This window comes from Micromonospora sp. DT31, from assembly GCF_049841795.1.
Lineage (GTDB): Bacteria > Actinomycetota > Actinomycetes > Mycobacteriales > Micromonosporaceae > Micromonospora.
The window spans coordinates 306,526-360,097 of the sequence record NZ_JBNCKZ010000005.1; the positions used below are offsets into that span (position 1 = coordinate 306,526).

Consider the following 53,572-nt stretch of genomic DNA (forward strand, 5'->3'; position numbering starts at 1 on the left):
CTTCGCGCGCAGCACCGGCACGGTCTCGTCGTTCAGCGCGCCACCGAGCGCGCACGGGGCGTACACGTCGATGTCGGACGCGACAAGCGCGGCGGTGTCGTCGACCAGGGTGACCTGCGGATGGTTGACGCGTACCCACTCCCGGGCGCGCGGGCTGACGTCCGTGGCGACCACCTCGGCGCCGTCGTCCAGCAGGTGCCCGGTCAGGTGCTTGCCCACCTTGCCCAGGCCGGACACGCCGACCCGCCGGCCGGCGAGCGTCGGGCTGCCCCAGACGTGCTCGGCGGCGGCCCGCATCCCCTGGAACACGCCCCAGGCGGTGAGGACCGAGGAGTCGCCGGCGCCACCGTGCTCCACGCTGCGACCGGTGACGTACCGGGTCTCGCGGGCGATCAGGTCCATGTCCGCCACGTAGGTGCCGACGTCGCAGGCGGTGTAGTAGCGGCCGTTCAACGACTCGACGAAGCGGCCGTACGCGCGCAGCAGCGCCTCGCTCTTGATCTGTTCCGGGTCGCCCCAGATGACCGCCTTGCCACCGCCGAGGTCGAGATCGGCCAGGGCGTTCTTGTACGCCATGCCGCGGGACAGATCCAGCACGTCGGCCAGGGCCTCGGCCTCGCTGGCGTACGGGTGGAACCGGGTGCCGCCCAGTGCCGGGCCCAGCGCGGTGGAGTAGATCCCGATGATCGCCTTCAGGCCGGACCGCTTGTCCTGGCAGAACACGACCTGCTCGTGACCCGTGGATATCGGGTCGTCGGTGCTGGCGAATACGCCCATGGCTGACTCCTGTGTCGGTGAGCGCCCTTGTGGGGAGCGGGACCTGCTGGCACGCCGGCGGGATGCTGCCGGTGTCATTGAGCCTAATATCGGCCGGAGCCGTACTGTCGCGCACGTCACGCCACGGGCGTGCGGGCGGCGACGGGGGGTCCCGTCTCGTGGGAGGATCGCGCCGTGCCGTCGCTCTTCGCCTCATACCTGCGCGTGTACGAGCCGCTGACCGCCTTCGACCGGGACCGGCAGTCGTACTGGCGCCGGTACGTCAGCGAGGGTCGGGCGATCGCCCCGCTGGAGGGGCCGGGGCGACAGCGGACGGCGGTGATCGAGGCGTTGGGTGCGGGCTGGACCCGCCTGCCCGACCTGCCCGACGAGGCGTACGTCCTGGAGGCCGACGACGCGCTGCTGGTGTGCCCGTGGAACCTGCGGATCCGGGTCGCCGAGGCGGCGCTGAGCGCCCGCGACGGCGTGCCTTCGGTGCTGGCCGACGCGTTCGTGCCGCCGGTGCTGGCCGGGCAGGCCAAGGCCGTGGTGGAGGACTGGCGCAGCGGGGCGCGGGTGCTGGAGCACGGGGTGCCCCGGGTGCACGAGCAGATCGCCACCTGGGGGGTGCCGCTGCGCTGGTTCGTGCTCTTCGAGGTCGGAGAGCGACATCTGGTCACCGAACCGCAGCGGCGCGCGCTGCGCTACCGCACCGAGATCTCCAAGGCGCGTCGGCGCGCGTCGCGGGCGTTGTCGGTGCTGCGCAAGTCGATCGGGGAGGCGCCGATCACCGACGCGGTCGAGGAGGCCGCGCGCTGGCTGGAGGAGTTCCACCCGCGTTCGGTGGTGGAGTTGGACTACGGCGGCCTGGTGCAACTGCTGCCGGACGAGACGCTGGCGGCCGACGACTCGACCGAACTGGTCGCCGCCGGCCTGGCCGGGTTGGGCCGGGGTGAGGCCGAGGAGGCGTCGGCGGCGTACGACAAGCTGGTCGCCCGGTGGCGCGCGGTGCAGCTGCTGGAACGCTGCAACTGATGAGTCCGCTTTGCCCGGCTTGGTGCCATTGGGCACGAGAATGCCTCGCAATCGACGCATCACGAACCGTGATCATGAGTCCGAATAAGATACTTTCTGCTGTATAAAAGTCAGAAAAATCGGGCATGGTTCATCCGTCCGTCTAGGGACCTTCAGCCGTTCGGCCCATGTCGGACATCGGGGACTAGCCGGACCATGGGAGACGCGTCGGCCGGCGGGACCCCGGCCGATGTCTATACATGTGGAGGAGTGACCCCGATGGCTTCGCGTACGCACGAACCTGAGCCGCTACTCACACCCGCCGAGGTGGCGTCGATGTTCCGGGTCGACCCGAAAACGGTGACCAGGTGGGCCAAGGCTGGCAAGCTCAGCGCCATCCGTACCCTCGGCGGTCACCGCCGCTACCGCGAGTCGGAGGTTCGGGCCCTGTTGCAGGGGCAGATCCCCCAGCAGCGTCAGGGAGACTGACCACCGACGTTCTTCGATCGAGGGCGGTGCCGTCGCGACAGCGGCGAACACCGCCCTCAGTCGTGTCCGGGGGTCGGCGCGTCGAGCACGATCCGCAAACCCACCGTGCCCTGCTCACCCCGGCGCAGCCGGCTGCCCAGCAGGGTCAGCCGCCCGAGCAGCCGGTACTTCTGCTTGAGCAACCCGCGCATCCGGCGGCTGTACTCCGGGTCGCAAATCGTCGCGTGGCCCGGCACCGCGTCGCCGTGCGGCCGACCGCGTACGTCGCACGGCGCCACCGTGACCCGGCCGTCGCGCCGGATCCGCTTCACCTTCCCGGAGTCGGACACCGTCCACACGGCGAGCGCGTCACCGTCGCGGACCGCCCACACCGGCGTCGGCACCGCCCGCCCGTCCTTGCGGAACGTGGTGAGCAGGATGTATTTCTCCGCAGCCAGGCGGTCCAGGTCGGTCACATCGCCCAGGATACGGCGGCGGCACGTGCGGACGAGCCCGGATACCGTGCTCCCATGACCGGGGAACCCGAGATCGGCGACGTGTTCGGCGAGATGATCCGCGACGCGTACGCGGTGGCCAGCGGGATCGGACCCCGACCGATGGCCGGCGGACGCCTCCCCCGACCGGTCATCGAGATCATCGAACGCGACGACGGGCTGGTCAACGGCGCCCCGGCCGAGCACTACCTGGACCCACCCGAGCGGTGGCAGCCGCACGACCACCGGGCGGTGGACCGGGTCCACGGTCAGGTGCTGGACGTGGGCGTGGGCGCCGGCCGGATCGCGCTGCGCCTCCAGGAACGCGGGGTGCCGGTCACCGGGCTGGACACCTCACTCGGCGCCCTGCGCGTCAGCCGGCACCGGGGCGTACGCGACCTGGTCCACGGCACCGTCGACGAGCACGTCGCCGACGGCCGGTGCTACGACACGTTCCTGCTGCTCGGCAACAACCTCGGGCTGTTCGAGGGGCGGGAGCGGGCTCCGGCGATGCTGGCGGCGCTCGCCGCGCTGGCCCGGCCCGGGGCGCGGGTGATCGCCCACGGCACCGACCCGTACGGGACCACCGACCGCGTGCACACCGGCTACCACGAGCGGAACCGGCGGCGCGGGCGGCTGGGTGGGCAGCTCCGGTTGCGGCTGCGTTACCGGATGCTCGGCACGCAGTGGTTCGACTATCTGGTGTGCTCGCCCGAGGAGTTCGCCGAACTGGTCCACGGGTCCTCCTGGCGGCTGACGGACGTGGACACCACCGACCACCCCTACTACCTCGCCACCCTGGCGCTGCGGCGTTAGGAAGGGCCCCTTTCAAGCGCCTACGCGTTAACAAGGGGCCCTTCCTTTCCGCTCAGACCTGGACGGTGGGCGTCGTCTGCTCGGGCGGGAGGCCGCCGTCGCCGTCGACCACCTCGTCCGGGGTGCCGTCCTCGTCGATGTCGACCATGGTGATGTCCACCTTGCCGTCGCCGTCGGTGTCGAACTGGAACAGGTCCGCCTTGCCGTCGCCGTCGGTGTCCACCACCCACACGTCGGTCTTGCCGTCGTTGTTGGTGTCCGCGCGGAGCAGGTCCACCCGCTCGTCGCCGCGCGTCTCGACCGTCTCGGTGTTCTGCGCGCTCTCCGGTGCCTGGCTCATCTCGTTCCTTCCTTCGGCTTGACGGCCGTTTACCCCGTCCGCTCCGACCCCACGCATCCGGGCGGCCCGGCCATGCATAGGGTCGCATCCAGGAACGAGCGAGCGGACGGGCCCGGCGCGGCGGACACCCCGCACGCCCCCGCCGCGGCGAGGGGACATCGATGGGTGGTCGTTTTGTGGTCGTCGGGGCCGGCACCATGGGCCTCGGCATCGCGTACGTGGCGGCCGGCGCCGGGTACGCGGTCGAACTGGTCGAAGTGGACCCGGCCCGGGGCGCCGAGGCGCTCGACCGGCTCGCCGAGCTGTGGGAACGCGGCGTGCGGCGTGGCAAGCTGACCGAGTCGGAGGCGACGGCCAACCGTGGCCGGGTGACCCTGCGGGCCGGGCTGACCGACGTCGCCGAGGGCGCGGACGTGATCGTGGAGGCGGTGCCCGAACGGCTCGACCTGAAACGCGCGGTGCTGCGCGAGGCGGAGGGCCGCCGGCCGGTGCTGCTGGGCAGCAACACCTCAAGCATCCCGATCGCCGAGCTGGCCACCGGCCTGGAACGTCCGGCCGACTTCCTGGGTCTGCACTTCTTCAACCCGGTCTGGGCGATGGCGCTGCTGGAGGTGGTGGTCGGCCCGGCCACCGCGCCGCAGACCACCGACGCGGCCGTCGCGCTCGCCGGCCGGCTGGGCAAGGACCCGGTCGTGGTACGCGACATGCCCGGCTTCGCCACCTCCCGCCTCGGCGTGACGCTGGGCCTGGAGGCGATCCGGATGGTGGCCGACGAGGTGGCCCTCCCCGCCGACATCGACAAGGCGATGGTGCTCGGCTACCGGCACCCGGTCGGCCCGCTGGAGTTGACCGACCTGGTCGGGCTGGACGTCCGGCTGGACATCGCGCGCACCCTCCAGGCCGCGTACGGGGACCGGTTCGCGCCCCCGCCGCTGCTTGTCGAGATGGTCGCCGCCGGGAAGCTGGGCAAGAAGTCCGGCCAGGGTTTCTACACGTGGAAGGACGGCCGCAGACAATGACCGGACTGCGGGTGGAGGAGTTGCCGGACCGGCTGGTGGTCACGCTGGACCGGCCGGAGAAACGCAACGCGATCGACGCCGACCTGGTGGCCGAGTTGCACGCGGTCTGCGCCGAGCTGGAGGCACGACCGCGGCTGATGCTGTTGACCGGCGGTGCGGCAGGCATCTTCGCCGGTGGCGCCGACATCGCCCAGCTCCGCGAGCGCGGCCGGTCGGACGCGTTGGCCGCCATCAACCAGGGCGTCTTCGCCCGCGTCCGGGCGCTGCCGATGCCCACCGTGGCGGCGGTCGACGGGCCGGCGCTGGGCGGCGGCGCCGAACTCGCGTACGCCTGTGATCTGCGGGTGTGCACGGACCGGGCGGTCTTCGGCCAGCCCGAGGTGCGGCTGGGCATCCTGGCCGGCGCGGGCGCGACGTGGCGGCTGCCGGCGCTCGTCGGCGAGGGGCGGGCGAAGGAGCTGCTGTTCACCGGCCGGCGGGTGGACGCGGCGGAGGCGCTGCGGATCGGCCTGGTGAACCGGGTGGTGGCCGAACCGGCGGAGCTGCTGCCCACCGCGCACGCGCTGCTCGACGAGATGGCCAAGGGTTCCGCGCTGGCGCTGCGCCTGACCAAGCTGGCGGTGGACGCGCCGCCGGCCGCGCATCCGCAGCTGGACCTGATGAGTCAGGCGGTGCTCTTCGAGGACGAGGAGAAGCATCGGCGGATGACGGAGTTCCTGGACCGGCGCCGGCCGCGCTGACGCCACACACGCGTCGAGGGCCGCACCGGTACGGGTGCGGCCCTCGAACGCCTGTGTGCCTCAGCGTTTGATCTGGAGTCCCGCGTCGGCCAGCGCGGTGATCGCCGGCGCGGTCTCGCCGAAGCCGATGAGCAGCAGCGCCTCCGGTGCGAAACTCTTGATCTCCTGGGCGGCGCCGGCGAAGTCGACAGGGGTCTTGGGGTCCGCCGGCGGCGGATAGGTCAGCAGTTTGACCCGGTCCGAGCCGATCCCGGCCTTCTCCAGTTCGGCGCGGACGTTCTGCTGGAGGCCCTCGCCGTAGGAGTCCCCACGGGCCAGGATCGCAATCTTGCGCGGCCCGTCCCGCAGCATCACGTCGGCCAGCGCCCGACCCTGGAGGCTGTCCGGCGGGGCGGTACGGAAGTACAGACCCTGGTCCTCCACCGAGCTCAACCCCGCGTCGGTGTTCGACGGGGAGAAGAGGATCCGCCCGGCGGCCACCACGTCCGGCAGCACGGCCCGCGAGATGCCGGACGCGCCCGCGCCGATGATCACGTGGACGCCCCTGCTGACGTGCGCGGCCACGGTGGCCTTGGCGGTCGCCGGGTTGGTGCCGTCGTCGCCCTCGACCCACTTCACCGGCTCGCCGAGCACCCCGCCGGCCGCGTTCACCTCGTTCACGGCGAGCGTCGCGCCGGCGGCCAGCTGCGGGTAGGCCAAGGCCAGGTCACCGGTCTTCGGCAGCAGGCCGCCGAGCACCAACGGGGCGTCCTTCGCCTTGCCGCGGACCTTGCGGCCCGGCGGGGGTGTCTTGACGCTCGCCCCGGACTCGTCGCCGGCGCCGACGAACTCGGTCTTGCTGTCGTCGATCTTCTGGTTGTCGAAGTGCATCGTGCCGTAGCTGGCGGCGGCCGGCTCACCTTTGTCGGTGAACCCGGCGCGGCTCAGTGCCACGCCCCGGTACTCGATGTCCTCGCCGGCGCGGGCGAGCTGCAGGCAGGTCGCCACCTTCTCGCAGCGCTGGCCGCCGGTGGTCACCCCGACGATCTGCTTGGCGATCTCGCGCGGCTCGGTGGTCCCGGCGACCTGCGCGGCCAGCGCGCTGATCACGACCGCGTCGTACGCCTCCGCGGAGTAGAGGAAGTCGACGAGCTTCGGGTTCAGGGCGAGCAGCCGTTCCTTGAAACTCTCGGGCAGCGGCGTGAGGGGGGTGGTGCCCTTCATCCCGTTGACGAGATCCGCCCGGTCCTTGAGCTCGGCGGGGTAGGAATTGAGCATGTTGCCGTCGGTGCCGTAGAGGCGCACCTGGGTGGCGGGTGCTTCCTCCGGCTCGTCGCTTCCGCAGGCGCTTGTGGTGAGCAGAAGCGCCGCGCAGGCCATCGACAGGGCCGCGCGCGACGTGCGTGTTCTCAACATGGTCGTCCTTCCTCCGGCGAAGGTCCGCTGCGCACCTTAGCGTGCCTGTCTGCCAGGCGGGACCGTGGAGTCGGCTGCGTCGGGACCCCGACCGCGGGCATCACCGTCCGTGATCATCTGGCCGAATTCGGGTCACCGCTTGACCCCCGGCACTACTGTTCCGCGGGTGACCGACGAAGCACAGCAGACGCTGGACGACGCGAGCGCCGTGCTCTCTTCGGCCCTGGCCGGCGATGGTGCCGGCGTGGTCGGCGCGTTCGACGCGGTGGTGGACCGCTCCGGACTGGCCGGGGCGTACGGGGTGGCGTGGTGCCTGGCCGCCACGATGCTCGGCGAGGAGACCCCGGCGGGCGGCGCGGCCCTCGACTTCCCCGGCATCGACCAGGCCGACTACGACACCCGCTGGGTGGCCCGGTTCGTCAGCGCGTGCGCCAACGACGACGCGGACACCGGGGAGGCGCTGTTCGGTGCGGCGGCCGCCGACGGGCTGCTGCCCGACTGCCTGCTCACCCTCGCCGGTTCGACGATCGCCACGTTGCGCAGCCGGGCGGAGTGAAGCCGGCGCCCCCGCTGTGATAGCTGTGGGGACATGTCCGAGGCGATGCTGAGCAAGGTGCGCAAGCTGCTCGCCCAGGCCGAGGACCCGGCCTGCACGTCCGCCGAGTCGGCCGCCTTCATGGCCAAGGCCACCGAGCTGATCGCCCGCTACGGCGTGGACCGGGCGTTGCTCGCCGCCCGCGAACCGGCCACCGACCCGGTGGGCGACCGCACGGTCGATGTGGTCGCGCCGTACGCCCGGGACAAGGCGGGGCTGCTCGCGGCGGTGGCCGAGCCGTTGCGCTGCCGCTGCGTGCGTCGGCGGCAGGGCAACGGCTTCGTCATGCACCTGTTCGGCTTCGCCAGCGACCTGGAGCGCGTGGAGCTGCTGTTCACCTCGCTGCTGGTGCAGGCCGCGCACGGTTTGGCCGGGGCCGCCGTGCCGGCGGGGGAGCACCCGGCGGCGTTCCGGCGTACCTGGCTGGCCGGCTTCGCGCACGTCGTCGCGGAACGGCTGCGTGCGGCCGAGAGCAACGCGGTGGCCGAGGCCGGAGCGCCCTCGGTGGCCCTGGTCCTCGCCGACCGAACCGATCGGGTGCAGCGCCGGCTCGCCGACGCGTACCCGCGGTTGCGCACCGCCCCCCGTCGTCGCCTCGCCGGCGGCGGGTTCGGCGCGGGCGCGGCCGCCGGCCGACGGGCCGACCTGGGCGGCACCGGTGTGCCCGGTGCGGGCACGACCCGGGGCATCGCCGGCTGACCGGTCGGCTCAGTCCGCGGTGCGGGCGACAGTGGCCAGGTAGCGGCAGAGCAGTTCGTGCCAACCCGCGGTGAGCGCCTTCCGGTAGCCCTCGGCCGCGGCACCGTGCCTGTCGAAGTAGCGGTGCTCGACGTCCACCCGGGTCCGCTGCGGCCCCTCGACGTGGAACAACACCTCCACCTCGCTGGCCCGGGCCGGGTCGGGCACCGGCGCCCGGTCCGGACCGATCTGCCAGGTGAAGACCAGTCGGCGCGGGGGGTCCCAGGTCAGCACCCGGCCCCAGTCGTTGCGGAAGCCGTACGGCCCGATCTCGTAGAGCATGCCGCCGGCCCGGGGTTCGATGCCGATCGAGGCGAGCGCCTCCGGGCCGGACCAGGTGTATTCGCGTACCCACCAGTCGGCAAGCGCCCCGGTGAACACGGCGTACGCCCGCTCGGTGGACGCGGGCACGAGGAGACTGCTGCGGAGGGAGAAACGGTCGAATTCCTGCCGGACCTCATCCGGATCGGCGATCTCCTGTCCCATAGGTCCGGACCATACCGGCCCGTGTCTCGGTGCGCAGCTTCGGTGCCACCTGGCCGGCCATGGCGGGCGCTCGGCGAGTACCCGGATGCCCCGCTCAGTGCGCTTCGGCCGCCGGGGCGGGGTGCGGTACGACCACGGCGTCGGCGGTGCCGGCGGAGTGCGGGTACCAGACCGCGAGGCCGGCCACGGCGACCAGGCCGCCGGCCAGTTGGGCGGCGACGAAGCCGGGCACCGAGGCGGGTGCGATGCCGGCGAACGTGTCGGTGAGGGCCCGGCCGATGGTGACGGCGGGGTTGGCGAACGAGGTCGACGAGGTGAACCAGTACGCCGCGCCGATCCAGGCGCCGACGGCGGCCGGCGCGGCGGCGCCGCGGCCGGAGCGGGCGAGCGCGAAGACGAGGACGACCAGGCCGGCGGTGGCGACCACCTCGGCCAGCCAGCGGTCACTCCCACCGCGCACGGTGCGGGACCAGGTCGCGGCCGGCAGGCCGAACATCAGGTGGGCCAGGACCGTTCCGCTGGCCGCGCCGAGGACCTGCGCGACCACGTACGCCGCCAGCTCCCGCGCGTGCAGCCCGGTGCCGGCGCGGCGGCCGAGCCACCAGTCGACCGCCGACACGACCGGATTGAAGTGGGCGCCGGACACCGGACCGAAGATCAGGATCAGCGCGCCCAGCGCGAGCGCGGTGGCGATCGCGTTCTCCAGGAGTTGGAGTCCGACGTCGTCCGGGGAGAGTCGGGCGGCGGCGACACCGGAGCCCACCACGGCGGTGACCAGCAGTGCGGTGCCGGCGAACTCCGCGGACGCCCGCCGGGGCAGGGCGAGCGTCACGAGTCGTGGGCGGGGATCTGGAGCAGCGCGCCGAGCCGGCGGAACGCGTCGGGTCGCACCCGGTACCAGACCCAGGTGCCGCGCCGCTCGGAGTCGACCAGGCCGGCCTCCCGCAGCACCTTGAGGTGGTGCGAGATGGTCGGCCCGGACAGGTCGAACGCCGGGGTGAGGTCGCAGACGCACATTTCCGGCACCGAGGCGATCATCGACATCAGGCGCAGCCGGACCGGGTCGCCGAGGGCCTTGAACATCGGTGCCACCGCGGCCGCCTGGTTGCCGTCCAGAGGGCCGGTCGAGATCGGCGGGCAGCAGGCGACCGCGTCGAGGTCCACCACCGACAGCGCTTGTTTCGAGATTCCTCTAGGTTGACAGAATTCAAAACAAGAGGCAAGGTGGGCGCTGCTTCGACAAGCATCTAGACAGGGAGTCGCTCATGTCCCGCGTCCAGCTCGCCCTTCGCGTGTCCGACCTCGAAGGCTCGGTGGCCTTCTACAGCAAGTTGTTCGGCGTCGAGCCGGCCAAGCGTCGCCCCGGCTACGCCAACTTCGCCGTGGAGAACCCGCCGCTGAAGCTCGTCCTGCTCGAAGGCGAGGCCGGCAACCCCACGGTCATGGACCACCTCGGCGTCGAAGTGGCCAGCACCGACGAGGTCAACGCCGCCACCAGCCGGCTCACCGAATCCGGCCTGATCACGCTGGAGGAGAACGACACCGAGTGCTGCTATGCCCTCCAGGACAAGGTCTGGGTGCGCGGCCCCGGCGACGAGCGCTGGGAGGTCTACACCGTCAAGGCCGACTCACCGCAGCTGGCGAAGGCGCCCGAGACCGGCTGCTGCGACTGAGGCTCCGCGGCACGCCGCAGGGCACCCGGCATCAGCTGACGTGTGCGACGCTCCCGTCGTGCGTACCGTCTTCGTCTTCCCCGACATGACGCAGGCCGCCGTCGTGGAGCTGCTCGACCGGATGTCGCCGGGCCAGGACGCCCCCTGGCTGGTGGACGGGTGCCTGTACGCGGAGCTGACCGGCGGTGACGAGCTGTACTCGGACTGGGAGCCGGAGGCCGTCCGGGACCTGACCCGGGCATGCGGCCGGCTGCCGTACTGGGCGGTCCAGGTCGACGTCTCCGGCCGGGTCGACGGCACGGCGGAGGTTCGTCGTCTGATCTCGGCGCTGCTCGTCGACGGCGGCGTCGCGATAGACGACTACTCCGACCATCCGTGGACGGCAGCGGACATCGCCGACGAGGTGGTGGCGGACGGGTTGCGCTTCTTCGACTTCCGCGCCCATCACGAGAGGACCAGATCGGCTCGGGCGGGCATCGGCACGGATCACCAGGCCGGTTGAGCCCTTCCCGCCGCGTCGATGCGACGATGGCGAGGTGAGGCGTTCCGGGTTGTCGTCCGAGCCGGTCGGCCGGTGGGACGGACTGACCGTCAAGGCCGACCGGCCGGAGCGCCCCGGGCTGCGGGTCGAGGTCACCGCCGGCCGTCGGCTCTCGATCCGCCAAGCCGACCGGGTCGTCCTGCTGGGGTTGCAGCGGTCCCGCGCCCTGGGCGTCTTCTACGCCCGCACGGGCCGGTACCGATCGCCGCTTCCTCCGCTCCGGGCCGCCCACGCACGACGGATCCGCGAGACGAGCGCGGACGACGACGCCTGGGCCGCCCGGTGGGCGCACACGTTCACGGAACAGCTCCAGAGTGCCGGCGAGGGCCCACTGCACAGCGGTAGCTGGGTCCTGGCGCGTGGGATGCCGAGCTGGTGTGTCGCCGGGCATTGGCAGCGGCTGGCCGCCGTCGCCCCGGATCGGGGGCACATCACCTGGTTCGGCTACGGAGACCCGGACGAGGACCAGCGCGACGTGCTGCCCCTGCGGAGGCTGTCTCCGGCAGGCGTCGGTCGGGTCCGCTCGTACCGTCGGCAGTTCCAGGAGGGCATCCTGCCCCCGGCGTTGCTGTGGTGGGTGAGCGGCCTGAACACCCTGCTGGTGCTCGACGGCCACGACCGCATCACCGCAGCCCTGGCCGAGCAGGCCGTACCGGAGGTTCTGGTCCTCGCGCCGGCCGTCGATCCCCACGTCGCCTCGGTCTGGCAGCGCCACTCGATCCGGGAGTACCAGGGCCGGATCGAGCACCTGGACACCGCTCGGGACAGCCCCTTCGCGTCGACGCATGTGGCCTCCGCGTCGCGCAGATTCGCCACGACGCTCGGCGGCATCGCCCGCTCGGAAGGGCGAACGCGCGCGTGGCCACTGCGCGGCGGGCCGGCGGCATGGCACCGGGAGGCCGCGAAGCTGGCACCGGGTTGGCTCGGTGACCTGCCCCCGACCGCCGATGCCGAGGGCCCGAGCTGAGACCGACGCGCGCGACGCGGCATCGCCAACCCCGAGCTGGCGCCTCGGAGCCAGGTGTGGACCGCGGCCAGGCCCGATCCGCGTCGCGGGAAGCCTGACGAAAGTGAGTACGAGCGGCCGCCTTCTGGGCGCGGTGCGGCCCTTGGCCGGACCCCTACCGTCGACGCGTCACGACGGGCAACCGGGGGAGCGGACATGACCACATTGCGTAGCGGCGGGCGGGCGGTGGTCGTACTCGTGGCCCTGTTGGCGATGCTGCTGCCCGGCGGCCCGGTCACGGCCGAGACCCCGGCGCTACCTGCCCTGGTTCTGCCCGCGCCGACGGGCGGTTACCGGGTCGGTACCACCTGGCTGCACCTGACCGACGCCGCGCGGTCCGACCCGTGGCGACCCGAGGTGCGTCGCGAGCTGATGGTTTCGCTCTGGTACCCGGCGGTGCCCGCACCCGGCAGGCGCGCGCCCTACACCACCGCGGCGGTCTCCGCGCGGATCATCGCCGCCGAAGGCCTGCCCCTGCCGCCGGATCTGCTGGCCACCGTACGCACCAACGCTCGCCGGGACGTCCCGATCCGGCCGGCTGCGCGGGGGTGGCCCCTGGTGGTGCTCTCCCCCGGGTTCAGCCTCAGTCGGGAGTCGCTGACCGGGCTGGCCGAGGATCTCGCCAGCCGGGGGCACGTGGTGGCTGGCGCGGACCACCCGTACGAGGCGTGGGGGGTCGAGTTCCCGGACGGCCGGGTCGCCGAGTGTCTCGCCTGCCAGGTGCAGGGGCCGGACACCGCGGCGCGGGTCATCGAGGGACGGGCCGCGGATGTGTCGTTCCTGCTGGACCAGTTGACGGGACCGCGTCCGGTGTGGCGCGGCGCCCGCTTCGTCGATCCGACCCGGGTCGGCATGGTGGGCCACTCCATCGGCGGTGCCAGTGCCGCCCAGGTGCTTCGCACCGACCGGCGGGTTGATGCCGGCGCCGACCTGGACGGCAGCCTCGGCGTTCCGGTCCCGGCTGGCTCAGTGACGAGGCCGTTCCTGTTTGTTGCCTCAGACCGCCCGACGGATGTGAGTTGGTTGCGCGACTGGCCCGGCCTGGCCGGCTGGAAGCGGTGGCTCACCGTCACCGGCGGCGGGCACCTCTCCTTCACCGACCGGCCGGTCCTCGGCGCCCAACTCGGGATGGATCCGGGTGCCATTCCGGCGCACCGGCAACTCCTGATCACCCGCGAGTACACCGCGGCGTTCCTCGACGCGCACCTACGCGACCGACGTCAGTGCTTGCTCGACGCACCGTCCCCGGCTTATCCCGAGGTGGACTTCCGGTTCCGGACCGACCTCTTGAGGATAAGGCGGCGCCGGCCACGCTTGAGAATTGCCGAACCTGGAAAACCTCGGAGCTCTGCCCCGAATCCCGGCCTTCTCGGAGATGCGCTCGCCACCAATCGAGTACCGAACCCACATGACGCGTGGGTGTAGCCAGCGCATCTGGAAGCGTTTCGCATTGACCAAGATCCGCTAGGCTGCGGCGATGGCGTTCGAGGCAGGACAAGTCATCACACGTCGATACCTACGCGGGCAGTGGTGCACGTGGGTGCAGCCGATGCGAGTAATCAGCGACGACGAGATGGGCCTGCTGCTCTGGCAGCCCGCCGGCAGTGACTTTGCGACGCTCGTCGACGCCGACGGCAACACCCCGCATGAGGTCACCCCCCGACCGGATGCGCGATCCGAAACTGACCGTCCGCGCCTGGCATAGCTACGACGTCCTGCTCCTCATGCCCGCCAACGCCAACTACTCCGTGTGGTGGTTCTTCCAGGAGGGCAACTTCGCCGGTTGGTACGTCAACCTTGAGGAGCCCTACGTCCGGCGGCACAACGGCGTCGAGACCACCGACCTGGTCCTCGACATCGTCGTCACGCCGCAGCGTCAGTGGAAATGGAAGGACGCCGACGAGTTCGACCGCCGCATCGGCCACCCCCTCTACTTCGACAGTGCCGCAGCCGACGCCATTCGTGCTGAAGGCGAACGACTCACCAAGCTGATCGAGGCCGGAGACTTCCCATTCGACGGCATCCACACCGACTTCCGGCCGGATCCACATTGGCCGTTGCCGCGGCTCGGCGACGACATGAAGTTCCCGCTCCACCGGCCGGCATGAGTGATCAGCCAAGCCGATGCTCCACGTCTTCGGCTCAGTCCTGGCCGAGCTGGTATTCCCAGCCGTGTTCGCGCCACTGAAACCCGCGCGCTACCAGATCCTCCACGGTCGCCCGGTTGACCACATGCTCAAGGCCACGCTGGGTGGCGATGTGACCGATCACCATTACCCGCCGCCTGCCCCACCGCATAGGCAGCTCTGCGAGGCTGCGGGCAACGCGGCCGACCGCCTGGCGGTGACTCTCACCGTCCGGATATGGCCGGTCGACATGGTCCATGAGGTCGCGGCTCACCTCGACTGACGGGGTGCCGTTGCGGGAGCCGAAGTCACACTCGCGCAGCCTCCAGTCGTAGAGGATCGGAATGCTGGTGCCGCCGAAGGCAATCTCCGCGGTCTCGACCGACCGTCGAAGGTCCGAGCAGAACACGGCGACGATCCCGTCGTGCCGTCGCCGACGGCCCATCTCGGCCGCATTTTTCCGGCCCTGGACACCGAGCCGCCCTGGCAGCCAGCCGGTTGCCAACCCTCGCTCGTTGTCCTCGCTCAACGCATGGGTTTCGAAGACGATCTCGATCGACACGGACCGATGCTACCGATGGCCTCGCGTCGCCTCACGCACCCGGTAACAGGTCGCGCTCCAAGCGAGTGGTTCGCAACCCCAACCAGGAGCGGCCCACCGAAGCGACGTTCGCCAATCTCGACGCCGCAGTTACCTCTGTGTGGCCGTACTGCGACCCCGACACCATGGGGACCCGCATCCGGCGCAGGGGTACCGCGCGGGACTCCTGCAAGCCCTCCGACTGGCCGGCATACCTGACGAGACCGCGCTGGAAGTCGATGGAGGGGCACCCGCAGTCGCACCTGCGGGCGACGACCACCTCCGCCGCCTGGCGCCGCAGGTTTTCGACGCCCTCGAAATCAACGGCCAGCAACGCCTCGAGCACGGCGCGCTCTCGCTGCGTCAGCGGCCTTGGATCCATGGCGATGATCGTCCCACAGGTCGACGCGTCGTTATCGTCCCTGCTGCCGGCCGCATTGGGTGTCCGTTGGCATGAGGCAGGCCGGGCTGTCGCTCATGACCCTGTGGCTTCCGCTCGCTGTCCATCCCCGGGGCGCTCCTCGGGAGGGGCGTAGGCACGAATGGTGCCGTTGTGCCGCGCGACTCTTCCGTCAGCGGTGAGGGCTACGACGCGTTTGCAGACGGGGCACAGGCCGCTGGTGCTGCGAGCGCTGAGTCACCCTGCCTCCTCGGGAGGCCGTCGCATGTCTTCGGTGTCATCTGCGAGCCGTGCCACCCATCGTTGCTGATCGAGGCTCGGAAGCGGGCCGACCACGGAAGGTGCCACGGGCGATCAGCGGCCAACAGGGGTCAGCCACCGGCCAACGCCTTTAGATCCCGGATGAGGGCACACAGCAAGATCCCCACCCGCGTCTCCGCTGGTGGGGATCTCTGTAGCCCGGCGAAAGGCTATGTGGCCAGGGGCGGGGTCGAACCGCCGACCTTCCGATTTTCAGTCGGACGCTCGTACCAACTGAGCTACCTGGCCGTGGTGCTCGGCACATGCTACCGCACGGGCCGATACGCAGAACGCCGCGCATCGAGTGCGCGGCGTCAGCGCTTGCGGTCCTGACGGGACTTGAACCCGCGACCTCCGCCTTGACAGGGCGGCGAGCACTCCAACTGCTCCACAGGACCTGGCTGGTGTTACATCCGGCGCATGCCGGACCGTGCCCCCAACGGGATTCGAACCCGTGCTACCGCCTTGAAAGGGCGACGTCCTGGGCCGCTAGACGATGAGGGCGGCCCCGCTATCATTGCACACTCGCAACTCTAAGCGGACTTGCTCCCATCCGGCCCCGCCGGAGGCATGAGAAGCATATGCCATGCCTCCCCGGACGACAAAACCGGTATACGAGTGAGCGTAGGGGCGGGCAGAACCGCAGGTCAGCGTAGGCGGGTTACGCCGTATCGGCGCTTGAGATCCGGGATCAGCCGCCGGCACGCGGCCATCGTCTGGGTCCGGTCGCCCCCGGCGTCGTGCAGCAGCACGACCGAACCGTGCCGACTGGCCCTCGCCACCCGCTTGATGATCGTCTTCGCCGGTGGGTGGTCCCAGTCCTGCGGGTCGACGCTCCAGTGCAGCGGGCGCAGCCCCAACTGCCGGGCGACGGTGAGCTCCTCGGCGGTCCAGCGGCCGCCGGGCTGACGGAACCAGGTGATCGGCGCCTTCGGAGCGGCCGCCCGGATCGCCTGGTTCGTTCGCACCAGGTCGGCCCGGATCTCGGCGGCCGGGCGCCGACCCAGGTTCACGTCGTGCCGCCAACTGTGGTTGCAGAGCTGGTGGCCCTCCCGGACGATCTGTGCCACCAGATGCGGGTAGCGCTTGGCCTGCTTGCCGACCAGGCAGAACGTCGCGGTGACCCGGAACTTCCGGAGCTGGGCCAGGATCTGCGGGGTGTAGCGGGGGTCGGGCCCGTCGTCGAAGGTGAGCGCCACTCCGGCGCTTCCGCTGGCCCGGTGCAGACCGGCCGGGAGCTTCTTGGGCAACGGCCGCAGTTCCGGTTTCGTCGCTGTGGTGCGGGTCGGCGAGGGCTTCGGCGCCGGGGTCGCCACTGGTGCCGCCGAGGCGGACGGCGACGTGGCGGACTTCTCGGTGTGCTTGCCGGGTTCGCCGCAGCCGGTGACGAGGAGCACCAGGCCGAGGGCGAACGCCGACAGGGCGCGTACGCGCATCTGTCGCTCCCGGGGGTCGGGTCAGACGGACTGCCCGACCGTAGTGGACGCGGACCCGGAACGGGAGAGGGCCTCAGTTCGTCGTCGACTGGTCCAGCGAGTCCCGCAGCGCTATGGCCAGCGACAGCGCCTCGGCCAGGTCCACCGGCCGCACCACCCCGGCGGGCAGTGAGTCGGCCCGCCAGCCGGGCCCGGCGGCCAGCACCAGCAGCGGTCGGCGGGGGACGGCCAACAGCGCGGTGAGCTGGCAGGGATCGGCGGTGGTGCGGGTGTGCGACCAGAGCACCACGGCCGCCGGGCCGGTCTTGTTGACCGCCTCGACCAGGGCCTCCACCGGCACCCGGGCACCGAGCATGCGGTAACTCACACCGGCCTCGGCCAGGGCGGCGGCCAGCGCCTCCAGCGGCAGCGAGTGCTGCTCCTCGTCGGCGCAGGAGAGCAGGATCCGGGGCGGCTTGTCGGTCGAGTGCGCACGGATCACCGACGCGAACGCCTCGGAGACGCACCGGGACATGAGGTGTTCCACCTCGACCAGCGCGGCGGTGGCGGCGTGCCGTTCTCCGATGCCGGCCAGCACCGGCCGAAGCAGCCCTTCCCAGGTCGCCACCACGCCGCCGGTGTTCAGCGCGTCGTCGATGGTCCGGCCGATGGCCGCCGAGTCCAGTCGCATGGCGGCGCGGGCCAGGCCCCGTGCGGCCGGACCGGCCCGGCCGACCGGGATGGTGGCCCCGCCACCGTCGCGTACCGCGGTGGGGTGGGCCCTCGGGCCGAGCCGCTCCGGGGGCAGCACGGCCGGGGCCTGCCGGGCCCAGCGCGCCGCCTCGGCGGGTGTGACCCCCTCGGCGGTGAGCCGGCGCATGATCTCCAGGCGGGCGAGATCGGCCGGCGTGTAGCGTCGGTGGTGACCCGGCACATGCTCGCTCGGGCCGAGCCCGTAGCGCTGGTGCCAGGTACGCAGCGTGGTGACCGCCACGCCCAGTCGGCGTGCCACGGCCCCCGCGCTCAGCGCCTCATCGGCCACCCGACCGCTCCGGTGCCTCGGCGGTTGCTGCACCCGGCCGGGACCCGTCGGCCGGGTGCAGCAACCGGTTGATCACCCCGCCCAACCACGGGGCGTACGCCCGGGGGTCGGCGTCCAGGTCGGCGGCCACTGAGCGGGGATCCGCCCAGTGCAGCTCGGCCACCTCGTCGGGGTCGGCGTGGGCGGCGAGGTCGGCCGGCACGTCGGCGCGCAGCACGTGGTCGTACTCGAATTCGACACGTCCGGTGGCCGGGTCCTCTGCGTAGTAGAGGTAGACGCCGACCTCGGTGAGGTCGACCGGGCGCAGGCCGAGTTCCTCGGCCAGCCGGCGGTTGGCGGCCTCGGCCAGCGACTGGCCGGGCAGCGGGTGCCCGCAGCAGGAGTTCGCCCAGCGCAGCGGGAAGCGGGTCTTGACCGCGGCCCGGCGTTGGAGCAGCACCCGTCCCGCCGGGTCGACCAGGACCACCGAGAAGGCGCGGTGGAGCCGGCCGGGCGGCTCGTGGGCGGCCGCGACGGTGGTCTCGCCGAGTACCCGGCCGTCGTCGTCGACCAGTTCGACCAGGTGGTCCTCCCGGGCACTCACCGGGCCGCTCCGGTGATGCGCGCGGCCGCCAGCTTGCCGCTGATCAGCACCATCGGCACGCCCACGCCGGGCTGTGTGCCGGAGCCGACGAAGACCACGTTGCCGAGCGTGCGGTGCAGGTTCGACGGCCGGAAGGGGCCGGTCTGGAAGAGGCTGTGCGCGGCGGCGAACGGGGTACCGGCGGCCATGCCCTGCGCGGCCCAGTCGGCCGGGGTGACGGCACGCATCACCTCGACGCCGTCGCCGAAGCCGACGTAGCCGCGCTCCTCCAGGGTCGACACGAGCTGCTCGGTGTAACGCTCGGTGAGGTCGCCGGGCCACTGGAACGGTGCCCGTTCCAGGTTCGGCACCGGAGCCAGCACGTAGTAGGTGTGCTTGCCGGCCGGGGCCACCGACGGGTCGGTGCGGCTGGGGTTCGTCACCAGCAGCGACGGATCGCTCATCAGCTCACCTCGCCGGATCACCTCGTCGAACGTGCCCTTCCAGGCGCGCCCGAAGTGAATGTTGTGGTGGGCGATCTTCCCATAGCCCTGCGTCGAACCGACGTGCAGGACCACGCAGGACGGCGAGTAGGTGAGCTTGCGCTGCCGGCTGGGCGGCAGCAGCTCCTGGTAGGCGACGGGCAGGTCGGGGTTGAGCACCACCACGTCGGCCGGGATCACGTCGCCGTCCGCGGTGACCACGCCGGTGGCCCGGCCGTTGGCGGTCTCCACCCGGGTCACCGTGGTGTCGTAGCGGATCTGCACGCCGTGCTTCTCCGCCGCGCCGGCCATGCCCCGGGATACCGCGTGGATGCCGCCGCGCGGGAAGGACACCCCGGCCACCGAGTCGAGGTACGCGATGACCGTGTAGATGGCGAGCGCGTCGTGCGGTGACAGGCCCGCATACATGGCCTGGAAGGAGAAGATCCGCTGGGTACGCGGGTCACGGAAGAACTGGTTGATCTTCGTCTGGAGCCGCCGGAACGCGCCGTTGGCGAACAGTTTCAGCAGGTTGCCGGTGATCAGGTCGGTCGGCGCGTCGAGGTTGCGTTCGATGAAGTCGGCCCGCTCCCACCGCCACAGGTTGCGGGCGTAGTCGACGAAGCGCAGGTAGCCGTCCGCCTCCCGGGGGCCGCAGACCCGGGCGATCTCGGCGGCCATCCGGGTGGTGTCGGTGATGACGTCGAGCGTCGACCCGTCCGGGTAGTAGGCGCGGTACGCCGGGTCGAGCGGGCTGAGGTCGAGCCAGTCGGACAGTTCCTCGCCCACCGCGCCGAGCGCCTCGGCGATCAGGTCGGGCATGGTCAGCACGGTCGGGCCGGTGTCGAACTCGTAGCCGTCGACGCTGAGCCGCCCGGCCCGCCCGCCGGGCACCGGCTCGCGTTCCAGCACGGTCACCTGCCGGCCGGCGCCGGCCAGGTGCAGCGCACAGGCCAACCCGCCCAGCCCGGCGCCGACGACGACCACCCGGTCGGTCCGTCCGTTGACGGTACGCATTCCGGCTCCCTTGCTCACGAAGTTGCCCATCATGACTGCCGCGCGGTGGCGGCGGTGGCGAGGCCGGTCAGCGCGGTGCGCGCGGTCTCGTCGATCGGTGCGGAGGCGAGCGCGGTGAGCGCGTCGGTCACCCGGTCGGAGATCATCCGTTCCACCCGGGCCGCGGCCCCGGTGTCCCGCACCAGGTCGGCCAGCCGGGCCACCTCGCGGTCGGCGGTGACTGACCCGGCCCGTTGCAGGGCGCGGCGCTGGGTCGGGTCGGCGAGCTGGCGGGCCAGCATCAGCAGCACGGTCGGCTTGCCGGTGCGCAGGTCGTCCCCGGCCGGCTTGCCGGTGGTCTCCGGGTCACCATAGACGCCGAGCAGATCGTCGCGGAGCTGGAAGGCCTCGCCGACGGCCAGCCCGTAGCGGGTGTACGCGGCGATCAGCGGGTCGTCGGCCTCGGTGCCGGCCAGGCAGGCGCCGAAGAGCAGCGGTCGCTGGACGGTGTAGCTGGCGGTCTTGTAGCGGGCCACCCGGAGTGCCCGGTCGACGGTCCAGTTCGCCGCGTCGTTCTCGCCGAGCACGTCCAGGTACTGCCCGGCGACCGTCTCCACCCGCATCTGGTCGTAGCAGCGGCGTACGTCGAGCAGCCGCTGCGCCGGGAGTGCGGCGTGGGCCATCAGCCGGTCGGCCCAGACCATGCAGAGGTCGCCGATGAGCACGGCGACGGCTTCGCCGTACCGGTCGGGGTCGCCGGTGTGCCCGGCGGCCCGGTGCCGGGCGGCGGCGGCCCGGTGTGCGGTCGGCAGTCCGCGCCGGGTGTCGGAGGCGTCCATCACGTCGTCGTGCACCAGGGCGAACGTGTGCAGCAGTTCCAGCGCCGACAGGGCGGGCAGCACCGAGGGCAGCGGTTCGTCGCCGCCGACCACCCCGCGCCACCCCCAGTACGCGAACGTGGGCCGTACCCGTTTACCGCCGGCCAGCACGGAGTCGCGTGCCGTCGCGGCGAATGCCCCCATCGCCGCGTCGATCTCGGTGAGCGAGTCGACCTCGCCGGCCAGGAACGTCCTCAGCGTCTCGTCGACCGCTTCGACCAGGTCTTTCGTGAACGCGGCCAGCACGCCGCGGACGGGATCGTCCGTCGCGCCGGGCTGAGTCGGCGCCACGCGGAGCGCATTATCCGCAACTGCGTCGTTGGCCATGTGGGCGAGCGTACCCTAGGCTACGAGTTGCGTCGATTGATGCGTCGAAGTTGAGGAGGGCCGGTGGATACGGATCTCAGCGCTGCCTACGACCGTTGCCGCGAGCTGCACCGGCGTCACGGCCGTACCTACTATCTCGCCACCCGCCTGCTCCCCGCCTGGAAACGGCGGCATGTGCACGCGCTGTACGGATTCACCCGCTACGCCGACGAGATCGTCGACAGCACCGAGGACCTGCCGCCGGCCGAGCGCGCCGCCCGGCTGCGGGAGTGGTCCGAGCGGTTCGTCGCCGGCCTGCACGGCGCGTCGATCGACGACCCGTTGCTGCCCGCCGTGCTGCACACCATCGCCGTGTTCGACCTGGACCGCGCCGACTTCGCGTCGTTTCTGCGCAGCATGGCGATGGACCTGACGGTCATGTCCTACCCCACCTACGAAGACCTGCTCGACTACATGGAGGGCTCGGCCGCCGTAATCGGCACCATGATGCTGCCCATCCTGGGCAGCTCCGACCCGGCCGCCGCCCGGGAACCCGCCCGCCAGCTCGGCTTCGCCTTCCAGCTCACCAACTTCATCCGGGACGTCGCCGAGGACCTCGACCGCGGCCGGACCTACCTGCCCGACGAGGACCTGGCCAAGTTCGACGTCACCCGCGACGACCTGCTCGCCGCCAAGGCCGCCGGCCGCACCACACCGGCCATCCGCGAGCTGATCGAGTACGAGGTGGCCCGCGCCCAGGCCCACTACCTCTCCGCCGCGCCGGGCATCCCGCTGCTCAGCCCCGCCTCGCAGGCCTGCATGCGCACCGCGTACGCGCTCTACGGCGGCATCCTCGACGAGGTGGCCGCGCAGGACTACGACGTCTTCACCCGCCGCGCGCTGGTGCCGCAGCGGCGACGGATGGCGGTGGCGGCGCGATCACTGCTCACCCCGTCCGGCACCCCGGTACGCGTACCCGGACCGACCCTGGCCGGCTGACCGGGCGCGGTGGCCCCCGCCGGCCGCCGCGCGTCGGTCCGCGTCACAGGCAGGAGTGCAGGACCTCGACCAGCTCATCCACCCGGTCGTGCTCGGCCAACCGCGCCGTCACGTAGGCGAACGTGTAACCGCGCTCCGGGTCGGCCCAGGCGCTGCTGCCACCGATTCCACCCATGCCCCAGCTTCCGTCCGGCTCCCACTGCATGCCCAGCGTCCAGTGCGCCGTGCGGTCCAGCACCAGATCCGGTCCGGAATACTGCACCCGGGTCGCCTCCGCGACCAGCTCCGGGCCGACCAGGCGCACCCCGTCCAGCACGCCGCCGGCCAGCAGACCCGCGTACAGCCGGGCCAGCGCCGACGCGGTGGCGTGCAGGTTCACCGCCGGGATCTCGGCGGCCCGCCACAGCTCGCTGTTCACCACCGCCACGTCGCGCCCGCCCGGCGGGTTGTCCACCGCCCGCGCCCGCAACGAACCCGGCTCACCGCGCGTCCGGTCCGGCCACCCCGGATCGCCGTACGACAGGTCGGCGCACCGCCGCCGGTCGGCCGGCCCCAGACCGAAGGCCAGGTCCAGGCGCCACGGCCCGGCGATCTCCTCGGCCAGGAAACGCCCCACCGACCGCCCGTCCACCCGACGGACCACCTCGCCCACCAGGTGCCCGTACGTCCAGGCGTGCTCGCCCGCGACGCTGCCCGGCGGCCACTCCGGCTCCGCCGCCGCCAGGTCGCCGCAGAGCAGGTCCCAGTCGGTGATCGCGGCGGCGGGCCGGGCCACCGGGAAGGCGGGCAGCCCGGCGGTGTGGGCGAGCACCTGCCGCACCGTGGCCGGGGTGCGGAACCCCGGCCAGTACGCGGCCACCGGCGCGTCGAGGTCGACCCGTCCCCGGTCGACGAGCAGCAGCAGGCAGAGCGCGACCACCGGCTTGCCCACCGAATAGACGTCGACCAGCGTGTCCGGCCGCCACGGCCGGTCCGCCCCGACCGCCGGGACCACCGTGCCGGGCGGGATCGCGGCCCGGGTGCCGCCCACCAACTCCACCACCGGCGTGCCGTCGTACCTGACGGCAACCGCCGCTCCGGTCTCCCGGCCGGCGGCGAAGAGCTCGTGGAAGCAGTCCCGGACCGGGGCGAAACGCGCGCGCATCAGGTCACGGTAGGCGGCTGCCGCCGACGCCGACACCGGAAAACCGGCTGCCACGGTGGCCGGTGGCCCGGCGGTGCGGAATGCTGGCGGGATGGCGGAGCCGGAACTGGTGGACGTGGTCGTGGTCGGGCTGGGCGTCGGCGGCGAGGAGGTGGCCGGGCGGCTCGCCGAGGCCGGCCTCACCGTGGTGGGCGTCGAGCGGGACCTCGTCGGCGGCGAATGCCCCTACTGGGGGTGCGTGCCCAGCAAGATGATGATCCGGGCGGCCAACGCGCTGGCCGAGGCGCACCGGGTGAACGAGCTGGCCGGGTCCGCCCAGGTGCGGCCGGACTGGGCGCCGGTGGCGGAGCGGATCCGCGCCGAGGCCACCGACACGTGGGACGACAGGGCGGCGGTGGAGCGGTTCACCGGCAAGGGCGGCCGGTTCGTCCGGGGCAGCGGCCGGCTCGACGGGGCGAACCGGGTACGCGTCGGCGACCAGCTCTTCCAGGCCCGCCACGGCGTGGTCCTGGGCACCGGCACCCGCCCCTCGGTGCCACCGATCGACGGGCTGGTCGACACGCCGTACTGGACGAACCACCAGGCCGTCGAGGTGGTGGAACTGCCCGCGTCGCTGCTGGTGCTCGGCGGCGGCGCGATCGGCCTGGAACTGGCCCAGGTGTTCGCCCGCTTCGGCGTCCGGGTCACGGTGATCGAGGCGGCCGACCGGGTGCTCGCCGTCGAGGAGCCGGAGGCGTCCACACTCGCCGCCGACGCGCTGCGCGCCGACGGGGTGGAGATCCACACCGGGGTCCGGGTCGGCCGGGTCGACCACGACGGCGACACGTTCACCGTGCACGCCGACGACGCCACGTTCACCGGCGAGAAGCTGCTCGTGGTGACCGGCCGCAAGGCGCACCTGGACGAGTTGGGCCTGGACACGATCGGGGTGGACGCCGGGCAGCGCTACCTGCCTGTCGACGAGCGGATGCACGTCACCGACGGGATCTGGGCGGTCGGCGACCTCACCGGCGAGGGCGCGTTCACCCACATCGCCATGTACCAGGCCGGCATCGTGGTGGCGGACGTGCTCGACCACATGCGGCGTACCAGGGGCGGCCCGGACGCCAGCGGCACCGCCAGTGTGGTCGGCGGCGCGGCCGGAGTGGTCAGCTCGGTCGGCGGCGCGATGAGCTCCGGCGGGTCGACCGCCGCGCCCGGCAGCGTCCCGGTCGCCGACTACCGGGCGCTGCCGCGGGTCACGTTCACCGACCCGGAGATCGGCGCGGTCGGCCTCACCGAGCAGCAGGCCCGCGAGCGCGGCGTCAACGTCCAGATCGGGTACGCCGACCTGACCTCCTCGACGCGCGGCTGGATCCACAAGACCGGCAACGCCGGGTTCATCAAGGTGATCGCCGACGCCGACCAGGGTGTGCTGGTCGGCGCCACCTCCGCCGGCCCGGCCGGCGGTGAGGTGCTGTCCGCGCTCGTGGTGGCGGTGCACGCGGCCGTGCCGGTCGGCCAACTCCGGCACATGATCTACGCGTACCCGACGTTCCACCGGGTCATCGAGGACGCGCTGCGCGCCCTGAAGTGACGCGTCAGCCGGCCGGCTCGCCGTGCCGGCCGGCCCCGGCGGCGAACCGGCCGGCACCGGACATCCCGTCCGCCGCGAGCGACTGGACGCCGTAGGCCAACTCGGTCGCCATCGCCTCCGGTTCGGCCCGACCGGCGCCGTCCCGCACCGCCGCCCGGTCGTTGCGCAGGCAGGTCTGCGGATGCCGGGCGATCTCGGCCGCCAGTCGCTCGGCCGCCGCCCGCGCCTCGCCCGGCCCGACCAGCCGGTTCACCAGACCCATCGCGTACGCCTCGTCGGCGGGAACGGGCCGGCCGGTGAGGATCAGGTCCATCGCCCGGCTCTCCCCGATCAGCCGGGGCAGCCGGACCGTCCCGCCGTCGATCAGCGGCATCCCCCAGCGCCGGCAGAACACGCCGAGCGTCGCGTCCGACTCGGCGACCCGCAGGTCGCACCAGAGCGCCAGCTCCAGGCCGCCGGCCACCGCGTAGCCGGAGATCGCGGCGATCACCGGCTTGGACAGCCGCATCCGGGTGGGACCCATCGGCCCGTCCCCCTCCGGCTCCACCCGGTTGCCGCCTGGCGTGCCGACCGCCTTGAGGTCGGCGCCGGAGCAGAACGTGCCGCCCGCGCCCCAGAGCACGGCCACCGCCGCGTCCGGGTCGGCGTCGAACGCGCGGAACGCGTCGGCGAGCGCCCGCGCGGTCGGCCCGTCCACCGCGTTGCGGGCCTGCGGCCGGTCCACGATCACGGTGGTCACGGCACCGGTGTGCTCGACGCGTACGCCCATGGGCCCAGCATGCCCCGACGGTGCTGTCGCGGCCACCGCGGGCGGTCCGTGCGAAGCAATTCCCGGCGTCCGGTTTGGGGGCCCTCCGGCCGGGAAGTCGGAACAGGTGCGCGAATTACTGACGAAGCTCGAACAGGCCGGCGGACTCGACCGGGTGGGTGACCGGTTGCAGCGCGCCGTCCAGGGCCGGCTGCGCTCCCAGCGGGTGCGGGACGCGCTGCACGGCGTGTGGCTGGGCCACCCGCTGCACCCGGCGATGGTGCAGGTGCCGGTGGGCGCGTGGATCTCCGCCGCCGTGGTGGACCTGCTCCCCGGCCAACGCCGGGCCGCCACCGCGCTTGTGGGTCTCGGCACGGTCAGCGCGGTGCCCGCGGCGGTCGCCGGCCTCAACGACTGGGCCACCCTCACCCGCGACCAGCGCCGGATCGGACTGGTGCACGCCGCCGCCAACACCGTCGGCCTGGCGCTGTACGCCGGTTCGCTCGCGGCCCGGCTCAACGGTCGGCACGGCCTCGGCCGGGCACTGGCCTACCTGGGGCTGTCCGCCGCCGGCGGCGGGGCGTACCTGGGTGGGCACCTCGCCTACAAGCAGGGCGCCCAGGCCAGCCAGAGCGTCTCCGAGATGCACCTGATCAGCGACGGCTGGCACGAGGTGGGTGACCTGAGCGACCTGCCACGGCGCGAACTGGTGACCCGGAAGATCGACGACGTCTCGGTGCTCCTCTACCGGGACGGCGACGACGTCAGCGTGATGCTCGAACGGTGCCCACACCAGAGCGGTCCCCTCGGCGACGGTGAGGTACGCCAGATCGACGGCCAAGCCTGCGTCGTCTGCCCCTGGCACGGCAGCGCGTTCCGGCTCGACGGCGGCCAGGTGGTGCGCGGCCCGGCCGCCAACGACCAGGTCGTGCTCCCCACCCGTGTGGTCGCCGGCCGGGTCGAGGCCCGGCTGCCCTGACTCAGCCCCGCCGGTGCCGCCCGTTGCCGAGCACACGGGCGGCCACCGTCCGGCGACGCAGCCCGAGGAGCGCGCCGATCTGGGCGCCCACGATGCTCGCCACCGCCAGCACCGCCGAGATGGCAAGTGGACGGTTGATCCCCTCCTCGGTGGTGGCCCGGGACGCACCCGCGGACATGGCCGGCGGCCGGGCGTCGGGGGCCGCCACCGTGGGCGTGCCGTCCCGCGGAGTCGGCTTCGGCTGCGCCGCCGGGGCGGCCGAGGGCGCGCCACCGCCGCCCGGGCGTGCCGGCGCGCTGTCGGCCGCCGTGACCACCAGCCGTCCGGCCGCGTGCCGCCGGGCCCCGGTGTCCACCGCGCTTTCGGGCAGTCGGATGAGCTGGCCGGGGCGGATCCGGTCCGGGTCGCCGATCCGGTTCAGCCGGGCCAGTTCCCGATAGCGGTCGAAGTCGTCCAGGTAGCGGTCGGCCACCTCGCCCAGGTAGTCACCCCTCGCGACCCGGTAGACGGCCGGGTCGGTGGACACCGACCCGGCCGACGCCGACGCCGACATCGGGACGGCCGGCGCGGACACGGCAGCGGCCGGCCCCGGTGCGGCGCCGGCCGCGGCCGGGCTCGCCGCCAGGATCAACGCCACCGAACCGACGAGCGCGGCGGCGGCCTTCTGTTGGCGGCGCATCCCGGGCAGCTTCGGTGCCGGCCGGCGCAGCGTCGCCGCGAACAGTTCCACCAGCACGGAGAACGCGAACGTGGCCCAGCCGAACCAGCCCACCACGGCCAACGCCCGCAGGAAGAGTTGCCCGTCGTCGCGACTGGTCAACGCCGTACCCACCTCGGCGAGCGTGGGCAGGTGGTCCGGCAGCGGGTTGCCGGCGAAGGCCAGCAGGGCGACCGGCCCGCCGGCCAGCACCCCGACGAGCAGGACGAGGGCGCCGAGCCCGGTGAGGACCTGGCCGGCGCGGCGGACGGCGGAGCGTCGAGGTGCACCCATGACGCCTTCCTTTCCTACGGTCCGGTGAGCACCCGAGCGGTGGCCTCACCGGTGACGGTGGCGGTCTTCTGCACGCCGAACAGACCGAGCAGGTCCCGGCGGTAGGTGATCTGCACGCGTACCCGGATCTGGGTCTGCGCCCCGACCGCCGGGAAGTCGACCTCGTGATCGCGGACCCCGCCGGCCACGTCGAGGTAGTCGGCGACGGCCGCCCGGGCGGCGGCCTGGTCGATCCGTTTCGGACCGCCCTCGATGGCCCGGGCGCGGTCGATCATCTGGCCGCCGCTGCGGGCCGCCTCGGCGGCCAGATTGTCCGCGCGTTGCAGGGTGCGCAGCTGCCCGGCGCCGTCGTAGGCGAGGGCGATGACGGCGAGCACGCCGCTCATCGCCACGGCCAGGAACAAGCTCACCCGGCCGCTCTCGGCGCCACGCCGTCCGGTCATCCGCGGCTCCGGTAGATGTCCAGGGGCGAGGTGAAACTGGCCGTCACCGTCTTGCCGCCCAGCACGCCCGGCAGGCCGGGCGCGAGCAGGTCGTCGAAGGAGACGGTGCAGCTCACCGTGACGGTCACCGTCGCCGGCACGCCGGCCGGGCTGCGGTACGCGGCGGCGAAGCTTGTCGGTTTCCCGGCCACCGAGCCGGTCAGGTCCAGTCCGGGCGGGCCGGCGCAGTTCAGGCCCGCCCAGCCGAGTTGGTCCCGGGCGGCCAGTTCGGCGGCGTCCTCGCCGTCGTCGGCGTCCCGGGCCAGGGAGGCGGCCCGGGCGCCGTGGTGGGCGGCGGACTCCACCGCCTCGTCGGCCACCGCGGTGCGCCCGGCCACCCCGGCGAGCACCATCAGCCCGATGAACGCGGGGGCGAGCACCGCCACCTCGATCGAGACGGAACCGCGCTCCCGCCGTCGCCCCGCGCTCACCCCGAGGTCCAGCGTTCGGCCGGGCCGTGGGCGCTCTGCACGACCTCGAAGGAGACGCCGGGGATCACCGACAGGGACCGCCCGCGCACGGTGCAGCTGACCTCGGTGGCCGCCTCGACGCAGGTCGGGCCGGCCTTCTCCCAGTCCACCAGCCAGTCCCCGGAGCGACGCAGGAAGCTGGTCGCCCGCTGCGTCCCGGCGTCCGGCGCGGCGTCGAACGTACGCTGGGCGTTCACCCCGGTCTGCGCCGCGTTGAGCGCGGTGGAGCGGGCCACGAACCACACCGCCACCTGGATCGAGCCGAACAGCAGCACCAGGATCACCGGCATCACGACGGCCAACTCGACCGGGTTGGCGCCCCGCTCGCCCTCGGACAGGCGGGCACGCGGCAGCGCGACGATCCGCCCCGGGCCGGGCGGGCCGGCGGGCCGGCCGGGGCTCGCCGGCCGGCTCCGGACCCTGCGGGCGGGGCGGGGCATCACGGTGCCGTGTTGTCCGGGATGGCGTTCATCCAGTTGTTCGCCTTGGCCAGGGCGAGTGCGGTGACCGCCATGGCCACCGCGACCAGGCCGAAGATGATCACCGCGGTGGGCACCGGGCTGTCGCCACGCTCGGAGTCCCGGCGCAGCTCGGCGAGGCGGGTGCTCACCGCCGCGTACAGGTAGGCGTAGAGGTGCATGGTGGCTCCTTCTCGAAGGTGGGCTCACAGGCGGGCGACGAACGGATAGACGGCGAAGCCGAGCAGGACGAAGACAAGCAGCGAACCGGGAATGTCCAACCTGCTCGTCACCCCCTCGGCGCGGGCCAGGTTGTCGGTGCGGATCTGGTCGCGCAGCGAGTCGGCCCGGGAGCGCAACGTCTCGTGCACCTGGGCGCCCTCACTGCCGGAGGAGCGCATGATCGCGCCCACGTCGCCCAGCTCCGGGATGCCGATCCGGTCGGCCAGCTCCCGCAACTCGTCCCACGGCGAGTGCATCTGGAGCTGGGCCAGCCGCAGCGCCTCCCGGATCCGGTCGAAGACCCAGCCGTCACAGACCGCCGCCGCCCGTTCCAGCGACTGCACCGGGCCGTGCGCGGCGGACAGCTGCAACGCCACCAGATCCAGGTAGGTGCAGACCGCCTGGCGGAACTCGTCCCGGGCGGCGTCCGCCCGGGACAGCACCGCGCGGTGGGCGAGCAGGGCGGCCAGCAGCGCCAGACCCAGGCTGGCCACCACCGGTACGGCCACCGGCAGCGCCATCCCGCCGACGAAGAGCACCGCCGAGGCGACCGCCGGGGCGGCGAAACCGACGAGCGCGGAGAGCAGCACCGACAGCGTGTACTGCTCGGGGGTGCGGTCGAGCAGGGCGAGCTGGCGGTGCGGCGGGCGCAGCCACCGGGCGACACCGCCGAGCCAGTCCGGCCCGGCGCCGGTGGTCGCCTGGCCGGGCGGCTGGTGCAGCCGGCGCAGGGCCGGGCCGAGCGCCGGAGTGGCCGGCAGCGCCTCGCGGACCACCAGGAACACCCCGAGGCCGATCGCGGACCCGCCGAGCACCGCCATCGCGAGCTGCCAGTTGAGCACGATCACGCGATCGCCTCCTCCGGGTCGGGCGCCGGCAGGAAACGCGCCGGCCGTGGCGGCTGGCTCATCGAACGCACCCAGATCAGCAGGCCGACGAAGGCCGCGCCGAGCACCGCCATCACGAGCTGCCCGACAGGCGTCCGGTAGGGACGGATGTAGTCGCTGTTCACCAGCCCGTACGCCAGCGTGGCCAGGGTCATGCCGGTGAGGAACCGGACCGCGAACCGGGGCTGGGTCCGTTTCGCCTCGACCTCGCGGCGGGTGGCCACCTCCGCCGAGGCCGCGCCGGCGATCGACCCGAGCACGTCGCCGAGACGCTCCCCCCGGTCGGTGAGGTGCAGGATCAACGCGGCCACCACCTGGTCGGCGACCGGGTCGGCGAGCTCGTCGGCGAACGCGAGCAGCGCGGTGCGCGCCGACCAGCCGGCCTGCAGGCGCGCGGCGAGCGTGCGTACCTCCTCCTCGATCTCCTCCGGCGCGGTGGAGATCGTGCCGATGATGGCCTGCTGGAGCCCTTGACCGGTGGCGGAGATGTCCTTGAGCCGCCGGGTCCACTCGCCGACCGCCTCGACCCGGGCGATGGCGCGCTGCTCCGCCCCACCCACCGCGAACAGCCACGGCACGCCGGGCACCGCGAGCGCCACCAGCAGACCCACCACCGGCAGCCCGGTGAACAGGAACGCCGCCGCCCCGGCGACCACGGCGCCACCGAGCAGCACCCGGCGGCGGCGCCGGTCGGCCCGGCCCGCCCCGCCGTCGGTCCACAGCCGCCGCAGGCCCCCGGCGCCGCCCGGCGTCGCGCCCGACGGCCGGCGCGTGCCGAACAGCGCGACCACGGCCAGCACCAACCCGGCCACGCAGGTCGCGCCGGAGACCAGCGCGATCAGTTCGATCCGGGTCATGCCCGCCCTCCGTCCGGCCGCGGGCCCAGCCGGGTGTGCCGGGGCCGACGCCAGGCGCCGACCCCGGCCTCCACGAACCGGGTGAGCAGCCGCGCGTCGTAGCCGACCCGCAGCAACTCGTCGCGGACCCGTTCGGGCAGGTGGCGGGGGACGGCGCGGCCGTCCGGCCCGGGACCGAACACGGTGGTGGTGGTGATCCGGTTGCCGTCGCCGACGCCGATGACCTCCTCGACGTGCGAGACGAAACGGTGCTTGCGGCCACCGATCGCGGTCTCGTCCTCGACGGTGACGTAGACGATCAGGTCGAGCGCGTTGCCGGCCATCCGCCGGGCCTGGTCCACGGTCATCTCCCGGCCGTGCGACAGCGCCAACTCGATGATCCGTTCGCCCACCCCGGACGGGGTACGGGCATGGATGGTGCACATCGACCCGCGGCTGGTGGTCATCGCCTGGAGCATCGGCACGATCTCCCGGGACCGCACCTCGCCGACGATGATCCGCAGCACGCCCATCCGCAGCGACACCGGGATCAGGTCGGCGATGCTCACCTCGCCGGCCGGTCGCCCGTCCGCGCCTCGCTCACCGTGCCCCTCCCGGGACTCGAAGCTCATCACCGCCCGGTGCTTGTGCCCACGCCGGGCCGGGAGCAGCTCCCGGCTCTCCTCCAGCAGAACGTACGGCTCGTCGGCCGGGATCTCGTCCATCAGGGCGCGGATGATGGTGGTCTTGCCCGCCCCGGCGAGCCCGGCGACCATGATGTTCAGCCCGGCCCGCATCGACGCCCGCAGGAAGTCGCGCACCAGCGGATCGATCATCTCGTCCAGGTCGGGCCGGCCACCCGCGATGTCCTCCAGGCTAACCGCGAGCGTGTTGTGCTTCCGGATCACCGCGTACGGGCGGTGGCTGACCAGGAACACGGCCGCGAGCCGGCTGCCGTCGGGCAGTTGCAGGTCGAGCGTCGGCTTGGAGGTGGACAGCGACCGCTCGGTGGCCCCGGCCCGCCGGGCCGCCGCCTGGAGGATCTCCACCAACTCGTCGTCGGTCTCGGCGATCGGATCGGCCCAGTCGACGCCGCCGCCGTGGCGGGTGATGCGGACCTGGTCGCAGCCGAGGATGTGCACCTCCTCGATGGACTCGTCGACGAGCAGCGTCTGGAGTCGACCCAACCCGACCAGCTCGGCGGTCACCTGATCGAGCAGCAGCCGTTCCTCGTCCGCGGGCATCGGCGTGCCGGACCGGCGGACCGAGTCGGCGTACGCGGACACCACCGCGACCGCCAACCGCGCCCGCTCGACCTCCTCGGCGTCGGCGTCGAACTCCTGCCCCCGCTGCCAGTGGGTGAGCCGTTCGCTCAACTCACGCCGCAGTTCACGGACCACCGCGAAGTCGACCCGGGGGCGGGGCGGGAGCGGCGGCGGCGCGACGGGTGCCGGGCCGGCGAGGGGGTGCCGGCCGTTCGGCGGGGCCAACGGCGGCGCCGTGGAGACCACCCCGGGCTGCTGCCCGCGGGGGTCGTGCGACACCGGCTCAAACCGCACCGGACACCCCCGGGGCGGTCGGCGTGGTCGCCGCACGCGGCGTGATCGCTCCCGGCCAGGCCAGCCGAGCCAGCCGCCGTTCCAGCAGCGCCCGGATCGGCACCTCCAGGGCACCGGCCGCCCGCATCAGCGGCCGGTTGGCGCGTACGGTGCCGCCGTGGCTGAGCACCTCGGCGGTACGCGGGTCGTGCGGCAGGCGGGCGATCACCGGCAGCCGCAGGGCCTTGCTGATCTCGCTGGTGCCGTGACCGTCCCCGACCACCAGCAGGCGTAGCGTGCCCGGCGGGAGCCGGTGCTCGGTGAGGTCCCGCTCGATCGCCCGGGCCGCGGCGCGGGTGGCGGACAGGTCGGGCAGGTGTGCCCGGGTGACCAGCAGCACCACCGCGGCGGCCCGCAGCAGCGGCCAGGGTGGACCGGGGACCGTCAGCCGGCCGCAGTCGGCGAGCACGTCGTACGGCGGTTCGCCGCGTTCCAGGCCGGTGAGGTAGTCGGCGAAGCGTTGCCAGAGCGGCACCACGCTGCCGGCCTGGGCCGGGTCCACCACGCCGGGCAGCAGCAGCCGTTGCCGGTGCGGCGCGTCCAGGTCGACCAGTTGGGACCAGAAGTCGTGTTCCAGCCTGCCGTCGCGCAGTTCGCCCACGGCCAGCTCACCGATGCCCCGCGGGCCGTCGAGCGCGCCACCGAGATAACCGGCGAGGATCGAGCCGCCCGCCGGGTCGCACTCGGCGAGCACGAGCCGCCGGTGCCAGCTCAGTGCGGCGGCCAGCCCGGTGGTGGTGACGCCGGGGGAGCCCTTCGCCGAGACCAGGGCGATGATCGCCATCAGGCCGACCCGATGAGCACGAGCGCGATCCGGTCGTCCGCGGCCAGCGCCACCACGGCCGGCACGTCCCGTACGGACAACGCCAGGTAGACCACCGTGTCGTCGTTCTCGGGGGTGGCGGTGTCGATCACGGTGCCGTCGAACCGGGTGCCGCCGCCGCGTGCCTCGCCGCCGCCGGCGCTGCTGTCCGGCGTGCTGACCAGCAGCACCTTGTCGCCTGGGTGCAGCTTGCGGGCGGGCACCTGGTCGGGTTTCAGCCCCAGCGCGATCTGCTGCTGGCCGGGGCCGAGCATCGGGGCCTCGGTGAGCTGGGCCTCGGTGAGCAGCGTCCCGGGGGTGAGCCGGACGGCGGCCCGCAGCCCGAGCACGTCGGAGATCCGGTCGGCGGCCACCGGCCGCAGTTCGCGCCCGCCGGAGACGCGGACCGGCACCAGGTCGTCGGCGGTGAGCTGCCGGCCCACCTCGACCGGGCGGGCGACCGCCAGGTAGGTGCCGGTGGACCGCACCGAGGTGACCGCGAACGCCGCCCCGAGCCCGCCGAGCGCGATCAGCAGGATCGCCAGGCCGAGCAGGCCGGGCCGGACACGTCGCTGCCGGACCACCTTGGGTGGCGCGATCGGCGCCTGGGTCGGGGTTCCGTTCCGGGATGCCACCACACTCATCGGGTCACCACCTGAAGTTCGTTGATCTGCACCGGGACGACGCCGCTGACCCGGCTCTGGGCGATCTCGCCGCGCTGACCGCCGCCGGACCACTCGACGGTCCAGAAGGTGGTGGCGCTGACCTGGTACGTCGCCGCGGTCGGGTAGCCGTCGTCGAGGCCGCAGTCCGGCGAGGTGGAACCGGCCCGCGGGCCGTCGGCCCGGTAGGGGGTGCCCGGCCCGGTGCAGGTCACGTCGATGGTGTCGGACATGTGCCAGACGATCCTGTCCACCTTGGCGGTGATCGTGACGGTCAGTCCCCGGTCCGAGGCGGAGGCGGTCAACGGGCCGAAGTAGCCGGCGCCCGCGCGGGCCCACATCCAGACCGGCAGGCCGACCAGGCCGGGTCCCTGGCTGCGTCGGGGCGCGACCGCGATCCGGGGTCGGAGCAGCGAGATCGAGGCCAGCGCGCGGCGGGCCAGTTCCTCCGGGTCGGGCGGGGCGCCGTAGCCCGGTGGCGGGGCGTCCAGCAGTTCCTGGCGTTGGCTGCCCAGGGCACCGCCGTTGCAGGTGAGTTGGTACCACTGCTTGCCGGGCGGGGCCTCCTTCTGCGGCTCGGCGAGCTTGTAGTAACAGCCGTCGCCGTTGTTGAACCAGCCCAGCACGTCGTCGTGGCAGGGGATGGCCCGGCCGTTCCACTGGCACTTCGGCGTACCGCCGTCGTTGCCGCCACCGCCCCCGCCGTCGTTGCCGCCCCCGCCGGGCCGGCCCGGGACGCCGGGGTCGTCGTCCCAGACGTCGCAGTCGATCTGCTCGGGCGGGCAGGAGCCGCCCGGGTCGGCGGCCCGGGCGGGCGCGCCGGTGAGGGCCAACAGGGCGGCCAGGCCGGCGGCCAGCAGCAGCCGGCGGTGCGTCCCGGCCCGCGTCGGGCGGGCCGGGACACCCCTTCCTCCCCAGGTCAGCACGGCTGGTCCTGGTGTGCGGCGCCGTCGCTGACGAGCCACCGCCCGTCCGGGTAGCGCAGCGCGGTGGCGGTGGCCAGGTAACGGCCGCCGCGGGTGCCCGGTACGGCCTTGCGGTCCTTGGCGTAGACCAGCCGGTAGCCACTGGCGTCGAGGCAGTCCTGGATCTCGACGGCGGGTGGGTCGGCGGCCAGGTCGACCGAGACGACGGTGGGATCGGAAACCAGCGCTCCGGTACGCATCGCGCCGTGCTCCTTCGCGTCACGAATTGCCACCCGCACCCGGGTCAGCAGCGGGTCCGCGAGATAGCGGGACAGTTCGGGGTGGCCGGGGTCGCTGCGGGCGTTCGCTGTCCGGGACGCCGCCAGATAGCCGGAATACGCGGACAGTGCCGCATTTCCGGCCGCCTTCTCCTCGGCCGTGGAATGGGTGGCGGGTGCGGTGGCGCGACCGGTGAGCGGGCGGGTGGCCGCCTCCGGCCCGTCGCCGCAGCCTGCGATGCCGACCGTCAGCGCGATGCTGAGCAGGCATGTTTCCCATCGGCGGGATTGCTGTGTGCGCAACGCCGATCCCTCCTCGGTGCGGACCCGGGCGGTCGCGCCGAACCGTTCCGGGCATGCGGGAGCGCGCCCGGATCTGCGCGCCCGGGCCTCGGTGACCATCATCGGTATTGACCTGTGCTGATCACGTGGAATGTGTGCGATAGGCCTCCGACGCCTGGGGAAATCGGGGGTTGCGTCGTATCCAAGGGGCGAGCATAAGCTCACGTCCGCCGATGCAACAGAGGTAATTCACGTGAACACGGTGAGTGAAGACGGGTGGTGGCGGTCGGTGGAGATCGGGATGGTGGCGGTCGGCCCGGCTGCCGCACCGGAAGCACCGCCCCCGACGTGGCCGCGCGGGACGTCGATTTCCGCGCCATCCGTCACACGACAGCCTGCCGGGAATCACGCTGCGTGCCCCGAACGGAGGCGGCGTGACCGCTGAACGGGTCGACGCGACCACCGGGAACCGCCGGCCCGTCGCCGGGCTGCTCGCCGCCCTGGCCGTCGTACCGCTGCTGCGGTTGGCGGTGGCCCGCTACGCCGTAGCGCCGGATGCGCCGGACCGGACCGGCTGCGACGGCTGCGGCACGCCGATTGGCCTGGCCCAGCCGCTGCCGGCGCTCGGCCCGGCCGCCCGCTGCCCGCACTGCCGGGCGCGGATCGGCGCCCCGCCCGGCGTGGTGGAGGCGGCGCTGCTGCTCGCGCTGGCGGTGCCGGTCCTGACCGGCGGACCGGCCGGCGCGCGCCTGGCGCTGGCCTGGTGGCTGGTCTGGTCGGTGCCGATGACGCTCGTCGACGCGACCGTGCACCGGCTGCCCGACCGACTCACCTGGCCCGCCGCGGCCGGCGTCTGGGCGCTGCTCGGCGTGGCCGCGCTGACCGGCCCCGGCGCGGACCCGTGGCTGCGGGCCGCCGCCGGCGCACTGGCGCTCGCCGGTGGCTTCGCCGCGACCACGCTGCTGCTCGGCCGGCGCGGCATGGGCCTCGGCGACGCCAAGCTGGCCCTGGGCGCGGGCGCGTTGCTCGGCTGGTACGGCTGGCCGGTCCTGGCGGCCGGGCTGATGCTGGCGATGACCCTGGCCGGACTGACCGGGCTGCTGCTGCTCGCCGCCCGGCGGGTCCGCTGGACCGCTCACCTGCCGTTCGGGCCGTTCCTCGTGCTCGCCGTCGCCGCCACGCTGGTGCTCACCACCGTGTGATGGGCCACCCCGGGTGCGGGCGGGGCGCGCCCCGGGTACCGGAGTCCCAGCCACCTTTCAGCCGGATCTGTTTCGGTGGCGCTCCACGCACCGGACTCGGGAGGGCACGTGTCGCACGGCGACGACAGTTGGCGGATCCGGCGCACCGACGCGGACCTGGAGCGCCTGGGCGAGACCGAATCGGTCTTCGCGCTGGCCAACGGCTGGGTGGGCTGGCGCGGCACGCTCGACGAGGGCGCACCCTGCGGGATGCCCGGCACCTACCTCAACGGGTTCCACGAACAGCACGACCTGACCTACCCGGAGAGCGGATACGCCTTCCCCGAACGCAGCGACACCGTGATCAGCGCCCCGAACGCGTCCCTGGTCCGGCTCTGGGTCGACGACGAGCGGTTGGACCTGGAAACCGGCACGATCCGGCGGCACCACCAGGAACTCGACCTGCGCGCCGGAGTGTTGCGCCGGGAGACCGAGTGGGTCTCACCGGGCGGCCGTGCCGTCCGCGTCCGCAGCACCCGCCTGGTCTCACTGCCCCGCCACCGGGTCGCCGCCGTCGACTGGGAGGTCGAGCCGCTGGAGCAACCGGTGCGGGTACGGGTCTGCGCCGACCTGCTCGCCAACGAGCGGGTGCCGGAACGCGGCGACGACCCCCGGGCCGCCTCGGTGATCCACGACCCGCTCACCGCCGAGACCGGCAGCCACGACGGCCTCGACGGGGTGCTGGTGCACCGCACCGGACGCAGCGGCCAGCGGGTCGCCGTGGCGGTCGCGCACCGGATCGAGGCGCCCGACGACACCGCCGCCGACACCGAGCTGACCGGCGACCGGTTCCGGCTGGCGCTCACCGGCTCGCTGCGCCCCGGCGAGCGGATCCGGGTAACCCGGTTCGCCGCGTACGAGTGCGCCGACGTCGACGGCACCCCGCCCGGTGAGTTGGCCGACGTGGTCGTCGCGGAGGCCGACGCGGCCCGGACGGACGGGTTCGACGCCCTGCTCGACGCCCAGCGGGCCACGCTCGACGCGGCGTGGGCCACCGCCGACGTCGAGCTGACCGGCGACCCGCAACTCCAGCGGGCGGTCCGGTTCTCGGTGTTCCACCTGCTCCAGGCCGGGCGGGCCGACGGCGACCGGACCATCCCGGCGAAAGGGCTGACCGGCAACGGCTACGACGGGCACGTCCTCTGGGACACCGAGGGCTACGTGCTGCCGGTGCTGACGTACCTGGCACCGGAACTGGCCCGCTCGGCGCTGCGGTGGCGGCACGCCCACCTGCCCGAGGCCCGGGACCGGGCGGCCGAGCTGCGGCTGACCGGGGCCACCTACCCGTGGCGGACGCTCAGCGGCCGGGAGTGCTCCGGCTACTGGCCGGCCGGCAGCGCCGGCCTGCACGTCAACGCGGACATCGCCGACGCGGTGCTGCGCTACGTCGCGGCCACCGGTGACACCGGCTTCCTCGCCGAGTCCGGCGCCGAGGTGCTGATCGAGACCGCCCGGCTGTGGCACGGCTACGGCCACTTCGACGACGACGGCCTGTTCCACCTGACCGGCGTCACCGGACCGGACGAATACTCCGCGCTCGCCGACGACAACGTCTTCACCAACCTGATGGCCCGGCGCAACCTGCGGGGCGCCGCCGACGCCGCGCAGCGGTGCCCGGAGGTGGCCGAACGGCTGGGCGTCGACGCGGCCGAGGTGTCCGGCTGGCGGGCCGCCGCCGACGCGGTGGCCGTCCCGTACGACGGCAAACGCGGCGTGCACGAGCAGTCCGCCGGTTTCACCGCACAGCCGGAGTGGGACTTCGACGCCACAGGTGCGGACGACTACCCGCTGCTGCTGCACTTCCCCTACCTGGAGCTGTACCGCAAGCAGGTGGTCAAGCAGGCCGACCTGGTGCTGGCGATGCTGCGCTGCCCGGGCGAGTTCACCGCCGAGGAGAAGACCCGCAACTTCGCCTACTACGAGGCGCGCACCGTCCGGGACTCGTCGCTGTCCGCCTCCGCCCAGGCGATCCTGGCCGCCGAGGTCGGTCACCTCGACCTGGCGTACGACCTGTTCGCCGAGACGGCGTTGCAGGACCTGGACGACCTGGGCGACAAGACCGCCGACGGGCTGCACCTGGCGTCGCTGGCCGGCGCGTGGCTGGTGGTGGCGCAGGGCTTCGGCGGGCTGCGCGACGACCGGGGCGTGCTGTCCTTCGACCCGAGGCTGCCCGGGAAGATCGACCGGCTCGTGTTCCACCTGCGCTGGCACGGGCACCGGCTGCGGGTCACGCTCACCTCCCGGGAGGCCCGTTACGAGCTGCCCGACGCCGGGCCGGACGACGCGGTCGAGCTGTGGCACCACGGCGAGCGGCTCCACCTCACCGCCGCCGCCCCGCTCACCCGCCCGATGCCCCCCGTCCCCGACGCCGGGCCGCCCCCGTCCGCCCCGAGGTAAGGAAGGGCCCCTGCTTAACGCATTCGGTAGAGGAAGGGCCCCTTCTTAACAGCCGGGTGGGAGACGGGAGCGAGCGGACGGCGGACACGACGGGTCAGCGGTGGGTGGCCGAGAGTGCTAGACATCAGGGCGTGACGGAGGCTGAGAACCGACCCAATGTCGCCCGCATGTACGACTACTACCTGGGTGGCTGCCACAACTTCGCCGCCGACCGGGCCGCCGCCGAGGAGATCCTGAGGATCTTCCCGGACACCGGGGTGGCCGCGCAGAGCAACCGGGCGTTCCTGCGCCGGGTCGTGTGCTGGGCGGCCGAGCAGGGGATACGCCAGTTCCTCGACATCGGCGCGGGCCTGCCCACCCAGGGCAACGTGCACGAGGTGGTCCGCGCGGTGCGCCCCGACGCCCGGGTGGTCTACGTCGACCACGACGAGGTGGCGGTCGCGTACGCCCGGCGGCTGCTGCCTGCCGACGGCCGCACCGTGGTGCTCCAAGGCGACCTGCGGCGTCCCGGCGAGCTGCTGGCCGACCCGACGCTGCGGGCCACCATCGACCTGACCGAGCCGGTGGCGGTGCTGCTGCTCGCGGTGCTGCACTTCGTGCCCGACGCCGACGACCCGTGCGGAGCGGTCGCGACGCTGCGCGACGCCACCGTCCCGGGCAGCGTGCTCGCGCTGTCCCACCTCACCCTGGACGGCCTGCCGACGCTGCCCACCGAGCAGGGCCGGGCGATCTACCGCCGCAGCAGTTCGCCGCTGGTGCCCCGCACCCGAGACGAGGTGGCCCGCTTCCTCGACGGATACGAGCTGGTCGAGCCGGGTCTGGTCAAGGTGGCGGACTGGCGGCCAGACGGGGAACCGCAGGCCGGGGTGTCGCACGGCTACGGCGGGGTGGGCGTGCGGCGCTGAGCGCGGTCAGTCCAGACCGCCGTGCGCGGCCCAGAGCACGCCTGCCCGGTCCGTCGCCGCCACCGACGCGGCCGGCTCCGGCCGGTCGGGCACCGGAGCGACACGTACGCGCCGCGGCCACCCGCGGTGGGCCGGCCGTACGCCTTCGCCGCGAGCCGTCCGTCCGGTAGGAGCCGGATGTTGAGCGTGGTCAACGTGAACTCCTCGCCACGGCGGGTGTCGGTCCAGCGCAGTTCCTCCGGCACCGAGACGTCGGCGCGGGTGCTGTCCCACCCCGGCAGCCCGTGGCGGCCCGGCGGGGGCAGCCCGGGCTGCACCTGGTGCTGGACCGGTCGGCGGCCGGCGGGGAGTTCGACGAGGTGGTCGTCTCCGATCCGGCCGCCGCGCACCTCACCGAGGTGATCGGGCGTGCGACGAGGGGGTGGCCATGACCGGTGACCACCTGGCGATCGAGGCGACGGGCCTGACCAAACGCTACGGAGACGTCACCGCCGTACGCGACCTGACCTCCACCGTACGACCCGGCGCGGTGACCGGTTTCCTCGGCCCGAACGGCGCCGGCAAGACCACCACGATGCGCATGCTGACCGGACTGGTGACCCCCACCAGCGGCGCCGCCACCATCGGCGGGCAGCCCTACGGCCGGCTGGCCCAGCCGTGAGCCCTGCTGCTGACCGCGTACGCGCTGACCGCCGCCGCGATCGCCGTGGTCGTCCCGATGCGCCGCGACATCACCTGAGCGTCGCCGCGCGGTCGCCGTCCGGCGATCTGGGACTGGCGTCGGCCGAAGAGGATTCGTACTCTGGTCCTCCGACGTCCGGGGTCGACGGTGGGGAGGGGTCGACGCTGCATGGACCCGGCCCTCGCCGATCTGCCGACCGACCGCGTCGTCGCCCTGCCCGGCGCGGACGCCGACGCGGTCGCCATGGCGATCGCCCGCCACCACGCGGGGCCGGGCGCCGTCGTGCACGGCCCGGCCCCGGCGTACGCCATGCCGGCCGACTTCGCGCACGCCGCGCTGGACCGGCTCGAACGGGTCGCCGTCGAGCTGCTGCCGGCCTGGCTGCCCGAGGCCGCTGACGGTGTCCGTCCGGACGTCTCCGGCCTCGCCGCCGTGCGGGCCGCGGCCGCCGCCCGCTCGCGCCGGGACCGCTACCCCGGCTCCTTCCTGACCGACCTGGCAGTCTTCGCGGTGACCGGGCGCCGGCCGAGCGTCACGACGCTCCCGTTGCGCGCCCGGGCCGCCGCGCTGGCACGTCTCGTCGCCGGCGCGTTCGGGCGTCGGAAGGTGGTGCTGCTGGTCGAGCCGGTGCACGGCGACGCCGCGGTGGTCGCGGCCGGTGGCGGATGGCTCGTGCAGCACGGCGGCCCGGCCGTCTGGCTGACCGGAGCCGGCGCGGCCGGGCTGGACGGACTTCCGGTGTTCCCCGTCGCGCCGCCGGCCGTGCCCGCCGGGCACGCACCGGTGGCGGGCAAGCCGCATCCGGGCAGCGACGCCGAGAAACGCCTGGAGGCGGCGCTGGCGGCGCAGAGCTGGTCGGCCGGACGGCGATGGAACCAGAGCTACCAGTCGCACCGCCTGGCCGCGCCGGTACGCCTGGATCTAGTGTGGCCGGACGAGCGGTGTGTGGTGGAGATCGACGGCCCGGAGCACTGCCGCCCGGTCCGCTTCGAGGCCGACCGGCAACGCGACGTCCAACTGCAACTGGACGGCTACGCCGTCCTGCGCTTCACAAACGCCCGAGTAATCCACGACGTCGGCACCGTGGTCGCGCAGATCGGCATCTGTCTGCGGGCCCGTCGCCGAGATCTGGCGGAAGGACGGCACCATGGCCGGCGATGACCTGACCGCATCCGAGGGCGCGATCCTCGTCGTTCTCATGGCCGAGGCGCGAGAGGTGCTGAGCACCGAACTGCGCGACCGTTACGGCCTGGTCGTGCGCAAGCCGCAGCGCGACAAGCTCACCCGCCTGCACTACGTCGCGAGCCGCAAGAGCGGACCGACGTACGCCCTGCAACTGGACGACAAGGGCTGGGTACGGATGCAGAGCGACCTGGACTTCGCGCTGCGCGGCGCGAGCGCGCTCGGCGCCGCGCTCACCGCGTTGCAGGTGAGCCTGCGCGATCGGGTCATGGCCCGCAGCGGCTGCGCGACGCTCGCCGAACTCTTCGCGCTCACCGACGTGCGCGCGCCTGCCGCTGAGCCGGCCGGGTCGCTGGAGGCGCGCGTGGTCGCCGCGTACCGGGCGCTCGCCGACGAACCCGGCGCCTGGGTGAGCCTGCGCCGGCTGCGGCCGTTCTTCGCCGACGTGCCGCGCGACGACCTGGACGAGGCCCTGCGCGGGCTCAGCCGCTCCGAGGGCGTCACCATCGCGCCGGAGTCGAACCAGAAGACGCTCACCGGGGCCGACGCCGAGGCCGCGTTGCGCCTCGGCGGGCAGGACAACCACCTGCTGGCGATCGGCGTGTAATGGACGAGGCGCAACGGAACGCGCTGGCCGCCCTGCGGTTCGACTGGGCGCCGGTGCCCGACGACGTGTGGCGCCCGCTGCCCTTCCACGTCGACGGCCTGCACGTACCGGTCGTCCGGGACGTTCTCGCCGGGGTGGACGAGGCCGCGTCGAACCCGCACGGCAGCCCGCTCGGCCTGGTCGTCCAGGGCCAGCGCGGCTCCGGCAAGACCCACCTGCTGGGCGTGATCCGCCAGCAGGTGCAGGAGCGCGGCGGCTACTTCTTCCTGGTCGGCCTGCTCGACGCCGGCGGCTTCTGGGACGGCGTGCTCGCCGCGATGCTCGACGGCCTGTCCCGGCCGGTGCCCGGGAGCCGCGAGACGCAGCTCAAACTGCTGCTGCGGCGGCTGTCCGCGAAGGTCGGGGCGCCCCGGACGGCACGCCGGGCGGTCATGGGCGACACCGGACTGACCAGGGCGGCGCTCGACGCCTTCCTGGATGGGCTCGGTGACTTCGACAGGCACGCTGCCCGTACCTGCCAGGAGACGGCGCGTGCGCTCGGGCTCAGCGCCTCCGAGGACATCTCCCACCGCGACGTCGCGGAGAACTACTTCCTCTCCGGTGAGGAGATGGTCGCCGGGGAACGCGCGGCCTGGGGCATGCGCCGCGTTCCGCGCCCGGCCCAGCAGATCGTGCAGGATCTGTCCTGGCTGCTCGCCCTCACCGGCCCGTCGGTGGTGGCGATCGACCAGATCGACACGCTCATCGCCCAGTTGGCGATCCAGAGCGACCCGGCCCTGGCCGGCGCCGCCGCGATGAGCCCCGAGCAGGCACTGATGCTGGCCCGGATGGCGGACGGCCTGATGGCGTTGCGGCAGACGACCCGGCGCACGCTGACCGTGCTCGCCTGCATCCCGAACTCGTGGACCGTCATCAAGTCCGCCGCCGCGGACACGGTGGCCGATCGGTTCCGCGAGACGATGCCGCTGCGCCGGATCGACGACGCCGGCCTGGCGCGGGCAATCATCGAGAAGCGGTTCACCCTCCGCTACCGGGAGGCGGGGTTCGTGCCGCCGTACCCGTCGTGGCCGGTGTCCCCGCGCGCCTTCGCCGAGGCCGGTGCGTTCACCCCGCGCCAGCTGCTCATCGAGATCGACAGGCACATCCGCGAGTGCATGGCCGACGACGAGGTCCGGGAGATGACCACGCTCGGCGAGCCGCCCACTGCCGAACCTCGCGCGCCCCGGCCAGCCCCGGTGACCGCCACCGGCGAGGAGATGGACCGGTACGACGCCCGGTTCGCCGAGCTGCGGGCGGCCACCGATGTCACCGGCCCGCTCCGGCGCGCGTCCGAGGACGAGGCGATGCCGCCGCTGCTCGCCGCCGGCCTCACCGCCTGGGTCCTGGAGCGGGGCGACGCGGGCGAGGCGTTCAGCGTCGACCCGCCGCCGAGCACCGACCCGCCGCTGCACGCCCGGCTGCGGCTCACGCTCGACGAGCGCACCGAGGACCAGGTGCACTGGTGTTTCCGGGCGATCGGCGACGACCACCACGGCAACGCCGCGCTGGCCCGGCTCCGCAAGGCGAGCGTGGCCGCCGCCCTCGATACCGGCTCGGGCCGGCGGAAGCTGTTCCTGCTGCGCAACCGTGCCTGGTCGACGAGCGCGGCGACCCGCCGGGCGGTCGACGCGTTCACCGAGGCGGGCGGTCAGACGCTTGGCGTCGACGACGAGGACGTGCGCGTCCTGTCCGCGCTGCGGGTCATGCTCGCCGAGGCCACCATGGACCTTCAGGGCTGGCTGGCCGAGCGCCGGCCGACCCGGGAGCTGAAGTTCCTCCAGCACGCGCTGGCCGACGTGGACCGCTGGACGACCGACGCCGGACCGCCGCCGGAACCCGCCGAGCCCGCGCCCGTCGCCGCCCCCACCGGCTCGGCCGAGCTGTCCTTCGTGGTCGGGCACGGGTACGACGACGGGGAACCGGTGCCGCTGGCGCTGGAGGCGCTGCGCAAGCACACCACGATCTTCGCCGGGTCCGGCTCCGGCAAGACCGTCCTCATCCGCCGCATCGTCGAGGAGTGCGCGCTGGCGGGCGTCTCTGCCATCGTGCTCGACCCCAACAACGACCTCGCCCGCCTCGGCGAGGGATGGCCCGAGCCGCCGCCGCGGTGGCGACCGGGTGACGCGGACCGGGCCCGGGACTACCTCGCGCGCACAGACGTCGTCGTCTGGACGCCGCGCCGCAACTCGGGCCGCCCGCTGAGCTTCCAGCCGTTGCCCGACTTCACCGGCGTACGCGACGACCCGGACGAGTTCGCCGAGGCCGTCGAGGCGGCGGTCGCGTCCCTCGCGCCACGCGCCATGGTGACCGGCCGGGCCACCCGGGCGCACCTCGGGCTGGCCGTGCTGCGCAAGGCCGTCGAGCACTACGGCCGGCGCGGAGGGTCGCGGTTGGCGGGCCTCATCGACACGCTCGCCGACCTGCCGGACGGGATCATCGACCTGGACGACGCCGACCGGATCGGCCTCAGCCTGGCGCAGACCCTGACCGCCGCAATGGTGAACGACCCGCTGTTCGGGGGCGAGGGCACGCCGATGGATCCTGGCGTGCTCCTCACCCCGGCGCCCGGCAAGCGGGCCAGAGTCTCCGTGGTCAGCCTGGTGGGTCTGCCGTCCGACGACGTACGGCAGAGCTTCGTCAACCAGCTCCAGATGGCGCTGTTCGCCTGGATCAAGAAGAACCCGGCCGGGGACCGCCCGCTGCTCGGGCTGCTCATCATGGACGAGGCGCAGACGTTCGCCCCGTCCGGCGCGATGACCGCCTGCACCCAGAGCACGCTGGCGCTCGCCGCCCAGGCCCGCAAGTACGGGCTCGGGCTGATCTTTGCCACCCAGGCGCCGAAGGGCCTGCACAACCGCATCCCGGGCAACGCGGCGACCCAGCTTTACGGCCTGATGAACAGCCCGATCCAGATCGAGGCGGCCCGCGAGATGGCCCGGGCCAAGGGCGGCGACGTGCCGGACATCTCCCGCCTTACGGTGGGGGAGTTCTACCTCGCCGCCGAGGGCGCCGCACCCCGCAAGATCCGTACCCCGCTGTCGCTGACGCACCATCCGCGCAGCCCGCTCACCGTCGAGGAGGTGCTGGTCCGGGCACGCGGCGGTCAGGGGCGCAGCACGTAGCGCCCGCGTACCCCGCCCTCCGCGACCGCCCGGTGCGCGTCCGCCACTTGGTCTAGCGGCACCACCGCGTGCACCCGGGCGGGCAGCTCACCGGCAGCGGTGCGGGCGAGCAGGTCGGCCAGGCGTGCGCCGTCGGGGCGCACGTCGACCGCGCGCACGGTGACTCCGCGCTCGGCGGCAGGCAGGGCGTTCGGCCGTACGCCGACGAACACGCCGCCGTCGCGGACCAGCGCGAAACCCCGCTCCTGCCATCCCGCGGCGTCGGCGACGGCGTCCCAGCCCGGCTCGGTCGTGGTGGTGAAGTCGGCGCCGAGCCCGCGGACGAACTCCTCGTCCTCGCCCCGGGCCAGACCGGTCACCTGCCATCCCCGGGCCTGGGCGAGCGGCACGACGTAGCCGCCGACCGCGCCGGCCGCCCCGGTGACCAGGAGCCGACCCCCGGCGGGCGGGTCGCCGAGCAGGTCGACGATCTGCGCCGCGGTCTGGCCGTTGAGCGGCACGGTCGCCGCCGCCACCAGATCCAGGTCATCGGGTACGACGGCCAGGTCGGCGGCGGGCACGACGAGTTGCTCGGCGTAGGTGCCGAAGTCGCGGTCGAATCCGACCACCAGCCCGGCGACCCGGGTGCCGACGGCGAGGTCGACGCCGGGGCCGGCCGCGCGGACGACACCGGCGAAGTCCCAACCCAGGCCGGTGTGCTGCGGCTGGTTGATGAGTCCCAGCGAGTGGAAGAAGCCGCCGACGACCCCGAGGTCCGCCGGGTTGACCGTTGCTCCGGCGACCTCCACCCGGACCTCGCCTGGGCCGGGCTCGCGCAGCGGAACGGTGATGATCTCGATGGTGCCGGGGCCCGTCGTGGCCGGGACGACGGCGGCGCGGAAGGTCTGCGTACCCATGGTTCTTCTCCTTGTCTCCACGGATGTTCTCGCTCCACCATGGAGGGGTAACTCTCTTACGGGAAGTACGCACTTCTGAGTGCGTTGGGCACCCTCGGGTAGGAAGGAGCGGACGATGCCGACACGGAGCGCGGCGCAGAAGCGGGCAGAGGCGAGAGCGGAGTACGACGCGTTCCTCGCTGGCTGTCCGAGTCGCCAGCTACTCGACCGGATCTCCGACAAGTGGGTGGCGCTGATCCTGGCCGCGCTCGGCCGTGACGGTCCGGTGGGCGACACCGGGCCGCAGGTGATGCGCTACTCCGAGCTGTCCCGCCGGTTGGCCGGGGTGAGCCAGAAGATGCTCACCCAGACGTTGCGCTCGCTGGAGCGCGACGGTCTGATCACCCGCACCGTGACGCCGAGCGTGCCGGTGACCGTCACCTATGCCCTGACCGACCTCGGCCTGTCGCTGCACCTGCTGACGTACGGCATGAAGGTGTGGGCCGAGGCGCACATGGACCAGGTGCACGCGAACCGTGAGCGCTACGACGCCGCCGTCGGGGGCTGACCGACCTCATCGGAACCCTCCGAAACTTTCGGACCCGCCGTCGTCCTGTGGGCGCACCTGCGGTAAGCGCCCCGGGGCGACGTGTAGCGGTGCCCGAGCCCTGTTCAGGCACTCACCCCCAGGTTCGGCTCTACATCGATATTGACCGATCGTGGAGTCGCGGATATCTTCCAGTGGAAGTTACCGGTACATCTTCGGAAAGTTTCAGGGCAGTGACGCGGGAGCGAGTTGCGGCACCGGGCTCGCGCCCGCATCGATCCGGGCATCGCCAGCGCATCACCGTCCGATATGCAGAGGAGTGTCATGAGACATCTACCGAGGCGCAGCCACCGCGTGGTGCTGGCCGCCGTCACCAGCGCGCTGGCGCTCGCCGGCGCGGCGCTCGTGGTGCCGAGCCTGGCCCAGGCGGCGGCGAGCACGCTAGGCGCCGCGGCGGCACAGTCGGGCCGGTACTTCGGCACCGCCATCGCGGCGAACCGGTTGAACGACTCGACGTACAGCACGATCGCGGCCCGTGAGTTCAACATGATCACGGCTGAGAACGAGATGAAGCCGGAGGCGTTGCAGCCGAACCGGGGCCAGTTCAACTTCTCCTCCGGTGACCAGATCTACAACTGGGCGACCCAGCGTGGTTTGCAGGTTCGTGGGCACACGCTGGCATGGCACGCCCAGCAGCCGGGGTGGATGCAGAGTCTCAGTGGCAGCAATCTGCGTACCGCGATGATCGATCACATCAACGGGGTGATGGCCCATTATCGGGGCAAGCTCGCGGCGTGGGACGTGGTGAACGAGGCGTTCAACGAGGACGGCAGCCGCCGCAGCTCCAACCTGCAGGGCACCGGTAACGACTGGATCGAGGTGGCGTTCCGGACCGCGCGGGCGGCGGACCCGTCGACGAAGCTCTGCTACAACGACTACAACATCGAGAACTGGTCGTACGGCAAGACGCAGGGTGTGTACAACATGATCCGGGACTTCAAGTCCCGGGGTGTGCCGATCGACTGTGTGGGGTTGCAGACGCACTTCACCGGTGGCAGTTCGTTGCCGGGCAACTTCCAGACCACGTTGTCGAATTTCGCGGCGCTGGGGGTGGATGTGGCGTTGACCGAGGTCGACGTGACGAACTCCTCGACCAGTCAGTACGCGGGGTTGACGCAGGCGTGTATGAACGTGCCGCGGTGCATCGGTATCACGGTGTGGGGTGTGCGTGACAGCGACTCCTGGCGCTCGAACGAGAACCCGTTGCTGTTCGACGGTGGCGGTAACAAGAAGGCCGCGTACAACTCGGTCCTCAACGTCCTCAACTCCGCCTCGCCCGGCCCCACGCCGACCACGACGGTGTCGCCGACCGCCGGGCCGACCACGCCGCCGCCGTCCAACGGTTCGGGCCGGATCGTCGGCAGCCAGTCCGGTCGGTGCATCGACGTAACCAACGCGTCGCAGAGCAACGGCACCCGGGTGCAGCTCTACGACTGCCACGGGCAGACCAACCAGCGCTGGACGTCCACCTCCAGCCGGCAACTGACGGTGTACGGCACGATGTGCCTGGACGCCGCCGGCTCCGGTAACGGCTCCGCGGTGCAGATCTACAGCTGCAACGGCCAGACGAACCAGCAGTGGAACGTCAACTCCAACGGGACCATCACCGGCGTCCAGTCCGGCCGCTGCCTCGACGTCTGGGGCACCGCCAACGGGCAGCAGGTGCAGCTCTACGACTGCAACGGGCAGGCCAACCAGCGGTTCCAGCTCGTTTCGAGCTGATCCACCCGCATCAACAGTCAGATGACAGAAGGCTCACCGCCGCGGCCGGTGCCGCGGCGGTGAGCCTTCTCTCTTCACGTGTGGCACTCACCGGTACACGCTCGCGATCACCCGGACGTCCTCGTGCGGGCCCGGTGCCGGTTGCCCGGCGAGCAACTCGGCCGCACGGCGGCGCTGACGGCGGGGAACGCCGCCGCTGATCCCGAGGTGACGCAGGGTCGGGTGATCCTTGGTCGCCGCCACCAGCCGGCGGGCTCCCCGCCCACCGATTCCCGTATGTCGCGCGTCCAGCCGGCGCAGCCGGGCGTCCGGCAGGACCGCCGCCAGGATCTCCGCCCCCGCGTCGCCCACCACGTTGCCACGGGCACCCAACGCACGCCCGGACGGAGGCCGCGCCAGATCCAGGGACTCCCAGGCGGCGAGGTGCCGGGCAAGCGCGGCCACCCCCGTCGGGGTGACCCCGTTGCCGCCCAGGCCGACCGTCATCGCCACGCCGTCGGCGAGCGCGGCCAGCGCGGCGACCCCGTCGTCGCCCAGATGGTTGGCGGCCAGATACAGCTCGCGGACCCCGGCGGCGTGGATCAGGACGCCGAGGGCCGGCACCACCTCCGGGCCGAAACCGTTGCCGCTGAGGAACAACCGCTGCACCGGGGTCGACCGCTCGGCCAGGGCATCGGCCAGCCGGTTCAGGCCGACTACGGTCATTCCCACATTGACCAGGTCGAGGGTGCGCAGGGTGGTGTTGACGCGCAATGCGTCGGCGAGCCGCCCCACACCGTCGTCGCCGATCGGGTTGCGTTTGAGCCAGAGCGCGTGGACCTCCTCGTCGTCCGCCAGCCGATCGGCGAGAGCCGCGACGCCGGCGGCGTCGATCAGATTGCACCCCAGATAGAGCGTGTGCAGCCGGTGCCCGGGGCGCAACGCCTCGGCCACCGCACGGGCGCCGGCACCGCCGAGCGCGTTGGTGCCGAGCAGCAGGTGCTGGACCAGCGGCGACCCGACCGCAGCCGTGATGATGCGACGCGCCTGCCCCGGGCCGACGCCCTGCTTGCACAGGTCGAGCCGGCCGTCGGCGCGGACCGTGCCACGCGGGAACATCTCCGTGTCCACGATCGGCGCGGGCCCGGCCAGGCGACCCAGCAGCGGGTCGAAGTCGGTCGGGTCGGCCAACCTGGCCGTGGGATCCGCGATGATCGGGCAGCGCACCGGCGTCGGCCCGGTCACCACGGCACACTCCGGTAGTCCTTGAGGAACAGGCCGCTGACCGGCTCGCCGCTGACCCCGCGTACCACCGGGTCGTAGACGCGCGCGGCACCGTCGATCACGTCGAGCGGTGGCCGGAAGCCCTGGTCCCGCTCGTGGGTCTTGCTCGGGTGCGGTCGCTCGTCGGTGACCCAGCCGGTGTCCACGGCGTTCATGTGGATGCCGCTGGCCAGATAGTCGACCGCGACCGTGCGAACCAACATGTTGAGCGAGGCCTTCGCCATGTTGGTGTGCGGGTGATGGACCGTCTTGCTGCGCCGCGAGTAGCTGCCCTCCATCGCGGAGACCTGCACGACGTGGCGCTGCGGGTGCCGGCTGGCCGCCATCAGCGGACGCAGCCGGGAGGTGAGCAGGAAGGGGGCGAAGGCGTTGACCACGTGCACCTGCAACCACTCGTGCGGGGAGACGTCCGCGTCGCGCAGCACCCAGGAGTTGACCTCGCGGAGGTCGAGCGGCTCACCTGTCTCGTCGACCCGACCGGCCGGGAAGCACGCCTCCGGCACGGTGGGAAGCCCGGCCGTGACGGGGCGGGCGGGCGCCGCACCCACGGCGATCCGCGTGGCCGGCCCGGCCAGCGGCACGGCCTCCGCCTCGTACACCTGCCGGTAGTAGGCCGGTGGCCGCCACACAGTCTGCGCCGCGTTGTTGACCAGGATGTCCAACCCGGAGAAGCGGCGACCGACGAACGCGACGAAGTTCAGGGTGGAGGACAGGTCGAGCAGGTCGAGGCCGTGCACGTAGAGCCGGTCGGCCCAGTCGGCCGAGTCCGGCACGGCCGCGTACCGCCGGGCGGCGTCACGCGGAAAGCGGGTGGTGACGACGACCCGCGCGCCGTCGCGGAGCAGTTTCAACCCGGTGTGGAAACCGATCTTCACCCGGCCTCCGGTGACCACGGCCGTGCGGCCCCGCAGGTCACAGCGGGCGTGCCGGCGGGCCCGATTCTCCTCGGCGCACTGTGGGCACATCTGGTGGTAGTCGGCATCGACCTCACGGTAGGCGGTCCTGCAGACATAGCAGCGCTGGTCACGCCGCAGGGTGCCGACACTGCCGGCGCGGGTGTCGGCCGACGGCGGAGCGGTGGACGGCACCTCGGTGTGGAATCTGGTGGCGGCCGAGAGCACCGCGTGGTCGGCGGCCCGGATGGCGGCCGACGGCACCGCCTGGTCGGCCCGGGTGGCGGCCCTCCGACGCCTCTTGGCTCGCTTCCGCACACCCCGGGCAGCGGTGGTGACGGACGTTTCCAAGGTCTGCCGGGTCGCCTCGTCGAGGTCAGCGTCGTCCAGCCGGGCCAACACGGCGAGGCAGGTCGCCACCTCGTCGGGATCGACCGACACCCCGCCTCCTCGATGACGATGGAGGGGCCGGCCTCAGTTGGCTGTCACGGCACGTCGCCGCCGCTACGGCCCCGCCGCGCGGCAGCATAGCGAACCTGGCCGACTCCGGACACCACGTTCCGCCCGGCACGTGGCTGGCCGTGCCGACGTGGCCCGCGCCCGCGGGCGGCGAAGCATGTGCCGGGTCCCTCGCCCGTAAAGGCGGGTGGGCCAGCCGGATTCGAACCGGCGTCCCTCTTCCCGCAAAGAAGATGCGTCGACCTCTGCGCTATGGCCCACCCACGCCGCAGTCTAGACGGGACAGGCCGGCCGGCGGGATATGGCATCGACGGCAGAACAACACGAAGCGGTGTGGGCGTACCTCACAGCGATGACTGTCGGCGAGGCCGTCATCGGACGGCTTGCTCGTCGCTACCTCGAGGAGCGCTGCCCGACCGGACGGGCACCCTCCTCGGATCGGCTTCCGTGACGCATCCTGAATCCCATGATGCCGGGCAACCCGTGGGCCGGCAACGACGCCGCCCACAACAACCACTGCCACCAGCGGTGGATCACCCAACGCCACCGTGATACCGCTGATCCGGGCTACCGCGAAGCTTGGTACGACGAGCAATGCGGCGGTTGTCGATTCTGGATCCCGCTCTGCGGCGAACTCGGCGACGACTACGGGGCCTGCACCAACCCGGCTTCACGCTTCGACGGACGGGTCCGCTTCGAACATGACGGGTGCGGCGCCTTCGCCAACCGCGACGACGGCTCCTTCGGATGAGACCCGGCGCGAGCGCTTTGAAGATCGAACGGTACGGGATAATCCCGGCATGATCAGGTTCCGGTTTGAGCTGTACCCACTCGACGAGGTGTCGCCGTGGGGCAGCGACCGGCCGAGGCTGCACTGGTTCGGGCTCACCGACGGCTGGTACTGGCTTGACGCAGGCGGGCACACGCTGCTGCGCCGTACTCGTGAAGTCCACCCGCATTCCTACATCGACTACTACCTGGCCCGATTGTGGGAAGACGTCATCGCCCTCACACCCGAGGTGCTGGAAACGGTGCCCGATGATCTGCAACCGTTCATCGCCTCTGACCCCGCACAGTGGACGCGCGACCCGCTGGATTTCGTGCCCGACCCGGATGCGGAACGGGCCGACGAAGGCGACGACCCGGGCGCGCCGGGCCATCCGGTCGTCACGGCCGCGATCTGGCACGGTGACCACCGCCTGGACTTCGGATACGTGCGCGATCCTCTCCGACTTCGTTTCTGGCGCACTGTCAGCGGTGATCGCGATGAGATCACTGTGGATTGGCGGCACGAGGACGACGGCGACATCGGCTTCACCGCTGACCCCACAGTCCGGCTCAGCGTTCCGACCACCGAATACCTGGAGGCCGTGCAGAACCTCGACCGCGAGCTGATGGACGCCATGGGGCAGCGGGTGGCGGAGTTGGACTGCCGCGGCGGACTGCCTGGCGTGGACCTTGACCTCGCCCACCTGCGGCACGAACACGAGGACCGGCAGCATTGGCTGGCCAGAAATCTCGACCGTTCTCCGGAGACGGACTGGAACGTGGTGCGCCAAGGCGCCCGCCTGCTGCTCGGCGACCTCTGACGGGCCTCGTCGACACAGAGCCATAGAGGTCGTCCGGTGGCCCGCCTCGGCACGCCCGGAGCCGGACAGGCCCGATACCGTGGCTCTAGTCGAACCACACCACGAGGCGCACACCGTCATCGCCAAACCGCTGCCCGAGCGCGCGCAGGACGGCGAAGACGTGCTCCCATCCGGTGCCCGGCCCGAGCACATCCTGTCGGGTCATCAACGGCCCGTACTCAACTGTGGCCCCACCCGCGTCCCAGCGACCCGGTGACGCCTCGGTGAGGGACAAGCCAACCGGCGGAACGCCGTACTTCTCGATGAAATCGCCGGGCCATTCGTCGTCCACCCGGAACCTGCGAAAAAGCGGCGGGTCCGCTACCCGCAGCAGTCCGCGAGCAACAGGCGTGACCGACATGTCGAGGTCACACAACTCGGCCCAGGAAACCCAACTGGCGCCATGGATGGCGGGATCCAGTCGCCCGTCCTTGGCATAGCTGCCCGTACCGAACTCGACACG

General features: G+C 72.8%; 58 protein-coding genes, 4 tRNA genes and 1 pseudogene (2 of these 63 running past the window's edge). 28 read left to right on the forward strand and 35 right to left on the reverse strand.

Annotated features, from left to right (window positions below; genetic code table 11):
* A protein-coding gene (locus ACLQ2X_RS11760) for a Glu/Leu/Phe/Val family dehydrogenase (protein ID WP_425681014.1) crosses the window boundary here: on the reverse strand, positions 1–777 show its 5' portion. It extends 306 nt beyond the left edge of the window; the window shows 777 of its 1,083 coding nt (coding positions 1–777); it begins with the start codon at positions 775–777; the stop codon falls past the left edge of the window.
* A 174-nt stretch (positions 778–951) separates the two neighbouring features.
* Here ACLQ2X_RS11760 and ACLQ2X_RS11765 point away from each other — a divergent pair, with 174 nt between their 5' ends.
* Positions 952–1,791 carry a hypothetical protein gene (locus ACLQ2X_RS11765; protein ID WP_425681015.1) on the forward strand — a complete coding sequence of 280 codons (840 nt, stop codon included), beginning with the start codon at positions 952–954 and terminating at the stop codon, positions 1,789–1,791.
* Between the two features lie 258 nt (positions 1,792–2,049).
* Positions 2,050–2,259, forward strand: coding sequence for a BldC family transcriptional regulator (locus tag ACLQ2X_RS11770; protein ID WP_007073996.1), 210 nt, complete (start codon positions 2,050–2,052; stop codon positions 2,257–2,259).
* A 56-nt stretch (positions 2,260–2,315) separates the two neighbouring features.
* On the opposite strand, the gene ACLQ2X_RS11775 is transcribed toward ACLQ2X_RS11770, so the two are convergent.
* Positions 2,316–2,714 (reverse strand): PPOX class F420-dependent oxidoreductase, encoded by a 399-nt coding sequence (locus ACLQ2X_RS11775; RefSeq protein ID WP_425681016.1) that lies wholly within the window; start codon positions 2,712–2,714, stop codon positions 2,316–2,318.
* 54 nt (positions 2,715–2,768) lie between these two features.
* On the opposite strand from ACLQ2X_RS11775, the gene ACLQ2X_RS11780 reads away from it, so the two are divergent.
* Positions 2,769–3,548: a class I SAM-dependent methyltransferase gene (locus tag ACLQ2X_RS11780; RefSeq protein WP_425681017.1), complete on the forward strand. Its 780-nt coding sequence runs from the start codon at positions 2,769–2,771 to the stop codon at positions 3,546–3,548.
* Between the two features lie 52 nt (positions 3,549–3,600).
* On the opposite strand, the gene ACLQ2X_RS11785 is transcribed toward ACLQ2X_RS11780, so the two are convergent.
* Positions 3,601–3,888: a hypothetical protein gene (locus ACLQ2X_RS11785; protein WP_091565690.1), complete on the reverse strand. Its 288-nt coding sequence runs from the start codon at positions 3,886–3,888 to the stop codon at positions 3,601–3,603.
* Positions 3,889–4,049: 161 nt separating this feature from the next.
* Here ACLQ2X_RS11785 and ACLQ2X_RS11790 point away from each other — a divergent pair, with 161 nt between their 5' ends.
* A complete protein-coding gene (locus ACLQ2X_RS11790; protein ID WP_425681018.1) occupies positions 4,050–4,907 on the forward strand; it encodes a 3-hydroxyacyl-CoA dehydrogenase family protein in 858 nt (285 codons plus the stop codon).
* A complete protein-coding gene (locus tag ACLQ2X_RS11795) occupies positions 4,904–5,647 on the forward strand; it encodes an enoyl-CoA hydratase/isomerase family protein (protein WP_425681019.1) in 744 nt (247 codons plus the stop codon). Before ACLQ2X_RS11790 ends, ACLQ2X_RS11795 begins: the two co-directional genes overlap by 4 nt.
* Before the next feature lie 60 nt (positions 5,648–5,707).
* On the opposite strand, the gene ACLQ2X_RS11800 is transcribed toward ACLQ2X_RS11795, so the two are convergent.
* A complete protein-coding gene (locus ACLQ2X_RS11800) occupies positions 5,708–7,042 on the reverse strand; it encodes an ABC transporter substrate-binding protein (protein WP_425681020.1) in 1,335 nt (444 codons plus the stop codon).
* A 166-nt stretch (positions 7,043–7,208) separates the two neighbouring features.
* On the opposite strand from ACLQ2X_RS11800, the gene ACLQ2X_RS11805 reads away from it, so the two are divergent.
* Both ACLQ2X_RS11805 and ACLQ2X_RS11810 read left to right on the forward strand, forming a co-directional pair.
* The gene (locus ACLQ2X_RS11805) at positions 7,209–7,598 is read left to right on the forward strand and encodes a hypothetical protein (RefSeq protein ID WP_425681021.1); all 390 of its coding nucleotides are present in this window, start codon (positions 7,209–7,211) and stop codon (positions 7,596–7,598) included.
* Positions 7,599–7,631: 33 nt separating this feature from the next.
* Positions 7,632–8,336 carry a DUF2786 domain-containing protein gene (locus tag ACLQ2X_RS11810; protein ID WP_425681022.1) on the forward strand — a complete coding sequence of 235 codons (705 nt, stop codon included), beginning with the start codon at positions 7,632–7,634 and terminating at the stop codon, positions 8,334–8,336.
* Positions 8,337–8,345: 9 nt separating this feature from the next.
* On the opposite strand, the gene ACLQ2X_RS11815 is transcribed toward ACLQ2X_RS11810, so the two are convergent.
* The 3 genes from ACLQ2X_RS11815 to ACLQ2X_RS11825 form a co-directional block, all read right to left on the reverse strand.
* Complete coding sequence (locus ACLQ2X_RS11815; RefSeq protein ID WP_425681023.1) at positions 8,346–8,861, reverse strand: SRPBCC family protein; 516 nt, start codon at positions 8,859–8,861, stop codon at positions 8,346–8,348.
* Between the two features lie 94 nt (positions 8,862–8,955).
* The gene (locus tag ACLQ2X_RS11820) at positions 8,956–9,693 is read right to left on the reverse strand and encodes an aquaporin (protein WP_425681024.1); all 738 of its coding nucleotides are present in this window, start codon (positions 9,691–9,693) and stop codon (positions 8,956–8,958) included.
* Positions 9,690–10,049 (reverse strand): ArsR/SmtB family transcription factor, encoded by a 360-nt coding sequence (locus tag ACLQ2X_RS11825; protein ID WP_425681088.1) that lies wholly within the window; start codon positions 10,047–10,049, stop codon positions 9,690–9,692. Before ACLQ2X_RS11825 ends, ACLQ2X_RS11820 begins: the two co-directional genes overlap by 4 nt.
* A 77-nt stretch (positions 10,050–10,126) precedes the next feature.
* Here ACLQ2X_RS11825 and ACLQ2X_RS11830 point away from each other — a divergent pair, with 77 nt between their 5' ends.
* The 6 genes from ACLQ2X_RS11830 (at position 10,127) to ACLQ2X_RS11855 (ending at position 14,189) form a co-directional block, all read left to right on the forward strand.
* Positions 10,127–10,534: an ArsI/CadI family heavy metal resistance metalloenzyme gene (locus tag ACLQ2X_RS11830; protein WP_425681025.1), complete on the forward strand. Its 408-nt coding sequence runs from the start codon at positions 10,127–10,129 to the stop codon at positions 10,532–10,534.
* Positions 10,535–10,592: 58 nt separating this feature from the next.
* Positions 10,593–11,036 (forward strand): hypothetical protein, encoded by a 444-nt coding sequence (locus ACLQ2X_RS11835; RefSeq protein WP_425681026.1) that lies wholly within the window; start codon positions 10,593–10,595, stop codon positions 11,034–11,036.
* A 34-nt stretch (positions 11,037–11,070) separates the two neighbouring features.
* Positions 11,071–12,042, forward strand: coding sequence for a hypothetical protein (locus tag ACLQ2X_RS11840; RefSeq protein WP_425681027.1), 972 nt, complete (start codon positions 11,071–11,073; stop codon positions 12,040–12,042).
* Positions 12,043–12,237: 195 nt separating this feature from the next.
* Positions 12,238–13,506 (forward strand): alpha/beta hydrolase family protein, encoded by a 1,269-nt coding sequence (locus ACLQ2X_RS11845; protein ID WP_425681028.1) that lies wholly within the window; start codon positions 12,238–12,240, stop codon positions 13,504–13,506.
* Between the two features lie 52 nt (positions 13,507–13,558).
* Positions 13,559–13,786 (forward strand): hypothetical protein, encoded by a 228-nt coding sequence (locus ACLQ2X_RS11850; RefSeq protein ID WP_425681029.1) that lies wholly within the window; start codon positions 13,559–13,561, stop codon positions 13,784–13,786.
* Positions 13,749–14,189: a DUF402 domain-containing protein gene (locus tag ACLQ2X_RS11855; RefSeq protein ID WP_425681030.1), complete on the forward strand. Its 441-nt coding sequence runs from the start codon at positions 13,749–13,751 to the stop codon at positions 14,187–14,189. The genes ACLQ2X_RS11850 and ACLQ2X_RS11855 overlap by 38 nt, the downstream gene beginning before the upstream one ends.
* A gap of 34 nt (positions 14,190–14,223) precedes the next feature.
* Here the strand turns inward: ACLQ2X_RS11855 and ACLQ2X_RS11860 are convergent, their stop codons facing one another.
* The 9 genes from ACLQ2X_RS11860 to ACLQ2X_RS11900 all read right to left on the reverse strand — a co-directional run bounded on the left by ACLQ2X_RS11860 (position 14,224) and on the right by ACLQ2X_RS11900 (position 21,189).
* Positions 14,224–14,769: a histidine phosphatase family protein gene (locus tag ACLQ2X_RS11860; protein WP_425681031.1), complete on the reverse strand. Its 546-nt coding sequence runs from the start codon at positions 14,767–14,769 to the stop codon at positions 14,224–14,226.
* An 893-nt stretch (positions 14,770–15,662) separates the two neighbouring features.
* Positions 15,663–15,736, reverse strand: a tRNA-Phe gene (locus ACLQ2X_RS11865).
* 75 nt (positions 15,737–15,811) lie between these two features.
* Positions 15,812–15,885: transfer RNA gene (locus ACLQ2X_RS11870), tRNA-Asp, on the reverse strand.
* A gap of 33 nt (positions 15,886–15,918) precedes the next feature.
* Positions 15,919–15,991: transfer RNA gene (locus ACLQ2X_RS11875), tRNA-Glu, on the reverse strand.
* A gap of 143 nt (positions 15,992–16,134) precedes the next feature.
* Positions 16,135–16,923 carry a polysaccharide deacetylase family protein gene (locus tag ACLQ2X_RS11880; RefSeq protein ID WP_425681032.1) on the reverse strand — a complete coding sequence of 263 codons (789 nt, stop codon included), beginning with the start codon at positions 16,921–16,923 and terminating at the stop codon, positions 16,135–16,137.
* A gap of 73 nt (positions 16,924–16,996) precedes the next feature.
* Complete coding sequence (locus ACLQ2X_RS11885; protein ID WP_425681033.1) at positions 16,997–17,944, reverse strand: MerR family transcriptional regulator; 948 nt, start codon at positions 17,942–17,944, stop codon at positions 16,997–16,999.
* Complete coding sequence (gene idi, locus ACLQ2X_RS11890; RefSeq protein ID WP_425681034.1) at positions 17,934–18,527, reverse strand: isopentenyl-diphosphate Delta-isomerase; 594 nt, start codon at positions 18,525–18,527, stop codon at positions 17,934–17,936. The genes ACLQ2X_RS11885 and idi overlap by 11 nt, the downstream gene beginning before the upstream one ends.
* Entirely contained in the window at positions 18,524–20,005 is a 1,482-nt protein-coding gene (crtI, locus tag ACLQ2X_RS11895; protein ID WP_425681035.1) for a phytoene desaturase family protein, read from the reverse strand. The genes idi and crtI overlap by 4 nt, the downstream gene beginning before the upstream one ends.
* Positions 20,006–20,034: 29 nt before the next feature.
* Positions 20,035–21,189 carry a polyprenyl synthetase family protein gene (locus tag ACLQ2X_RS11900; RefSeq protein ID WP_425681036.1) on the reverse strand — a complete coding sequence of 385 codons (1,155 nt, stop codon included), beginning with the start codon at positions 21,187–21,189 and terminating at the stop codon, positions 20,035–20,037.
* A gap of 63 nt (positions 21,190–21,252) precedes the next feature.
* Between ACLQ2X_RS11900 and ACLQ2X_RS11905 the strand changes: the two genes are divergently transcribed.
* The gene (locus ACLQ2X_RS11905) at positions 21,253–22,167 is read left to right on the forward strand and encodes a phytoene/squalene synthase family protein (protein ID WP_425681037.1); all 915 of its coding nucleotides are present in this window, start codon (positions 21,253–21,255) and stop codon (positions 22,165–22,167) included.
* Positions 22,168–22,210: 43 nt separating this feature from the next.
* On the opposite strand, the gene ACLQ2X_RS11910 is transcribed toward ACLQ2X_RS11905, so the two are convergent.
* Positions 22,211–23,311, reverse strand: a complete 1,101-nt coding sequence (locus ACLQ2X_RS11910) for a serine hydrolase domain-containing protein (protein ID WP_425681038.1) — start codon at positions 23,309–23,311, stop codon at positions 22,211–22,213.
* 91 nt (positions 23,312–23,402) lie between these two features.
* On the opposite strand from ACLQ2X_RS11910, the gene ACLQ2X_RS11915 reads away from it, so the two are divergent.
* Positions 23,403–24,887, forward strand: coding sequence for a dihydrolipoyl dehydrogenase family protein (locus tag ACLQ2X_RS11915; protein ID WP_425681039.1), 1,485 nt, complete (start codon positions 23,403–23,405; stop codon positions 24,885–24,887).
* A 4-nt stretch (positions 24,888–24,891) separates the two neighbouring features.
* Here the strand turns inward: ACLQ2X_RS11915 and ACLQ2X_RS11920 are convergent, their stop codons facing one another.
* The gene (locus ACLQ2X_RS11920; protein ID WP_425681040.1) at positions 24,892–25,656 is read right to left on the reverse strand and encodes a crotonase/enoyl-CoA hydratase family protein; all 765 of its coding nucleotides are present in this window, start codon (positions 25,654–25,656) and stop codon (positions 24,892–24,894) included.
* A gap of 106 nt (positions 25,657–25,762) precedes the next feature.
* Here ACLQ2X_RS11920 and ACLQ2X_RS11925 point away from each other — a divergent pair, with 106 nt between their 5' ends.
* Positions 25,763–26,614, forward strand: coding sequence for a Rieske 2Fe-2S domain-containing protein (locus tag ACLQ2X_RS11925; RefSeq protein WP_425681041.1), 852 nt, complete (start codon positions 25,763–25,765; stop codon positions 26,612–26,614).
* 1 nt (position 26,615) lies between these two features.
* Here the strand turns inward: ACLQ2X_RS11925 and ACLQ2X_RS11930 are convergent, their stop codons facing one another.
* Genes ACLQ2X_RS11930 through ACLQ2X_RS11985 form a run of 12 tightly spaced genes read right to left on the reverse strand, consistent with a single transcriptional unit; the run spans position 26,616 to position 35,457 of the window.
* Positions 26,616–27,605 (reverse strand): LysM peptidoglycan-binding domain-containing protein, encoded by a 990-nt coding sequence (locus ACLQ2X_RS11930; RefSeq protein WP_425681042.1) that lies wholly within the window; start codon positions 27,603–27,605, stop codon positions 26,616–26,618.
* A 14-nt stretch (positions 27,606–27,619) separates the two neighbouring features.
* Positions 27,620–28,048 carry a hypothetical protein gene (locus ACLQ2X_RS11935; RefSeq protein WP_425681043.1) on the reverse strand — a complete coding sequence of 143 codons (429 nt, stop codon included), beginning with the start codon at positions 28,046–28,048 and terminating at the stop codon, positions 27,620–27,622.
* Positions 28,045–28,518, reverse strand: a complete 474-nt coding sequence (locus tag ACLQ2X_RS11940) for a TadE/TadG family type IV pilus assembly protein (protein WP_425681044.1) — start codon at positions 28,516–28,518, stop codon at positions 28,045–28,047. Before ACLQ2X_RS11940 ends, ACLQ2X_RS11935 begins: the two co-directional genes overlap by 4 nt.
* A complete protein-coding gene (locus ACLQ2X_RS11945; protein ID WP_425681045.1) occupies positions 28,515–28,997 on the reverse strand; it encodes a TadE family protein in 483 nt (160 codons plus the stop codon). The genes ACLQ2X_RS11940 and ACLQ2X_RS11945 overlap by 4 nt, the downstream gene beginning before the upstream one ends.
* Positions 28,997–29,197: a hypothetical protein gene (locus tag ACLQ2X_RS11950; RefSeq protein WP_425681046.1), complete on the reverse strand. Its 201-nt coding sequence runs from the start codon at positions 29,195–29,197 to the stop codon at positions 28,997–28,999. Before ACLQ2X_RS11950 ends, ACLQ2X_RS11945 begins: the two co-directional genes overlap by 1 nt.
* Positions 29,198–29,221: 24 nt before the next feature.
* On the reverse strand, positions 29,222–30,079 hold the full coding sequence (locus ACLQ2X_RS11955; protein ID WP_425681089.1) for a type II secretion system F family protein: 858 nt from the start codon (positions 30,077–30,079) through the stop codon (positions 29,222–29,224).
* Positions 30,080–30,081: 2 nt separating this feature from the next.
* On the reverse strand, positions 30,082–31,035 hold the full coding sequence (locus ACLQ2X_RS11960; RefSeq protein ID WP_425681090.1) for a type II secretion system F family protein: 954 nt from the start codon (positions 31,033–31,035) through the stop codon (positions 30,082–30,084).
* A complete protein-coding gene (locus tag ACLQ2X_RS11965; RefSeq protein ID WP_425681047.1) occupies positions 30,978–32,519 on the reverse strand; it encodes a CpaF family protein in 1,542 nt (513 codons plus the stop codon). The genes ACLQ2X_RS11960 and ACLQ2X_RS11965 overlap by 58 nt, the downstream gene beginning before the upstream one ends.
* Positions 32,509–33,342 carry a ParA family protein gene (locus tag ACLQ2X_RS11970; RefSeq protein WP_425681048.1) on the reverse strand — a complete coding sequence of 278 codons (834 nt, stop codon included), beginning with the start codon at positions 33,340–33,342 and terminating at the stop codon, positions 32,509–32,511. The genes ACLQ2X_RS11965 and ACLQ2X_RS11970 overlap by 11 nt, the downstream gene beginning before the upstream one ends.
* Positions 33,342–34,004 (reverse strand): SAF domain-containing protein, encoded by a 663-nt coding sequence (locus tag ACLQ2X_RS11975; RefSeq protein ID WP_425681049.1) that lies wholly within the window; start codon positions 34,002–34,004, stop codon positions 33,342–33,344. Before ACLQ2X_RS11975 ends, ACLQ2X_RS11970 begins: the two co-directional genes overlap by 1 nt.
* Entirely contained in the window at positions 34,001–34,948 is a 948-nt protein-coding gene (locus ACLQ2X_RS11980; RefSeq protein ID WP_425681050.1) for a hypothetical protein, read from the reverse strand. The genes ACLQ2X_RS11975 and ACLQ2X_RS11980 overlap by 4 nt, the downstream gene beginning before the upstream one ends.
* Positions 34,942–35,457, reverse strand: a complete 516-nt coding sequence (locus ACLQ2X_RS11985) for a hypothetical protein (RefSeq protein WP_425681091.1) — start codon at positions 35,455–35,457, stop codon at positions 34,942–34,944. The genes ACLQ2X_RS11980 and ACLQ2X_RS11985 overlap by 7 nt, the downstream gene beginning before the upstream one ends.
* Before the next feature lie 464 nt (positions 35,458–35,921).
* Here ACLQ2X_RS11985 and ACLQ2X_RS11990 point away from each other — a divergent pair, with 464 nt between their 5' ends.
* The 8 genes and pseudogenes from ACLQ2X_RS11990 to ACLQ2X_RS12025 all read left to right on the forward strand — a co-directional run bounded on the left by ACLQ2X_RS11990 (position 35,922) and on the right by ACLQ2X_RS12025 (position 45,662).
* A complete protein-coding gene (locus ACLQ2X_RS11990) occupies positions 35,922–36,689 on the forward strand; it encodes a prepilin peptidase (RefSeq protein ID WP_425681051.1) in 768 nt (255 codons plus the stop codon).
* 108 nt (positions 36,690–36,797) lie between these two features.
* Positions 36,798–39,125, forward strand: a complete 2,328-nt coding sequence (locus tag ACLQ2X_RS11995) for a glycoside hydrolase family 65 protein (RefSeq protein ID WP_425681052.1) — start codon at positions 36,798–36,800, stop codon at positions 39,123–39,125.
* 131 nt (positions 39,126–39,256) lie between these two features.
* Complete coding sequence (locus tag ACLQ2X_RS12000; protein WP_425681053.1) at positions 39,257–40,030, forward strand: SAM-dependent methyltransferase; 774 nt, start codon at positions 39,257–39,259, stop codon at positions 40,028–40,030.
* A 284-nt stretch (positions 40,031–40,314) separates the two neighbouring features.
* Positions 40,315–40,461, forward strand: coding sequence for a hypothetical protein (locus ACLQ2X_RS12005; protein WP_425681054.1), 147 nt, complete (start codon positions 40,315–40,317; stop codon positions 40,459–40,461).
* Positions 40,458–40,688, forward strand: a pseudogene (locus ACLQ2X_RS12010) (ATP-binding cassette domain-containing protein); the annotation flags it as partial. The gene ACLQ2X_RS12005 and the pseudogene ACLQ2X_RS12010, both read left to right, overlap by 4 nt.
* 192 nt (positions 40,689–40,880) lie before the next feature.
* Positions 40,881–41,873 (forward strand): endonuclease domain-containing protein, encoded by a 993-nt coding sequence (locus ACLQ2X_RS12015; RefSeq protein WP_425681055.1) that lies wholly within the window; start codon positions 40,881–40,883, stop codon positions 41,871–41,873.
* Positions 41,860–42,501, forward strand: a complete 642-nt coding sequence (locus tag ACLQ2X_RS12020) for a hypothetical protein (RefSeq protein WP_425681056.1) — start codon at positions 41,860–41,862, stop codon at positions 42,499–42,501. The genes ACLQ2X_RS12015 and ACLQ2X_RS12020 overlap by 14 nt, the downstream gene beginning before the upstream one ends.
* Positions 42,501–45,662: an ATP-binding protein gene (locus ACLQ2X_RS12025; protein ID WP_425681057.1), complete on the forward strand. Its 3,162-nt coding sequence runs from the start codon at positions 42,501–42,503 to the stop codon at positions 45,660–45,662. Before ACLQ2X_RS12020 ends, ACLQ2X_RS12025 begins: the two co-directional genes overlap by 1 nt.
* On the opposite strand, the gene ACLQ2X_RS12030 is transcribed toward ACLQ2X_RS12025, so the two are convergent.
* Positions 45,644–46,558 carry an NADP-dependent oxidoreductase gene (locus tag ACLQ2X_RS12030; protein WP_425681058.1) on the reverse strand — a complete coding sequence of 305 codons (915 nt, stop codon included), beginning with the start codon at positions 46,556–46,558 and terminating at the stop codon, positions 45,644–45,646. The genes ACLQ2X_RS12025 and ACLQ2X_RS12030 overlap by 19 nt on opposite strands.
* A 115-nt stretch (positions 46,559–46,673) precedes the next feature.
* On the opposite strand from ACLQ2X_RS12030, the gene ACLQ2X_RS12035 reads away from it, so the two are divergent.
* Positions 46,674–47,105 (forward strand): winged helix-turn-helix transcriptional regulator, encoded by a 432-nt coding sequence (locus ACLQ2X_RS12035; RefSeq protein WP_425681059.1) that lies wholly within the window; start codon positions 46,674–46,676, stop codon positions 47,103–47,105.
* Between the two features lie 303 nt (positions 47,106–47,408).
* Entirely contained in the window at positions 47,409–48,866 is a 1,458-nt protein-coding gene (locus ACLQ2X_RS12040; RefSeq protein ID WP_425681060.1) for an endo-1,4-beta-xylanase, read from the forward strand.
* 87 nt (positions 48,867–48,953) lie between these two features.
* Here the strand turns inward: ACLQ2X_RS12040 and ACLQ2X_RS12045 are convergent, their stop codons facing one another.
* The 3 genes from ACLQ2X_RS12045 to ACLQ2X_RS12055 form a co-directional block, all read right to left on the reverse strand.
* Positions 48,954–50,090, reverse strand: a complete 1,137-nt coding sequence (locus ACLQ2X_RS12045) for a gala protein (RefSeq protein ID WP_425681061.1) — start codon at positions 50,088–50,090, stop codon at positions 48,954–48,956.
* Positions 50,087–51,463, reverse strand: a complete 1,377-nt coding sequence (locus ACLQ2X_RS12050; protein ID WP_425681062.1) for an SDR family NAD(P)-dependent oxidoreductase — start codon at positions 51,461–51,463, stop codon at positions 50,087–50,089. The genes ACLQ2X_RS12045 and ACLQ2X_RS12050 overlap by 4 nt, the downstream gene beginning before the upstream one ends.
* 205 nt (positions 51,464–51,668) lie before the next feature.
* Positions 51,669–51,741, reverse strand: a tRNA-Ala gene (locus ACLQ2X_RS12055).
* A gap of 206 nt (positions 51,742–51,947) precedes the next feature.
* On the opposite strand from ACLQ2X_RS12055, the gene ACLQ2X_RS12060 reads away from it, so the two are divergent.
* Both ACLQ2X_RS12060 and ACLQ2X_RS12065 read left to right on the forward strand, forming a co-directional pair.
* Complete coding sequence (locus ACLQ2X_RS12060; protein WP_425681063.1) at positions 51,948–52,232, forward strand: DUF3027 domain-containing protein; 285 nt, start codon at positions 51,948–51,950, stop codon at positions 52,230–52,232.
* A 49-nt stretch (positions 52,233–52,281) separates the two neighbouring features.
* Complete coding sequence (locus ACLQ2X_RS12065; protein ID WP_425681064.1) at positions 52,282–53,070, forward strand: DUF5984 family protein; 789 nt, start codon at positions 52,282–52,284, stop codon at positions 53,068–53,070.
* 85 nt (positions 53,071–53,155) lie between these two features.
* Here ACLQ2X_RS12065 and ACLQ2X_RS12070 read toward each other — a convergent pair whose 3' ends face one another.
* On the reverse strand, positions 53,156–53,572 hold the 3' portion of the coding sequence (locus ACLQ2X_RS12070) for a hypothetical protein (RefSeq protein ID WP_425681065.1). 129 nt of this gene lie beyond the right edge of the window; the window shows 417 of its 546 coding nt (coding positions 130–546); its start codon lies beyond the right edge, outside the window — the gene reads right to left on this strand; its stop codon occupies positions 53,156–53,158.

Excerpts from the sequence above, each read along its gene's own strand:
- ACLQ2X_RS12060 (WP_425681063.1), top strand. The coding sequence starts at position 51,948 with ATGATGCCGGGCAACCCGTGGGCCGGCAACGACGCCGCCCACAACAAC.
- ACLQ2X_RS12025 (WP_425681057.1), top strand. The coding sequence starts at position 42,501 with ATGGACGAGGCGCAACGGAACGCGCTGGCCGCCCTGCGGTTCGACTGG.
- ACLQ2X_RS11810 (WP_425681022.1), top strand. The coding sequence starts at position 7,632 with ATGTCCGAGGCGATGCTGAGCAAGGTGCGCAAGCTGCTCGCCCAGGCC.
- ACLQ2X_RS11795 (WP_425681019.1), top strand. The coding sequence starts at position 4,904 with ATGACCGGACTGCGGGTGGAGGAGTTGCCGGACCGGCTGGTGGTCACG.
- ACLQ2X_RS11815 (WP_425681023.1), bottom strand. The coding sequence starts at position 8,861 with ATGGGACAGGAGATCGCCGATCCGGATGAGGTCCGGCAGGAATTCGAC.
- ACLQ2X_RS12030 (WP_425681058.1), bottom strand. The coding sequence starts at position 46,558 with ATGGGTACGCAGACCTTCCGCGCCGCCGTCGTCCCGGCCACGACGGGC.
- ACLQ2X_RS11800 (WP_425681020.1), bottom strand. The coding sequence starts at position 7,042 with ATGTTGAGAACACGCACGTCGCGCGCGGCCCTGTCGATGGCCTGCGCG.
- ACLQ2X_RS11935 (WP_425681043.1), bottom strand. The coding sequence starts at position 28,048 with ATGACCGGACGGCGTGGCGCCGAGAGCGGCCGGGTGAGCTTGTTCCTG.
- ACLQ2X_RS11830 (WP_425681025.1), top strand. The coding sequence starts at position 10,127 with ATGTCCCGCGTCCAGCTCGCCCTTCGCGTGTCCGACCTCGAAGGCTCG.
- ACLQ2X_RS12035 (WP_425681059.1), top strand. The coding sequence starts at position 46,674 with ATGCCGACACGGAGCGCGGCGCAGAAGCGGGCAGAGGCGAGAGCGGAG.
- ACLQ2X_RS11920 (WP_425681040.1), bottom strand. The coding sequence starts at position 25,656 with ATGGGCGTACGCGTCGAGCACACCGGTGCCGTGACCACCGTGATCGTG.
- ACLQ2X_RS11970 (WP_425681048.1), bottom strand. The coding sequence starts at position 33,342 with ATGGCGATCATCGCCCTGGTCTCGGCGAAGGGCTCCCCCGGCGTCACC.
- ACLQ2X_RS12040 (WP_425681060.1), top strand. The coding sequence starts at position 47,409 with ATGAGACATCTACCGAGGCGCAGCCACCGCGTGGTGCTGGCCGCCGTC.
- ACLQ2X_RS11880 (WP_425681032.1), bottom strand. The coding sequence starts at position 16,923 with ATGCGCGTACGCGCCCTGTCGGCGTTCGCCCTCGGCCTGGTGCTCCTC.
- ACLQ2X_RS11770 (WP_007073996.1), top strand. The coding sequence starts at position 2,050 with ATGGCTTCGCGTACGCACGAACCTGAGCCGCTACTCACACCCGCCGAG.
- ACLQ2X_RS11845 (WP_425681028.1), top strand. The coding sequence starts at position 12,238 with ATGACCACATTGCGTAGCGGCGGGCGGGCGGTGGTCGTACTCGTGGCC.
- ACLQ2X_RS11975 (WP_425681049.1), bottom strand. The coding sequence starts at position 34,004 with ATGAGTGTGGTGGCATCCCGGAACGGAACCCCGACCCAGGCGCCGATC.
- ACLQ2X_RS11850 (WP_425681029.1), top strand. The coding sequence starts at position 13,559 with ATGGCGTTCGAGGCAGGACAAGTCATCACACGTCGATACCTACGCGGG.
- ACLQ2X_RS11950 (WP_425681046.1), bottom strand. The coding sequence starts at position 29,197 with ATGCACCTCTACGCCTACCTGTACGCGGCGGTGAGCACCCGCCTCGCC.
- ACLQ2X_RS11790 (WP_425681018.1), top strand. The coding sequence starts at position 4,050 with ATGGGTGGTCGTTTTGTGGTCGTCGGGGCCGGCACCATGGGCCTCGGC.
- ACLQ2X_RS12065 (WP_425681064.1), top strand. The coding sequence starts at position 52,282 with ATGATCAGGTTCCGGTTTGAGCTGTACCCACTCGACGAGGTGTCGCCG.
- ACLQ2X_RS12020 (WP_425681056.1), top strand. The coding sequence starts at position 41,860 with ATGGCCGGCGATGACCTGACCGCATCCGAGGGCGCGATCCTCGTCGTT.
- ACLQ2X_RS11910 (WP_425681038.1), bottom strand. The coding sequence starts at position 23,311 with ATGCGCGCGCGTTTCGCCCCGGTCCGGGACTGCTTCCACGAGCTCTTC.
- crtI (WP_425681035.1), bottom strand. The coding sequence starts at position 20,005 with ATGCGTACCGTCAACGGACGGACCGACCGGGTGGTCGTCGTCGGCGCC.
- ACLQ2X_RS12015 (WP_425681055.1), top strand. The coding sequence starts at position 40,881 with ATGGACCCGGCCCTCGCCGATCTGCCGACCGACCGCGTCGTCGCCCTG.
- ACLQ2X_RS11945 (WP_425681045.1), bottom strand. The coding sequence starts at position 28,997 with ATGCCCCGCCCCGCCCGCAGGGTCCGGAGCCGGCCGGCGAGCCCCGGC.
- ACLQ2X_RS11780 (WP_425681017.1), top strand. The coding sequence starts at position 2,769 with ATGACCGGGGAACCCGAGATCGGCGACGTGTTCGGCGAGATGATCCGC.
- ACLQ2X_RS11930 (WP_425681042.1), bottom strand. The coding sequence starts at position 27,605 with ATGGGTGCACCTCGACGCTCCGCCGTCCGCCGCGCCGGCCAGGTCCTC.
- ACLQ2X_RS11915 (WP_425681039.1), top strand. The coding sequence starts at position 23,403 with ATGGCGGAGCCGGAACTGGTGGACGTGGTCGTGGTCGGGCTGGGCGTC.
- ACLQ2X_RS11785 (WP_091565690.1), bottom strand. The coding sequence starts at position 3,888 with ATGAGCCAGGCACCGGAGAGCGCGCAGAACACCGAGACGGTCGAGACG.
- ACLQ2X_RS11900 (WP_425681036.1), bottom strand. The coding sequence starts at position 21,189 with ATGGCCAACGACGCAGTTGCGGATAATGCGCTCCGCGTGGCGCCGACT.
- ACLQ2X_RS11855 (WP_425681030.1), top strand. The coding sequence starts at position 13,749 with ATGCGCGATCCGAAACTGACCGTCCGCGCCTGGCATAGCTACGACGTC.